General features: G+C 63.6%; 61 protein-coding genes and 5 tRNA genes (2 of these 66 only partly in view). 5 read left to right on the top strand and 61 right to left on the bottom strand.

Annotated features, from left to right (window positions below; genetic code table 11):
• From FIV34_RS05220 to FIV34_RS05210, 3 genes are all read right to left on the bottom strand, one after another.
• Positions 1 to 1542 carry the 5' portion of an N-acetylmuramoyl-L-alanine amidase gene (locus FIV34_RS05220; RefSeq protein ID WP_139980346.1) on the bottom strand. The gene continues 78 nt to the left of window position 1, outside the view, so the window shows 1542 of its 1620 coding nt (coding positions 1–1542); the start codon lies at positions 1540 to 1542; its stop codon lies beyond the left edge, outside the window.
• A 124-nt stretch (positions 1543 to 1666) separates the two neighbouring features.
• Positions 1667 to 2116 (bottom strand): tRNA (adenosine(37)-N6)-threonylcarbamoyltransferase complex ATPase subunit type 1 TsaE, encoded by a 450-nt coding sequence (gene tsaE / locus FIV34_RS05215; RefSeq protein ID WP_139980344.1) that lies wholly within the window; start codon positions 2114 to 2116, stop codon positions 1667 to 1669.
• Position 2117: 1 nt separating this feature from the next.
• Positions 2118 to 3593, bottom strand: coding sequence for an NAD(P)H-hydrate dehydratase (locus FIV34_RS05210; protein ID WP_139980341.1), 1476 nt, complete (start codon positions 3591 to 3593; stop codon positions 2118 to 2120).
• A gap of 36 nt (positions 3594 to 3629) precedes the next feature.
• Here FIV34_RS05210 and queG point away from each other — a divergent pair, with 36 nt between their 5' ends.
• Together queG and scpC are read left to right on the top strand one after the other, a co-directional pair.
• Positions 3630 to 4694: a tRNA epoxyqueuosine(34) reductase QueG gene (queG, locus tag FIV34_RS05205; protein WP_139980338.1), complete on the top strand. Its 1065-nt coding sequence runs from the start codon at positions 3630 to 3632 to the stop codon at positions 4692 to 4694.
• Between the two features lie 109 nt (positions 4695 to 4803).
• Positions 4804 to 6318 carry a succinyl-CoA:acetate CoA-transferase ScpC gene (gene scpC, locus FIV34_RS05200; protein ID WP_139980335.1) on the top strand — a complete coding sequence of 505 codons (1515 nt, stop codon included), beginning with the start codon at positions 4804 to 4806 and terminating at the stop codon, positions 6316 to 6318.
• A gap of 600 nt (positions 6319 to 6918) precedes the next feature.
• Here the strand turns inward: scpC and FIV34_RS05195 are convergent.
• The 47 genes from FIV34_RS05195 to FIV34_RS04965 all read right to left on the bottom strand — a co-directional run bounded on the left by FIV34_RS05195 (position 6919) and on the right by FIV34_RS04965 (position 42275).
• A complete protein-coding gene (locus FIV34_RS05195; protein WP_139980333.1) occupies positions 6919 to 8292 on the bottom strand; it encodes a class II 3-deoxy-7-phosphoheptulonate synthase in 1374 nt (457 codons plus the stop codon).
• 10 nt (positions 8293 to 8302) lie between these two features.
• Positions 8303 to 8839: a disulfide bond formation protein B gene (locus tag FIV34_RS05190; RefSeq protein ID WP_139980330.1), complete on the bottom strand. Its 537-nt coding sequence runs from the start codon at positions 8837 to 8839 to the stop codon at positions 8303 to 8305.
• Between the two features lie 161 nt (positions 8840 to 9000).
• On the bottom strand, positions 9001 to 9384 hold the full coding sequence (gene rplQ, locus FIV34_RS05185) for a 50S ribosomal protein L17 (protein WP_139980327.1): 384 nt from the start codon (positions 9382 to 9384) through the stop codon (positions 9001 to 9003).
• A 212-nt stretch (positions 9385 to 9596) separates the two neighbouring features.
• Entirely contained in the window at positions 9597 to 10595 is a 999-nt protein-coding gene (locus FIV34_RS05180; RefSeq protein WP_045831144.1) for a DNA-directed RNA polymerase subunit alpha, read from the bottom strand.
• 16 nt (positions 10596 to 10611) lie between these two features.
• Positions 10612 to 11238 (bottom strand): 30S ribosomal protein S4, encoded by a 627-nt coding sequence (gene rpsD / locus FIV34_RS05175; protein ID WP_139980325.1) that lies wholly within the window; start codon positions 11236 to 11238, stop codon positions 10612 to 10614.
• 11 nt (positions 11239 to 11249) lie between these two features.
• Positions 11250 to 11636 carry a 30S ribosomal protein S11 gene (gene rpsK / locus FIV34_RS05170; protein ID WP_007513384.1) on the bottom strand — a complete coding sequence of 129 codons (387 nt, stop codon included), beginning with the start codon at positions 11634 to 11636 and terminating at the stop codon, positions 11250 to 11252.
• Positions 11637 to 11648: 12 nt separating this feature from the next.
• The gene (rpsM, locus tag FIV34_RS05165) at positions 11649 to 12005 is read right to left on the bottom strand and encodes a 30S ribosomal protein S13 (RefSeq protein WP_139980322.1); all 357 of its coding nucleotides are present in this window, start codon (positions 12003 to 12005) and stop codon (positions 11649 to 11651) included.
• Positions 12006 to 12131: 126 nt separating this feature from the next.
• Positions 12132 to 13454: a preprotein translocase subunit SecY gene (secY, locus tag FIV34_RS05160; protein WP_139980320.1), complete on the bottom strand. Its 1323-nt coding sequence runs from the start codon at positions 13452 to 13454 to the stop codon at positions 12132 to 12134.
• A 4-nt stretch (positions 13455 to 13458) separates the two neighbouring features.
• Positions 13459 to 13896 carry a 50S ribosomal protein L15 gene (gene rplO, locus FIV34_RS05155; protein ID WP_211352767.1) on the bottom strand — a complete coding sequence of 146 codons (438 nt, stop codon included), beginning with the start codon at positions 13894 to 13896 and terminating at the stop codon, positions 13459 to 13461.
• Positions 13896 to 14093 (bottom strand): 50S ribosomal protein L30, encoded by a 198-nt coding sequence (gene rpmD, locus FIV34_RS05150; protein WP_139980315.1) that lies wholly within the window; start codon positions 14091 to 14093, stop codon positions 13896 to 13898. The genes rplO and rpmD overlap by 1 nt, the downstream gene beginning before the upstream one ends.
• Positions 14086 to 14595 carry a 30S ribosomal protein S5 gene (gene rpsE / locus FIV34_RS05145; RefSeq protein WP_046967240.1) on the bottom strand — a complete coding sequence of 170 codons (510 nt, stop codon included), beginning with the start codon at positions 14593 to 14595 and terminating at the stop codon, positions 14086 to 14088. Before rpsE ends, rpmD begins: the two co-directional genes overlap by 8 nt.
• Before the next feature lie 127 nt (positions 14596 to 14722).
• A complete protein-coding gene (rplR, locus tag FIV34_RS05140) occupies positions 14723 to 15073 on the bottom strand; it encodes a 50S ribosomal protein L18 (protein WP_139980313.1) in 351 nt (116 codons plus the stop codon).
• A 30-nt stretch (positions 15074 to 15103) separates the two neighbouring features.
• On the bottom strand, positions 15104 to 15631 hold the full coding sequence (rplF, locus tag FIV34_RS05135) for a 50S ribosomal protein L6 (RefSeq protein ID WP_139980311.1): 528 nt from the start codon (positions 15629 to 15631) through the stop codon (positions 15104 to 15106).
• A gap of 11 nt (positions 15632 to 15642) precedes the next feature.
• Complete coding sequence (rpsH, locus tag FIV34_RS05130; protein WP_139980309.1) at positions 15643 to 16038, bottom strand: 30S ribosomal protein S8; 396 nt, start codon at positions 16036 to 16038, stop codon at positions 15643 to 15645.
• Positions 16039 to 16214: 176 nt separating this feature from the next.
• Positions 16215 to 16520 (bottom strand): 30S ribosomal protein S14, encoded by a 306-nt coding sequence (rpsN, locus tag FIV34_RS05125; protein WP_139980307.1) that lies wholly within the window; start codon positions 16518 to 16520, stop codon positions 16215 to 16217.
• 14 nt (positions 16521 to 16534) lie between these two features.
• Complete coding sequence (rplE, locus tag FIV34_RS05120) at positions 16535 to 17074, bottom strand: 50S ribosomal protein L5 (protein ID WP_139980305.1); 540 nt, start codon at positions 17072 to 17074, stop codon at positions 16535 to 16537.
• Between the two features lie 12 nt (positions 17075 to 17086).
• Positions 17087 to 17398 carry a 50S ribosomal protein L24 gene (gene rplX, locus FIV34_RS05115; protein WP_139980303.1) on the bottom strand — a complete coding sequence of 104 codons (312 nt, stop codon included), beginning with the start codon at positions 17396 to 17398 and terminating at the stop codon, positions 17087 to 17089.
• 13 nt (positions 17399 to 17411) lie between these two features.
• Complete coding sequence (gene rplN / locus FIV34_RS05110; protein WP_029213886.1) at positions 17412 to 17780, bottom strand: 50S ribosomal protein L14; 369 nt, start codon at positions 17778 to 17780, stop codon at positions 17412 to 17414.
• A gap of 11 nt (positions 17781 to 17791) precedes the next feature.
• Positions 17792 to 18052, bottom strand: coding sequence for a 30S ribosomal protein S17 (rpsQ, locus tag FIV34_RS05105; RefSeq protein WP_139980301.1), 261 nt, complete (start codon positions 18050 to 18052; stop codon positions 17792 to 17794).
• A gap of 12 nt (positions 18053 to 18064) precedes the next feature.
• Complete coding sequence (gene rpmC, locus FIV34_RS05100) at positions 18065 to 18250, bottom strand: 50S ribosomal protein L29 (protein WP_139980298.1); 186 nt, start codon at positions 18248 to 18250, stop codon at positions 18065 to 18067.
• On the bottom strand, positions 18250 to 18663 hold the full coding sequence (gene rplP / locus FIV34_RS05095) for a 50S ribosomal protein L16 (protein WP_045831130.1): 414 nt from the start codon (positions 18661 to 18663) through the stop codon (positions 18250 to 18252). The genes rpmC and rplP overlap by 1 nt, the downstream gene beginning before the upstream one ends.
• An 11-nt stretch (positions 18664 to 18674) precedes the next feature.
• A complete protein-coding gene (gene rpsC / locus FIV34_RS05090) occupies positions 18675 to 19412 on the bottom strand; it encodes a 30S ribosomal protein S3 (RefSeq protein ID WP_139980296.1) in 738 nt (245 codons plus the stop codon).
• Between the two features lie 15 nt (positions 19413 to 19427).
• Positions 19428 to 19763, bottom strand: a complete 336-nt coding sequence (gene rplV / locus FIV34_RS05085) for a 50S ribosomal protein L22 (protein WP_139980294.1) — start codon at positions 19761 to 19763, stop codon at positions 19428 to 19430.
• Positions 19763 to 20035, bottom strand: coding sequence for a 30S ribosomal protein S19 (gene rpsS, locus FIV34_RS05080; protein ID WP_029213892.1), 273 nt, complete (start codon positions 20033 to 20035; stop codon positions 19763 to 19765). Before rpsS ends, rplV begins: the two co-directional genes overlap by 1 nt.
• Before the next feature lie 13 nt (positions 20036 to 20048).
• Positions 20049 to 20870 (bottom strand): 50S ribosomal protein L2, encoded by an 822-nt coding sequence (rplB, locus tag FIV34_RS05075; RefSeq protein WP_139980292.1) that lies wholly within the window; start codon positions 20868 to 20870, stop codon positions 20049 to 20051.
• Between the two features lie 18 nt (positions 20871 to 20888).
• Complete coding sequence (gene rplW / locus FIV34_RS05070) at positions 20889 to 21182, bottom strand: 50S ribosomal protein L23 (RefSeq protein ID WP_139980290.1); 294 nt, start codon at positions 21180 to 21182, stop codon at positions 20889 to 20891.
• Entirely contained in the window at positions 21179 to 21781 is a 603-nt protein-coding gene (gene rplD, locus FIV34_RS05065; protein WP_139980288.1) for a 50S ribosomal protein L4, read from the bottom strand. The genes rplW and rplD overlap by 4 nt, the downstream gene beginning before the upstream one ends.
• 11 nt (positions 21782 to 21792) lie before the next feature.
• Complete coding sequence (gene rplC, locus FIV34_RS05060; protein WP_139980286.1) at positions 21793 to 22434, bottom strand: 50S ribosomal protein L3; 642 nt, start codon at positions 22432 to 22434, stop codon at positions 21793 to 21795.
• 20 nt (positions 22435 to 22454) lie between these two features.
• The gene (gene rpsJ, locus FIV34_RS05055; RefSeq protein WP_036140140.1) at positions 22455 to 22766 is read right to left on the bottom strand and encodes a 30S ribosomal protein S10; all 312 of its coding nucleotides are present in this window, start codon (positions 22764 to 22766) and stop codon (positions 22455 to 22457) included.
• Between the two features lie 460 nt (positions 22767 to 23226).
• Positions 23227 to 24417, bottom strand: a complete 1191-nt coding sequence (tuf, locus tag FIV34_RS05050; RefSeq protein WP_139980268.1) for an elongation factor Tu — start codon at positions 24415 to 24417, stop codon at positions 23227 to 23229.
• A 50-nt stretch (positions 24418 to 24467) separates the two neighbouring features.
• Positions 24468 to 26597, bottom strand: a complete 2130-nt coding sequence (gene fusA, locus FIV34_RS05045; RefSeq protein ID WP_139980284.1) for an elongation factor G — start codon at positions 26595 to 26597, stop codon at positions 24468 to 24470.
• A 32-nt stretch (positions 26598 to 26629) separates the two neighbouring features.
• A complete protein-coding gene (gene rpsG / locus FIV34_RS05040; protein ID WP_045829437.1) occupies positions 26630 to 27097 on the bottom strand; it encodes a 30S ribosomal protein S7 in 468 nt (155 codons plus the stop codon).
• Between the two features lie 16 nt (positions 27098 to 27113).
• A complete protein-coding gene (gene rpsL, locus FIV34_RS05035; protein ID WP_036115505.1) occupies positions 27114 to 27488 on the bottom strand; it encodes a 30S ribosomal protein S12 in 375 nt (124 codons plus the stop codon).
• A gap of 172 nt (positions 27489 to 27660) precedes the next feature.
• Positions 27661 to 31875 carry a DNA-directed RNA polymerase subunit beta' gene (gene rpoC / locus FIV34_RS05030; protein ID WP_139980282.1) on the bottom strand — a complete coding sequence of 1405 codons (4215 nt, stop codon included), beginning with the start codon at positions 31873 to 31875 and terminating at the stop codon, positions 27661 to 27663.
• 25 nt (positions 31876 to 31900) lie between these two features.
• Positions 31901 to 36073: a DNA-directed RNA polymerase subunit beta gene (gene rpoB, locus FIV34_RS05025; RefSeq protein ID WP_139980280.1), complete on the bottom strand. Its 4173-nt coding sequence runs from the start codon at positions 36071 to 36073 to the stop codon at positions 31901 to 31903.
• 251 nt (positions 36074 to 36324) lie between these two features.
• Positions 36325 to 36696 (bottom strand): 50S ribosomal protein L7/L12, encoded by a 372-nt coding sequence (gene rplL, locus FIV34_RS05020; RefSeq protein ID WP_139980278.1) that lies wholly within the window; start codon positions 36694 to 36696, stop codon positions 36325 to 36327.
• Positions 36697 to 36745: 49 nt separating this feature from the next.
• Positions 36746 to 37273 (bottom strand): 50S ribosomal protein L10, encoded by a 528-nt coding sequence (gene rplJ / locus FIV34_RS05015; RefSeq protein WP_139980276.1) that lies wholly within the window; start codon positions 37271 to 37273, stop codon positions 36746 to 36748.
• Positions 37274 to 37611: 338 nt separating this feature from the next.
• On the bottom strand, positions 37612 to 38319 hold the full coding sequence (gene rplA / locus FIV34_RS05010; protein ID WP_139980274.1) for a 50S ribosomal protein L1: 708 nt from the start codon (positions 38317 to 38319) through the stop codon (positions 37612 to 37614).
• A 3-nt stretch (positions 38320 to 38322) separates the two neighbouring features.
• A complete protein-coding gene (gene rplK, locus FIV34_RS05005; protein WP_046969514.1) occupies positions 38323 to 38751 on the bottom strand; it encodes a 50S ribosomal protein L11 in 429 nt (142 codons plus the stop codon).
• A gap of 192 nt (positions 38752 to 38943) precedes the next feature.
• Positions 38944 to 39504 carry a transcription termination/antitermination protein NusG gene (gene nusG, locus FIV34_RS05000; RefSeq protein WP_139980272.1) on the bottom strand — a complete coding sequence of 187 codons (561 nt, stop codon included), beginning with the start codon at positions 39502 to 39504 and terminating at the stop codon, positions 38944 to 38946.
• 8 nt (positions 39505 to 39512) lie between these two features.
• The gene (secE, locus tag FIV34_RS04995) at positions 39513 to 39908 is read right to left on the bottom strand and encodes a preprotein translocase subunit SecE (RefSeq protein ID WP_139980270.1); all 396 of its coding nucleotides are present in this window, start codon (positions 39906 to 39908) and stop codon (positions 39513 to 39515) included.
• Between the two features lie 13 nt (positions 39909 to 39921).
• Positions 39922 to 39997, bottom strand: a tRNA-Trp gene (locus FIV34_RS04990).
• A 91-nt stretch (positions 39998 to 40088) separates the two neighbouring features.
• Positions 40089 to 41279, bottom strand: coding sequence for an elongation factor Tu (gene tuf, locus FIV34_RS04985; protein ID WP_139980268.1), 1191 nt, complete (start codon positions 41277 to 41279; stop codon positions 40089 to 40091).
• Between the two features lie 63 nt (positions 41280 to 41342).
• Positions 41343 to 41418 (bottom strand) — tRNA-Thr (locus FIV34_RS04980).
• A gap of 26 nt (positions 41419 to 41444) precedes the next feature.
• Positions 41445 to 41518: transfer RNA gene (locus tag FIV34_RS04975), tRNA-Gly, on the bottom strand.
• A 17-nt stretch (positions 41519 to 41535) separates the two neighbouring features.
• A tRNA-Tyr gene (locus tag FIV34_RS04970) sits at positions 41536 to 41621 on the bottom strand.
• Between the two features lie 168 nt (positions 41622 to 41789).
• A complete protein-coding gene (locus FIV34_RS04965) occupies positions 41790 to 42275 on the bottom strand; it encodes an acyl-CoA thioesterase (protein WP_139980266.1) in 486 nt (161 codons plus the stop codon).
• Between the two features lie 103 nt (positions 42276 to 42378).
• Between FIV34_RS04965 and FIV34_RS04960 the strand changes: the two genes are divergently transcribed.
• Genes FIV34_RS04960 through FIV34_RS04950 form a run of 3 tightly spaced genes read left to right on the top strand, consistent with a single transcriptional unit; the run spans position 42379 to position 45081 of the window.
• Positions 42379 to 44292 (top strand): SpoIIE family protein phosphatase, encoded by a 1914-nt coding sequence (locus FIV34_RS04960; protein WP_139980264.1) that lies wholly within the window; start codon positions 42379 to 42381, stop codon positions 44290 to 44292.
• Complete coding sequence (locus tag FIV34_RS04955; RefSeq protein ID WP_139980262.1) at positions 44273 to 44698, top strand: ATP-binding protein; 426 nt, start codon at positions 44273 to 44275, stop codon at positions 44696 to 44698. The genes FIV34_RS04960 and FIV34_RS04955 overlap by 20 nt, the downstream gene beginning before the upstream one ends.
• Positions 44695 to 45081: an STAS domain-containing protein gene (locus FIV34_RS04950; protein ID WP_139980260.1), complete on the top strand. Its 387-nt coding sequence runs from the start codon at positions 44695 to 44697 to the stop codon at positions 45079 to 45081. Before FIV34_RS04955 ends, FIV34_RS04950 begins: the two co-directional genes overlap by 4 nt.
• A 78-nt stretch (positions 45082 to 45159) precedes the next feature.
• Here the strand turns inward: FIV34_RS04950 and FIV34_RS04945 are convergent, their stop codons facing one another.
• The 11 genes from FIV34_RS04945 to lolB all read right to left on the bottom strand — a co-directional run.
• Positions 45160 to 46554, bottom strand: coding sequence for a hypothetical protein (locus FIV34_RS04945; RefSeq protein WP_139980257.1), 1395 nt, complete (start codon positions 46552 to 46554; stop codon positions 45160 to 45162).
• A gap of 221 nt (positions 46555 to 46775) precedes the next feature.
• Entirely contained in the window at positions 46776 to 47243 is a 468-nt protein-coding gene (locus FIV34_RS04940; RefSeq protein WP_139980255.1) for a MarR family winged helix-turn-helix transcriptional regulator, read from the bottom strand.
• A 248-nt stretch (positions 47244 to 47491) separates the two neighbouring features.
• Positions 47492 to 48049: a DUF4276 family protein gene (locus FIV34_RS04935; RefSeq protein WP_246058751.1), complete on the bottom strand. Its 558-nt coding sequence runs from the start codon at positions 48047 to 48049 to the stop codon at positions 47492 to 47494.
• Positions 48050 to 48087: 38 nt separating this feature from the next.
• The gene (locus tag FIV34_RS04930; RefSeq protein WP_139985703.1) at positions 48088 to 49284 is read right to left on the bottom strand and encodes an AAA family ATPase; all 1197 of its coding nucleotides are present in this window, start codon (positions 49282 to 49284) and stop codon (positions 48088 to 48090) included.
• A gap of 158 nt (positions 49285 to 49442) precedes the next feature.
• On the bottom strand, positions 49443 to 50534 hold the full coding sequence (gene ychF / locus FIV34_RS04925; RefSeq protein WP_139980251.1) for a redox-regulated ATPase YchF: 1092 nt from the start codon (positions 50532 to 50534) through the stop codon (positions 49443 to 49445).
• Positions 50535 to 50568: 34 nt separating this feature from the next.
• A complete protein-coding gene (gene pth / locus FIV34_RS04920; RefSeq protein ID WP_139980249.1) occupies positions 50569 to 51147 on the bottom strand; it encodes an aminoacyl-tRNA hydrolase in 579 nt (192 codons plus the stop codon).
• Between the two features lie 51 nt (positions 51148 to 51198).
• A complete protein-coding gene (locus FIV34_RS04915) occupies positions 51199 to 51837 on the bottom strand; it encodes a 50S ribosomal protein L25/general stress protein Ctc (protein ID WP_139980247.1) in 639 nt (212 codons plus the stop codon).
• A 79-nt stretch (positions 51838 to 51916) separates the two neighbouring features.
• Positions 51917 to 52855, bottom strand: a complete 939-nt coding sequence (locus FIV34_RS04910) for a ribose-phosphate diphosphokinase (protein ID WP_139985701.1) — start codon at positions 52853 to 52855, stop codon at positions 51917 to 51919.
• Positions 52856 to 52929: 74 nt separating this feature from the next.
• Positions 52930 to 53006 (bottom strand) — tRNA-Gln (locus tag FIV34_RS04905).
• Between the two features lie 43 nt (positions 53007 to 53049).
• The gene (gene ispE / locus FIV34_RS04900) at positions 53050 to 54435 is read right to left on the bottom strand and encodes a 4-(cytidine 5'-diphospho)-2-C-methyl-D-erythritol kinase (protein WP_139980245.1); all 1386 of its coding nucleotides are present in this window, start codon (positions 54433 to 54435) and stop codon (positions 53050 to 53052) included.
• A gap of 84 nt (positions 54436 to 54519) precedes the next feature.
• A protein-coding gene (gene lolB / locus FIV34_RS04895) for a lipoprotein insertase outer membrane protein LolB (protein WP_281286828.1) crosses the window boundary here: on the bottom strand, positions 54520 to 54730 show its final stretch. It continues 416 nt past the right edge of the window; only the last 211 of its 627 coding nucleotides appear in the window; its start codon lies beyond the right edge, outside the window — the gene reads right to left on this strand; the stop codon is at positions 54520 to 54522.

The raw sequence follows: 54730 nt of genomic DNA, 5'->3' as shown, positions 1-54730 counted from the left end.
CACGGAAATACCGTACTGCTGGGCGATGCCAGTAAGGGTTTCGCCACGGCCGACGCGGTGCAGGTCGCGGATATTGTCGTCCGCGCGGCTGCCACCGGATTTCTTCGCCGGCGCATCGGCCTGGGCCACCATTTTCGCGGGCTTCGACACCACCGGTGCCTTCGCCGTGGCGCGGGTGGGGGCCTTCGCCACCGGCTTGGCATCCGTCGCGTCATCGCTGCCGTCCGCCTCGACAGGCGCCGGCGTGGACGCCACGTAGGTGCCGTTACGGCGCGCCGCCTGGGCGGCGAACCACGTGCCCGGCGGGGGCATGGATTCGAAATAGTTGCGCACGCCACCCAGCACGGCATTCGCCAGCTCGCGGCGGTGCCCGCTGTCACGCAGGCGGGTTTCTTCCGAGGGATTGGTGATGAACGCGGTTTCCACCAGGATCGACGGCACGTCCGGCGAGCGCAGCACCACGAAGTTGGCGCGCTCCACGTAGCCGCGATGGGTCGGGCCAAGGCTGCCCAGCGCCTTCAGCACGTTGCCGGCGATCTGCTCGGAGGCCTGCATGGCATAGCCCTGCTGCAGGTCGAGGAGCACGGCGGCCAGCGAGTCGTCCTTGTCATCCAGCGACACGCCACCGACCAGGTCGGCGCGGTTTTCGCGATCGGCCAGCCAGCGCGAGGCTTCGGAGGTCTTGCCACGCGGCGACAGCACCCACACCGAGGAGCCCTTGGCGTCGCTGTTCTTGAACGCGTCCGCGTGGATCGACACGAACATGTCCGCGTTGTGCTCGCGGGCGATCTGGTAGCGCCGCTTCAGCGGGATGAAGTAATCGCCGTTGCGGGTCAGCACGGCCTGCATGCCGGGCTGGCGGTTGATCTGGTCGGCCAGCTCGCGGGCCACCATCAGGGTGACGTCTTTCTCGCGCAGGCCCGTGGCGCCCTTGGCGCCCGGATCTTCGCCGCCGTGGCCGGCATCGATGGCCACCACGACCTTGCGGCCGCCCGCCATGGGCGGCACGCCCGCGGGGATGGTCTTGCCGCGGCCCTTCGACACCGTGGCGGCGGGGGCGTCGGCCGGCGCGTCAGCCATGGCTTTCGACACCGACGGGGTGTCGTCATCGCTTACCGGGTTGTCGCCCGGGTCGGTCTGGCCGCCGGGGTACAGGTCCAGGACCAGGCGGTAGCCGTAGTCGCCGGCCGGCTTGAGCAGGAAGCTCTTCGGCTTGGCCTTCGCGTCCACGGTGGCGGTCAGGCGCGCGGTGCCGCCCTGCTTGCCGGTGCTCATGGACTTGAACAGGCCCTGCCCGCCCGGCGCCGAGAAATCAGGCGCGACGGCGCTGCCGGCGATATCCAGCACCACGCTGCCCGGGGTGTCGCCCTGGGACATCTTGTAGGTGGCCGGACCGGAAAGGTCGAAGACCACGCGCGTGTACTCGGGGCCTGCCCATACGCGCGCCGCCTTCACGTCAGCCGCCTGCGAAGCGGCAGGGGCCAGCGTCGCGACGGCGGTCACGCACGCAAGAACCCTTAGTTTGGTAGTGATTCCCCTCATATGGCCCGGATTGAACTCCATGCGCCCGCGGATTGCAAGATTTTTTCCCTTGCTAATCCATGACCTGCGAACACTTCGTCAACAGCCATACAGGAATGTGCTGCAATCGCGCACGAGTTGCGCCTCAGGACAGCGCGTCGACCAGCCGGCGACCTGCCTCGGAGTGCGGGACAAAGCCCACGCTGCGGCCACTGCCCTCGTGGCGGAAGCTCAGTTCGAGATCCACGGGCGGCAGCGCGCCCGCGCCGCGCTCGGGCCATTCCACCAGCACGATGGCGCCCGGCTCGGCCAGGCTGTCGAGGCCGAGCCATTCGAGTTCGCCGGGGTCGGCAATGCGGTAAAGATCAAGATGGAAGGCGCGGCGGTCGCCGAACTCATAGCCTTCGACCAGGCTGTACGTCGGGCTTTTCACCCGCTCACCCACGCCCAGCGCCTGCAGGAATGCGCGGGCGAAAGTGGTCTTGCCGGCGCCAAGGTCGCCGTGCAGGAAGGCGACGAGGCCGCCGGGCAGCGCCGCGGCAACGCGGCGGCCCAGGGCGATCGTGGCGGCCTCATCGGCCAGGGTCAGTTCCATCTCACGCCTCCAGGCCGTTAATGAGTCGGCGCAACGGTACAAGCAGGTCGCCGGCCAGGAGGCCACGCTCGCCATCACGGGCGGCCGCATCGGCGGCGCGGGCGTGCAGGCCCACGCCCAGGCAGGCCGCCTCGAAGGGGTTGCAGCCCTGGCCAAGGAGGCCGGCGATGATGCCCGTCAGCGTGTCACCCATCCCGCCACTGGCCATGCCCGGGTTGCCCCAGGGGCAGACGGCCACGCGACCATCGGGTGCGCCGATGAGGCTGCCGTTGCCCTTCAGCACCACCACGGCTTCAAAGCGGCGAGCCAGTGCCCGGACGGCGGCGAACCGGTCGGCCTGGATCTCGGCCGTGGGGATGCCGAGCAGGCGGCTGGCCTCGCCCGGGTGCGGGGTGAGCACGATGGCGGCCGGTAACACGCGCGGCTCGGCATGCAGCAGGTTGAGACCATCGGCGTCGAGCACCGTCGGCTTGCCCGAATCCAGGGCGGTTACCCACAGGGCGTGGCCCCACGCGGCCTGGCCGAGGCCGGGGCCGATGGCCAGGACCGAGGCCTTGTCGAGCATCGGCTGCAGGGATTGCGGGCCGTCCACGGCATGCGCCATCAGCTCCGGGCGCGCGGCGTTCATCGCCAGCACGTTCTGTTCGCGCGTGGCGACGCTGACCAGCCCGGCGCCCGTGCGCGCCGCGGCCTCGGCGGCCATACGTACGGCGCCGCCGGTGCCATGGTCGCCACCGATGGCCAGTACGTGGCCATTGCTGCCCTTGTGCGAGTCACGGGGACGCGGCGGCAGGCCCTGCGGGCGCAGCAATGTGGCATCGGGCGTTTCACGCAGGGAAGCCGGCAGGCCCAGCGCATGCAGCACGATCTCGCCCGCGAGCTCGGCGAGATGGGTATGCAAGCCGCGCTTGTGGACGATGAAGGTGGCGGTCGCCGTGGCACGCACGGCGACACCCGGGCACGAGCCGGTGTCGGCCGAGAGGCCCGACGGGATGTCGAGGGCGAGGACGGGCACGCCAGCGGCGTTGATCGCCTCGATGGCGTCTTTCGCCTCGCCTTCCGGCGCGCGGTTGAGGCCGGTGCCGTAGATGGCGTCGACGATGACATCCGGCGTCGCCAGGGCATCGTCGTCCGCCACCCCGTACAGCGTGCCACCGGCGGCCAGGAAGGCCTCGCGCGCTGCCGCGGCATCACCGCCTTCGGCCGGCGTTCCCAGCGCAAGCAGGTCCACCTGCAGGCCAGCGGCCAGGGCATCGCGCCCGACCAGGTAGCCGTCGCCCCCGTTATTGCCAGCGCCGCAGACGATGCGCAGGCGCCTCGCTTCCGGCCAGTGGCGCCGCAGCTGGGCGAACGCAGCGGCGGCCGCGCGCGACATCAGCTCGAACCCGGGGATGCCCAGCTCGTCGATCGCCCGCCGGTCGATGGCGCGCGCCTGGGCGGACGTGAAGAGGGCGGTATCGAGGTGGGGAGCGCTCATCCGGATGATTATAGGTGGGCCAAGTAGAATGGGCGTATGCCTGCTTCCACCGACATCGATTACGCCGCACTGGCCGACGACATCAAGCGTTGGGCGGGCGAGCTTGGCTTCGCGGACGCCGGCATCGCAGGCACGGACCTGGGCCACGACGAGGCCTACCTCGAACGCTGGCTGGCCGACGGCCATCACGGCGAGATGGATTACATGGCACGCCATGGCACGCGCCGCAGCCGCCCCGCCGAACTCGAGCCAGGCACGCTTCGGGTGATTTCCGTCCGCATGGATTACATCCCGCCCGGCACCGCCAATGCGTGGGACGTGATCCACGACACCGACAAGGCGTATATCGCCCGCTATGCGCTGGGCCGCGATTACCACAAGGTGATGCGCAACCGCCTGCAGAAGCTGGCGTCACGCATTACCGAACGCGTGGGTGATTTCGCCTACCGCGCCTACGTGGACTCGGCACCGGTGCTGGAAAAAGCGCTCGCCCGCAACGCCGGGCTGGGCTGGATCGGCAAGCACACCGTGCTGATCAACAAGCGCGCCGGCTCGTACTTCTTCCTCGGCGAGCTCTACACCAACCTGCCCTTGCCGGTGGATGCGCCCGCCTCCGCGCACTGCGGCAGCTGTCGCAAATGCATCGATATCTGCCCGACCCAGGCGATCGTGGCGCCGTATCGCCTCGACGCCCGACGCTGCATCTCGTATCTCACCATCGAACTCAAGGGCAGCATCCCCGAGGAACTGCGCGCACCGATGGGCAACCGCGTCTTCGGTTGCGACGACTGCCAGCTGATCTGCCCGTGGAACAAGTTTGCCCAGGACGCGACGGAACCTGACTTCGCGCCGCGGCACAGCCTGGATGGGCCACGGCTCGTGGAACTGTTCGCGTGGACCGAAGAGGAATTCCTGTCGCGCACCGAGGGCATGGCCATCCGCCGCACGGGCTACGAGGGCTGGCTGCGTAACCTCGCCGTGGGGCTGGGCAATGCGCCGACCAGCACGGACGTAGTGACCTCGCTGCGCGCCCGCGAGAACGACCCTTCGCCGGTGGTGCAGGAACATGTCGCGTGGGCCCTGGCGCGCCACAACGGCTAGCCCGGCCACACGCCCTGCGGCACGTTGCCATACCACCATGGTCGCATGGGCCGCCCCGTCGACCGGGCGGGATAATTGGCGTTCCCCTCCCGTTGCACCGGCTCGCTGCATGTCTTCCGAACGCATCCTTTCCTCCCTCCTGCGCGACCGCGTGGTCAGCGCCGAGGCCGCCGCCGCGTTGATCCAGCCCGGCGAAACCGTGGCGATGAGCGGCTTCACCGGCTCCGGCTACCCGAAAGCCGTGCCGCTTGCCCTCGCCCGCCGCATCGACGATGCGCACGTCGCCGGCGAGGCATTCCGCATCCGCCTGATGACCGGTGCGTCCACCGCGCCGGAGCTGGATGGCGCGCTGGCGCAGGCCGACGGCATCGCCCTGCGCATGCCCTTCCAGACCGACCCCGACGCACGCCAGCGCATCAACGCGGGCACGCTCGATTACATCGACATCCATCTCAGCCACGTGGCGCAACACGTGTGGTTTGGCTTCTACGGCGAGATCGATACGGCGGTGATCGAAGTGTCCGGCATCCGCGAAGACGGATCGCTCATCCCGTCGACGTCGGTAGGCAACAACAAGACCTGGTTGGACCTCGCCAAGAAAGTGATCATCGAGGTGAACGACTGGCAGCCCGATGGCATCGACGGCATGCACGACGTGTACTACGGCACCGCCTTGCCCCCGCATCGCAAGCCGATTCCGCTGGTGCAGGCCGATGACCGCATCGGCGAAACGTCCCTGCGTTGCGACCCGGACAAGGTGGTGGCGGTGGTGCGCACGCACGGGCCCGACCGCAACAGCCCCTTCGCCGCCGTGGATGACACGAGCAAGCGCATCGCTGGCCATCTGATCGAATTCCTGAAACACGAAGTCAGGATGGGAAGGCTGCCGGAGAACCTGCTGCCGCTGCAGTCGGGCGTGGGCAATATCCCGAATGCCGTCCTCGCAGGCCTTGCCGAAAGCGGCTTCCGCGACCTCTCCGCGTTCACCGAAGTGATCCAGGACGGCATGCTCGACATGCTGCGCGACGGCGTCCTTCGCGTGGCCTCGTGCACGGGTTTCGCACTGAGTCCGGCCGCCAACGAGGAGTTCAAGCGCAACATCGCGTTCTACCGCGAACGCATCATCATGCGGACGCAGGAGATATCCAACCATCCGGAGCTCGTCCGCCGCCTGGGCTGCATCGCCATGAACGGCATGATCGAAGCAGACCTCTACGGCAACGTGAACTCCACGCACGTGATGGGCAGCCGCATCATGAACGGCATCGGCGGCTCGGGTGATTTCGCGCGCAATAGCTTCCTGTCGATTTTCCTCAGCCCGAGCACGGCGAAGAACGGCAGCATTTCCGCACTGGTGCCGATGGTGAGCCACGTGGATCACACGGAGCACGATGTGTCGATCATCGTGACCGAGCACGGCCTGGCGGACCTTCGTGGCCTGCCGCCGCGGCACCGCGCGCGGCAAATCCTCGACCACTGCGTGGATCCGTCGTATCGCGCGCAGCTGGAGGATTATTTTGATCGGGCGTCGCGAGTGAGCTACGGCAAGCACACGCCGCATCTGTTGCCGGAAGCGCTGTCGTGGCATCAGCGTTGGCTGGATACGGGAACGATGTTGGGTTGAAGGCGGTTCATTCGCCTTCGCGAATGCATGTGACTAGCGGCTGACGCCGCCTTGCTCTTGCGGGTTTCGCGGGGTGGGGACGGCAAGGCCCCACAACCACCCATCCGGTTCAGTGCCACACAAGCTTCACCGCCGCTTTGTAGGAGCGCACCTTGTGCGTTTACGCCCTTCAGGGTGCGACATCTTTCGCACAAACGGCACATGGCCCAAGCTCTGGCGGCGGCTTTTCGTCACACCCCCTCAGTGTTGACGAGAGCCCTCGGTGCCCACCCTCGAGGCGAGTTTAGTGTCGCGAGGGGGCTGGAAGGATCAGGCCCGCAGGGGGTGGGCCATGGAGGGCCCACCGTTTTCGCCACGACAGGGAATGTCGTGTCGAAAACCCCCGCCCAGCCACCGGTTCGCGGCCGTAGGCCAATAAGAAAACCAGCCGCGTAGCGGCTCTCCTTTTCGAACGCAGAGCGTTGTCTGAGCAGCGAGGGTGGGCGCCGAGGGCTCTTCGCCCCGACCCCCATGGGCCGAGGCGGCATCAGCCGCTAAAAACACGCATTCGCGGAAGCGAATGAACCGCATAAAAAACCCCGCCGAAGCGGGGTTTTCTTGTTACACCATGCCGCCCGATTTCCGGACGATCAACATCGCCAGCTCAAGCGACTGCTCATAGTTCAGGCGTGGATCCACCATCGACTTATAAGCGCGGTCCAGATCCTGCTCGACCAGCCCACGCGCACCACCAAGGCACTCCGTCACGTTCTCACCCGTCAGCTCCAGATGCACGCCGCCAAGGCGCGTGCCGGCGGCCGCGTGGATATCAAACGCCTGGTCCAGCTCGCCGGCGATGTTCGTGAAGCGCCGTGTTTTGTAGCCGTTGCTGGTGCTCTCGGTGTTGCCGTGCATCGGATCCGCCACCCACAGCACGCGACGACCGTCAGCCTTCACGGCCTCGAGCAGCGGCTGCAGCTGGGTGCCGATCTTGTCGTTGCCCATGCGGTGGATCAGGGTCAGGCGGCCCGGCTCGTCGTTCGGGTTCAGCACGTCGATCAGGCGCAGCAGGTCGTCCGGCTGCACCGTCGGGCCGACTTTCACGGCGATCGGGTTGCGGATGCCGCGGAAGTATTCCGTGTGGGCGCCATCGAGCGCCGCCGTGCGCATGCCGATCCACGGGAAGTGCGTGGACAGGTTGAACCAGCCGTCCTGGCGCGGCACCTGGCGCGTGAGCGCTTCCTCGTAGTGCAGCAGGAGGGCCTCGTGCGAGGTGTAGAAATCCACGCGTGAGTAGCTGGCAATCGACTGGCCGGCCAGGGTCTCCATGAAGCGCAGCGAGTCACCGATGCTGGCCACCATGCGGCGGTACTCGGCGGCGAGCGGCGAATGCTCCACCCACGCGAGGTCCCAGTACTCAGGGTGATGCAGGTCGGCGAAGCCACCGTCGATGAGCGCGCGGACGAAGTTCATCGTCATCGCTGAACGTGCGTGCGCCTTGATCAGGCGCAGCGGATCGGCGCGGCGGGCCTCGGGTGTGAACGCGGGGCTGTTGACCAGGTCGCCACGGAACGCCGGCAGGGTGACGCCGTCACGGGTCTCCGTGTCAGCCGAGCGCGGCTTGGCGTACTGGCCGGCGAAACGGCCCACGCGAAGCACCGGCTTCTTCAGCCCGTGCACGAGCACCAGGCTCATCTGCAGCAGCACCTTCAACCGGTTCGAAATGATCGGGCTGCTGCAATCGGCGAAGCTCTCGGCGCAGTCGCCACCCTGGAGGAGGAAACGCTCGCCCTCCTGAGCTTCGGCGATGCGCTGCTTGAGGGTCAGGATCTCCCAGGAGGTCACCAGCGGCGGGAGATCGCCCAGCTGGGCGAGGGCCTCGTTGAGTTCGTCGAGGTTCTCGTACGTCGGCTGCTGCAGGGCAGTCCGCGTCCGCCACGAATCCGGCGCCCAGGGTGCGGACGGGGAAGGAACGGCTTTGAGGGAATGCGGCATAACGGCGGGCCTACGTGGTAGCGCTTTGAACGGCGCGGGAAGTCGGGGAACGATCGGAGCTGCGCAGGGCCATCCAGGCCCAGGCGATGAGGATGATGAACCAGAGCAAGGTCCAGCCCGGCATGGGAACGCCGAGGATGGGCTCTACCTTGGCGCACTCACCGGAACCGGTGAAGGCAAGCTTCAGCATCTTCATGAAGGGGAAGGCGTCAAACAGGTAGCCGAGCCCGGGCCCACACGCCGGCACCTGGTCGGCCGGAAGGGTCTGCAGCCACAGGTGGCGGCCGGCCGTCGCGATGCCCCACGCGCCGCCCAGGGTGGCCAGGATGGCGTAGGTGGCGCGAGCGCCCTTGCGCACCGGCGCGTGCAAGCCACCGATGAGGAATACCAGACCCATGATGCACACCGCGATGCGCTGGAAGATGCACAGCGGGCACGGATCCAGGTGCATCTCGTACTGGGCATACAGCGCGAAGCCCATGAGGCCAGCGCAGACAAGGAAACCAGCGAGATAGCGGGAGCGGTACGACCAGGCGAGAGGATTCATTCGGGGATGGTGCGGTGCGGGGACACCCACGTTAACGCTTTGTGCACCGGTTTGTCAGCAGGTCGCAGAAGTTTCGTTTGTAACTGAGTCAACGACTTAGCGAAAAAAACCCCGGCTGGTTGCCCGGCCGGGGTTTGGGTACCTCTGGATGTCGCTAACGCTTACTCAGCGTCGGCAGCATCGGTCTTCGGGCGATCCACCAGCTCGACGTACGCCATCGGGGCGCTGTCGCCCGGGCGGAAGCCGCACTTGAGGATACGCAGGTAGCCGCCGGGACGCTCGCGGTAACGCGGGCCGAGCTCGACGAACAGCTTGCCGACAGCCTGCTTGTCGCGCAGACGCGCGAAAGCGAGGCGGCGGTTGGCAACGCCGTCGGTCTTGGCGAGCGTGATGAGCGGCTCGGCAACGCGACGGAGTTCCTTCGCCTTGGGAAGGGTGGTGCGGATAAGCTCGTGCTTGATCAGCGACGCGGCCATGTTCTTGAACATGGCTTCGCGGTGGCTGCTCGTGCGGTTGAGCTTGCGACCGGATTTCTGGTGGCGCATGGCGTTTACTCTCTAAGGTCTGTTGTTATGAAAGGCCGGCCAGGATGAGCCGACTTTCCGCGGTTTCCCGCTATTCGAGGCTGTCAGAACGCCCCGTTATAAGAGCACGGCCTCTATGGACCGCTTTGATATGCCGGGGGAAGTGCGCATGGCATCCGCCGGATCGTGCAAAAGGAACCGGGGCGATCGAAAACCGATCGCCCCGTAAAACATCAGCCGAGCTGCATGCCGTGGGACAGACCCGGCGGCGGCCAGTTCTCGAGCTTCATGCCCAGGGCCAGGCCACGACCGCCAAGGACATCCTTGATTTCGGTCAGCGACTTCTTGCCCAGGTTCGGCGTCTTGAGCAGTTCGACTTCCGTCTTCTGCACGAGGTCGCCGATGTAGTAAATGCTCTCTGCCTTGAGGCAGTTCGCCGAACGAACCGTCAGTTCGAGGTCGTCGATCGGACGGAGCAGCAGCGGATCGAAACCGCCCTTCTCCGCCTTGGTCGAATCGGACTCGCGGCGCGAGAAATCGCCGAAAACCGACAGCTGGTCGTTGATGATTTCAGCCGCCTTGCGGACAGCGTCTTCAGCGCCGATCGTGCCGTTCGTCTCGATGTCGAGCACGAGCTTGTCGAGGTTGGTGCGCTGCTCAACACGAGCGGCGTCCACTTCGTAAGCCACGCGCAACACCGGCGCAAACGACGCGTCGAGCTGCAGACGGCCGATCGGCCGCGTCTCGTCATCCGGATGCTGGCGAGCAGAGGCCGGCTGGTAGCCGACGCCCTTGCGAACCTTCAAACGCATGTTCAGGGCCACATCCTTGGTGAGGTGGCAGATCACATGGTCCGGGTTGACGATTTCAACGGTGTGGTCGACGGCAATATCGCCCGCCGTGACCACGCCCTTGCCTTTCTTCGACAGCGTCAGGGTGACTTCGTCACCGCTGTGCTGGCGAATCGCAACGTCCTTGAGGTTCAGGAGAACCTCAATGACGTCTTCCTGAAGGCCTTCCAGGGTGGTGTACTCGTGCAGCACGCCGTCGATTTCGACTTCGACGATGGCGCTGCCCGGAATCGAAGAGAGCAGCACGCGGCGCAGCGCGTTGCCCAGGGTGTGACCAAAGCCACGCTCGAGCGGCTCGACCACCACCTTGGCGCGGTTCGCTCCGAGCTGCTCGACGCTGAGGCCGCGGGGCCGCAGCACACTAGTTGACGATACTGCCATGCAAGGCTCCGGTGGATTACTTCGAGTAAAGCTCGACGATCAGGGCTTCGTTGATATCGGCCGGCAGATCACCACGATCAGGGACGGCCTTGAACGTGCCTGCGAACTTCTTGCTGTCGACTTCGACCCACGTCGGACGGAGGTCCATCGTGTCGTAGATCGTCGCCGCTTCCTGCACACGCAACTGCGTACGGGCCTTCTCGGTCAGCGAAACCTCGTCGCCCGGACGGACGTGGTACGAGGGAACGTTGACCTTCTTGCCGTTGACCGTCACCGACTTATGGGCGACGAGCTGGCGGGCCTGGGCGCGGGTGACCGCGAAACCCATGCGGTAGACGACGTTGTCGAGCCGGCTCTCCAGGAGGCGAAGCAGGTTTTCACCTGTGTTGCCCTTCTGGGTCGAAGCCTTGGTGTAGTAGTTGCTGAACTGACGCTCAAGCACACCGTAGATGCGCTTGACCTTCTGCTTCTCACGCAGCTGCACTGCGTAGTCGGACAGGCGGGCGCGCTTGTTGGCGCCATGCTGACCGGGCTTGTTTTCGAGCTTGCACTTGGAATCAAGCGCGCGGGCCGGGCTCTTCAGACCGAGGTCGGCACCTTCACGACGCGCAAGTTTGCAGGTAGCTCCACGATAACGGGCCATGGGTATGCTCCTTAGACGCGACGCTTCTTGGGGGGACGGCAGCCGTTATGCGGAATCGGCGTGACGTCAATAATGTTGAGCACTTTGTAGCCCAACGCATTCAGGGAACGCACGGCCGACTCACGGCCCGGGCCGGGGCCCTTGATGCGAACTTCCACGGTCTTCACACCGTAGTCGCCGGCAGCGCGGCCAGCCTTTTCGGCGGCAACCTGGGCAGCGAACGGGGTCGACTTACGGGAACCGCGGAAACCCGCGCCACCAGCAGTCGCCCACGACAGGGCGTTGCCCTGGCGATCGGTGATCGTGACGATCGTGTTGTTGAACGAAGCCTGCACGTGGGCCACGGCATCCGTGACAACGCGCTTAATCTTCTTCTTGGTCTTAACCGGCTTAGCCATAATCGGTATCCGTTACTTCTTGATCGGACGACGCGGACCCTTGCGGGTACGGGCGTTGGTACGCGTGCGCTGGCCGCGCACCGGCAGGCCGCGACGATGGCGCAGGCCACGATAGCAACCCAGGTCCATCAGACGCTTGACCGCCATACCGATCTCGCGGCGAAGATCGCCTTCGACCGTGTACTTGGCGATTTCAGCGCGGATCTTCTCGACCTCGCCTTCGCTCAACGATTTGATCTGGGTGGTCGAAACCACGCCAGCGTCGGCACAGACCTTCTTCGCCCGCGAACGGCCGATTCCGTAAATGCTCTGCAGGCCAACCCAGACATGCTTCTGGACCGGCAAATTGACACCCGCGATGCGCGCCATGATGTACTGTCTCCAATGTGCTTCGAGCGCGGTAAACGCGCAATTCTAACCTTAATTAACCTAAACGGGAAGTCCAGCGGCACCAGGTGCCACGGCCTCCCCTACTCGGGGACTTCCAGTCCAATCTCAGCCGCGGCGGAGATTGGACTTCTTAAGCAGACTCTCGTACTGGTGGCTGACGAGATGGGCCTGGACCTGGGCCGTAAAGTCCATCACCACCACCACCACGATCAGCAGCGAAGTGCCGCCGAAATAGAACGGTACGTGCCAGGCGTTCTGAAGGAACGTGGGCACCAGGCAGACCAGGACGATGTAGAGCGCGCCAACACCGGTAAGCCGGGTCATGACGCCATCGATGTAGTCCGCCGTGGCCCGACCCGGGCGGATGCCCGGAATCAGCGCGCCCGAACGCTTGAGGTTATCGGCCGTTTCCTGCGAGTTGAACACGATCGCCGTATAGAAGAAGGCGAAACCGATCACCAGCACCGCGAACACGATGTCGTGGATGGGCTCACCCGGGCTCAGCGCCGTGGTCACCGCCTGCAGCCAACGCGACTGGTGGGCAGAGCCGAACCAGGTTGCCGCGGTAGCCGGGAACAACAGCAGGCTGGTCGCGAAGATCGGCGGAATGACGCCCGCCATGTTGATCTTCAGCGGCAGATGCGATGTCTGGCGCTGGAACTGACGCTGGTTGCCCTGCTTCGCGTAGTTCACGGTGATGCGCCGCTGGGCGCGCTCCATGAACACCACGAAAGCCGTGACACCCAGGATGACCACGGTGACCAGCAGCAGCTTCAGGACCGACAGCTCGCCGTTGTTCGCCATGCTCAGCGTGTGCGCCACCGCAGCGGGCAGGCCAGCCACGATACCGGCGAAGATCAGCATCGAAATGCCGTTGCCAATACCGCGCTCGGTGATCTGCTCGCCCAGCCACATCAGGAACATGGTGCCGGCGGTGAGGCCGACGACCGAAGCCATGATGAAACCAGGACCCGGCATGTACACCACCGGCGAACCGCCTGCCGCGACCTGCTTCTGCAGGGCGACCGCGATGCCGAAGGCCTGGAAGGCCGCGAGGCCGACCGTGCCGAAGCGGGTGTACATCGTCATCTTGCGACGACCCGACTCACCTTCCTTGCGCAATGCCATCAGCGAAGGAATGACCGAGCCCATCATCTGGACCACGATCGAAGCCGAGATATAAGGCACGACACCCAGTGCGAAGACCGAGAAGCGGGACAGCGAACCACCCGAGAACATGTTGACCATGTTCAGCAGGCCGCCGCCGCCCTCAACCAGGCTCGTCATCGCCTCGGGGTTCACGCCCGGAACGGGAATGAACGAGCCGAGGCGGAAGACGATCAGCGCACCAATCAGGAAAAAGATGCGCTGACGCAGTTCCGTCAGTTTGCCCAGCGAGCCGAGCGAATTGCCCTGCGCTCCAGCCACTGTATTACTCCACGCTGCCGCCGGCGGCTTCGATGGCGGCCTTGGCACCGGCCGTCGCGAGCACACCCTGGAGCTTCACAGCGCGAGTAATCTCGCCCTTCAGCACGATCTTGATCTTCTTGGCGCGGCTGGTCACGAGGCCAGCGGCGTGCAGAGCGATCGGATCGATGGTGTCGGCTTCGATAGCCGCCAGCTGATAGAGCATGACCTGTTCGGTGTCGGCCTTCTTCAGCGAGCGGAAGCCCACCTTCGGGAGACGACGCTGCAGCGGCATCTGGCCGCCTTCGAAACCGACGCGGTGCGTGTTACCGGCACGAGCGTGCTGACCCTTATGGCCACGGCCGGCAGTCTTGCCGAGGCCGGAACCAATACCGCGAGCGACGCGGGTGCGGGTCTTGCGAGCGCCCTTACCAGGGCGGAGATCATTAAGACGCATGATTATTACTCCTCAACCCGGACCAGGTAGTAGACCGTGTTGATGAGGCCACGGACCTGCGGGGAATCCTTCAGTTCACGGACATCGTTGAGCTTGCCGAGGCCGAGGGCCTTGACGCTCAGGCGATGACGACCCTGCACACCACGCAGGCCCTTGACGAGGCGCACGCGGACGGTGCCGGTGGTTTCGGTGTTCTTAGCCATTGCCCAGCACCTCTTCGATCGTCTTGCCACGCTTGGCGGCGATGCGCTTCGGCGAGGCGACGGCCTGCAGACCCTTGATCGTCGCGCGGACGAGGTTGATCGGGTTGCGCGAGCCGACGGCCTTGGCCAGCACGTCCTTCACGCCGACCACTTCGAGGACAGCGCGCATGGCGCCGCCGGCGATGACGCCGGTACCCTGGGAAGCGGGCTGCATGTAAACGCGGGCTGCGCCGTGGTTGGCCTTGATGGCGTACCACAGGGTGCCCTGGTTCAGTTCAATCGTGACCATGTTGCGGCGGGCGCGTTCCATGGCCTTGGAAATGGCGACCGGCACTTCACGCGCCTTGCCATAACCAAAACCGACGCGGCCTTCGCCATCGCCGACAACCGTCAGCGCGGTGAAGCTCATCTGGCGGCCACCCTTGACGGTCTTGGCCACGCGGTTGACGGCGATAAGCTTTTCAAGCATGCCGTCCGAATTTTCGCGATCTGTCGAGGACATCTCTTTTCCTGATAGCCCGGAATGATAGTTAGCCGGGACTTCTGTTTACGGCTTGGTCGCCGCTTGGTGTTGTAGGTACATCGGGCGACACCGGCCCCGAGGGGCCGATGCCGTGGCCTGACGCCTCTTAGAACTTGAGGCCGGCCTCACGAGCCGCATCGGCGAGAGCCTTGATGCGACCGTGGTAACGGAAACCCGAGCGGTCGAACGCGACGGCTTCGATACCGGCGGCCTTGGCGCGCTCGGCAACGATGCGACCCACCGTGGTGGCGGCCTCGACGTTCTTCTTGCTCTTGAGGCCTTCGGCCACCGAGCTCTGCACGGTCGAGGCAGCTGCCACGACGGTGCCGTTCGGTGCAAAGACCTGGGCGTAGATGTGCTGGCCAGTGCGGTGCACGCTCAAGCGGGCGACGGCGAGCTCACGGATGTGAGAGCGGGTCGACTTGGCGCGGCGCAGGCGGGATTCGTTCTTGTTCATCGTCTCGTCTCCAGAAAGCGGATAGGCCGATTAGGCCTTCTTGGCTTCCTTCAGGATGATCTTCTCGCCGGCATAGCGGACGCCCTTACCCTTGTAGGGTTCCGGCGAACGGAATGCGCGGATCTTCGCAGCCACCTGGCCGACGAGCTGCTTGTCGGCGCCCTTCACCAGGACTTCCGTCTGCGTCGGGGTTTCGATGGTGATGCCTTCCGGCGCCTCGAAGACGACCGGATGCGAGAAGCCGAGCGAAAGGTTGATCGACTTGCCCTGCATCTGCGCGCGGTAACCGACGCCGACCAGTTCCAGCTTCTTTTCGAAGCCGTTGGCCACGCCGATGACCATGTTCGCGACGATGGCGCGAGCGGTACCGCCGAACTTGTCGTCAGTGCCATCGGCAACGACAACCGTGGCCACGCCATTTTCCTGCGCGAACGAGATGCCCGGCAGTTCGTGGGTGGTCAGGGTGCCCTTGGGGCCCTTGACGGAGACGGTGCCGTTGGCGACCGAGATTTCAACGCCCTTGGGGAGCGTGATGGGCTTCTTGGCTACACGTGACATATCAGGACTCCTTACGCCACCTGGCCAATGACTTCGCCACCCAGACCCTTGGCACGGGCCTGCGCATCGGTCAGGAGACCGGCGGAGGTGGAGATGATCGAGATACCCAGGCCGCCGAGAACCTTCGGCAGCTCGTCCTTGCCGCGGTAAACGCGGAGACCCGAACGGCTGACACGGGCGATGGTTTCGATAGCCGGACGGCCTTCGAAATACTTCAGCTTGATCTCGAGGACCGGCTTGCCGTCTTCTTCGGCAACGCGGGCGTCAAGGACATAGCCTTCGTTCTGCAGGAGCTGGGCGAGGGCCAGCTTCATCTTCGACGACGGCATACGGACAACCGACTTGCCAGTGGCCTGGCTATTGCGGATGCGCGTAAACAGATCGGCGATGGGATCAGTCATGCTCATAGAAAAAACCCTTGAGAGTGCACCGATATCCGAATTACCGGAGATCTTTAAATTGTAAAGCCGACAAGACGTCGGTCTGCATTGCGCAGACCAACGACTATATCAGGCTGTCGCGGATTGGGCAACTTTTGCCCAGCCCGTGCCCTGCCCCGCCCCCGAGGGGGCGGATCCAGGTATTACCAGCTTGCCTTGCGCAGGCCCGGCACGTCGCCACGCATGGTGGCTTCGCGCAGCTTGTTGCGGCCGAGGCCGAACTTGCTGTAGACGCCACGCGGGCGGCCGGTCAGGGCGCAGCGGTTGCGCTGACGCGACGGCGAAGCGTCACGCGGCAGCTTCTGCAGCTTGGTCTGGGCTTCCATCTTCTCGTCATACGAGGCGGTGGCGCTCAGAACAATCGCCTTCAGTTCGGCGCGCTTGGCGGCGTACTTCTTGACGAGCTTGGAGCGCTTGACATCACGCTCAATCATCGAGGTCTTGGCCATGTTCTACCTGGTAATCAGTTGCGGAACGGGAAGCTGAAGGCTTCCAACAGTGCCTTGGCTTCTTCGTCGGACTTCGCAGTGGTGGTGATGGAGATATCCATACCGCGCAGCGCGTCGACCTGGTCGAAGTCGATTTCCGGGAAGATGATCTGTTCCTTGATGCCGAAGTTGTAGTTACCGCGGCCATCAAATGCACGGCCCGAGACACCACGGAAGTCGCGCGTACGCGGCAGCGAGATGTTGATCAGGCGGTCCAGGAACTCCCACATCTGGGCACGGCGCAGGGTGACCTTGCAACCGATCGGCCAGCCGTCGCGGATCTTGAACGATGCGACGGAGACGCGAGCCTTCGTGGTGACCGGCTTCTGGCCGGCGATCTTGGTCATGTCAGCCACGGCATTGTCGAGGATCTTCTTGTTACCGGCAGCTTCGCCGACGCCCATGTTGAGCGTGATCTTCGTAATGCGCGGGACTTCCATGACGTTCTGGTAGCCAAAGCGCTCGGTGAGCTTCTGCATCACCGAATCTTTGTAAAACGTTTCAAGGCGGGTCATGACTTCGATTCCTTACGCGTCGACGACTTCGCCGGAGACGAACACGCGCACCTTGCGCCCGTCTTCGAGCGTCTTGGTGCCCACGCGCTCGCCCTTGTTAGCGGCGGAGTTGAAGAGCTGGACATTGGAAATGTGGATCGAGGCCTCACGCTCGACGATACCGCCAGGCTGGTTGGCCTGGGGGTTCGGCTTGGTGTGACGCTTGATGATGTTGACGTTCGAGACGACCACGCGGTCGCCGTCGACACGCAGCACATCGCCGCGCTGGCCCTTGTTCTTGCCGGTGAGCACGACGACGTGGTCACCCTTGCGGATACGGTTCATGTCTGGCCTCCGCTCAGAGCACTTCAGGCGCGAGCGAGACGATCTTCATGAACTTCTCGCTGCGCAGCTCGCGGGTAACCGGCCCGAAGATACGGGTACCGATCGGCTCGAGCTTATTGTTGAGGATGACGGCCGCGTTACCGTCGAAACGGATCACCGAGCCATCCGGACGGCGCACACCCTTGGCGGTACGAACCACCACGGCGTTGTACACCTCGCCCTTCTTGACCTTGCCGCGGGGGATCGCGTCCTTGATCGTCACCTTGATCACATCACCGACGCTGGCGTAACGGCGCTTCGAGCCGCCCAGCACCTTGATGCACATCATTTCCTTCGCGCCGCTGTTATCAGCCGCGGAAAGCATGCTCTGTACCTGAATCATGGCAGCTCTCCTTAGACTTCAGCGCGCGTGACGATTTCGACCACGCGGTGATGCTTGGTCTTCGACAGCGGACGGCACTCTGCGATACGCACCACGTCGCCCTCATTCGCACCGGTTTCATCGTGCGCGTGGAGCTTGGTGGAGCGGCGGATGATCTTGCCGAGCAGCGGATGCTGCACCTGGCGCTCGATCAGGACCGTGACAGTGCTGGCCATCTTGTTGCTAATGACGCGACCGACAAGGGTACGCGCTGTTTTCGTGTTATCGCTCATATCAGCCGTCCCTTACTTCTTCTCGCCGAGCACGAACTTCGTGCGGGCGATGTCGCGCCGAACGCGGCGCAGCTGGTGCGGCTGGTTGAGCTGGCCGGAGCCCTTCTGCATGCGCAGATTGAACTGCTCCTTGCGAAGGTCCAGCAGATGCTGATTCAGCTCTTCCGCCGACTTGTCTTTGATTTCTTTGATGGCCATTACATCACCGCCCTGGACACGAACTGGGTCTGGACCGAGAGCTTGGCAGCGGCAAGGCGCATGGCCTCACGTGCGGTTGCTTCGTCGACGCCTTCGATTTCATAAAGCATGCGGCCCGGCTGGATCAGAGCAACCCAGAACTCGACGCCACCCTTACCGGCACCCATTCGAACTTCGATGGGCTTGCGGGTGATCGGCTTGTCCGGGAACACGCGGATCCACAACTTGCCGCCACGCTTGACGTAGCGCGTGATGCAACGACGGGCCGCTTCGATCTGACGCGCGGTCAGCTGACCATGCGTCGTCGCCTTGAGGCCGTACTCGCCAAAGCTCACGAGGTTGGAATTGAATGCCAGGCCGTCGTTACGGCCCTTATGCATCTTGCGGTACTTGGTACGCTTCGGTTGCAACATGGCAACGCTCCTTACTTGGCAGAGCGCTCGCCACGCTCACGGCGGTTTTCACCACCATCGCGACGCGACGACTGCTGCGGCTGCTGATCTTCCTTCGACGCCTCGGCCGTGGCGGCCGCGAGGTCGAAGATCTCGCCCTTATAGACCCACACCTTCACACCGATGATGCCGTACTGGGTCTTCGCTTCGGCGGTGCCGTAGTCGATGTCAGCGCGGAGGGTGTGGAGGGGCACGCGACCTTCACGAGCCCACTCGGAGCGCGCGATCTCGGCGCCGTTCAGACGGCCGGAGACGTTGATCTTGATGCCCAGGGCGCCGAGGCGCATGGCGTTACCAACCGAGCGCTTCATGGCACGACGGAACATGATGCGGCGCTCGAGCTGCTGCGCGATCGACTCGGCAACGAGCTGGGCGTCGAGTTCCGGCTTGCGGACTTCGCTGACGTTGATGTGCGTCGGGACGCCCATCATGTCGGTGACTTCCTTACGCAGCTTCTCGATGTCCTCGCCCTTCTTGCCGATCACCACGCCCGGACGGGCGGTGTGGATCGTCACGCGGGCGGTCTTGGCCGGGCGCTCGATCTGGATCTTCGAGATACCGGCGGCGGCGAGCTTCTTGCGGAGCATCTCGCGGACCTTGAGGTCAGCTGCGAGATAGACCGCATATTCGCCCTTATTGGCGTACCACTTCGAGTTCCAGTCCTTGGCAATGCCGAGGCGGATACCGGTGGGATGTACTTTATGACCCATCGTCTCTTACCCCAGTCAGTTACCAACAACCACAGTGATGTGGCTGGTGCGCTTCAGGATGCGCGAACCGCGGCCTTTGGCCCGGGCGAACATGCGCTTCATCGCCTGACCTTCGTCGACGAAAATACGCGTGACCTTCAGCTCGTCCACGTCGGCGCCGAGATTGTTCTCAGCGTTGGCGACGGCGGACAGCAGCACCTTGCGAACAAGGTGGGCGGCCTTCTTGTTGGTAAAGGCAAGCGTGTCGCTGGCCCGGCCGACGGGCATGCCGCGGACCAGGTCTGCCACCAGGCGTGCCTTTTGCGCCGAAATGCGGGCGCCACGCAGGATCGCTTTGGCTTCAGTGCTCATCACTTGCCCTTCTTGTCGCCGGCGTGCCCCTTGTAGGTGCGGGTCACCGCGAACTCGCCGAGCTTATGCCCGACCATGTTCTCGTTGATGAGCACCGGCACATGCTGGCGGCCGTTGTGGATGGCGATGGTCAGACCGACCATCTCCGGCAGGATCATCGAGCGACGCGACCAGGTCTTGATCGGACGCTTGTTATTGGCGGAAACGGCGGCTTCCACCTTCTTTACGAGGTGCAGGTCAACGAACGGACCTTTCTTTAGAGAGCGCGGCATGATCGTTTCCTAATTACTTGCGACGACGCACGATGAACTGCTGGGTGCGCTTGTTATTGCGCGTCTTGTAACCCTTGGTCGGGGTACCCCACGGGCTGACCGGATGACGGCCGCCAGAGGTCTTGCCCTCACCACCGCCGTGCGGATGGTCGACCGGGTTCATCACGACACCGCGAACGGTCGGACGGATACCCGCCCAGCGCTTCTTACCGGCCTTGCCGAGCTTGCGCAGGCTGTGCTCGGAGTTGCCGACTTCACCGATGGTGGCGCGGCATTCAACCGGGACGCGGCGCATTTCGCCGGAGCGAAGACGCAGCGTGGCATAGCCCTGCTCGCGAGCGACCAGCTGGACCGAGGCACCAGCGGAACGCGCGATCTGCGCACCCTTGCCAGGCTTCATCTCGATGCAGTGGATCGTGGAACCGACCGGGATCGAACGAAGCGGCAGACAGTTGCCCGGCTTGATCGGGGAGTCGGAACCGGACACGAGACGGTCGCCAGTCGCCACGCCCTTCGGCGCGATGATGTAGCGGCGCTCGCCGTCGGCGTAGCACAGCAGCGCGATGTGCGCGGTGCGGTTCGGGTCGTATTCAAGACGCTCGACAACGGCGGCAATGCCTTCCTTGTCGCGCTTGAAGTCGATGATGCGGTAAGCCTGCTTGTGACCGCCGCCGCGATGACGCGTGGTGATGCGACCGTAGTGGTTGCGTCCGCCCGTCTTCGACTGCGATTCGGTCAGGGGCGCGTACGGTGCGCCCTTGTGCAGACCTTCGGTCCGCACGCTGACAGCGTCGCGGCGGCCCGGGGAGGTCGGCTTGTGAGTGATCAGTGCCATCTCAATTCAACTCCTGGCTCAGGCCTTGGCCGACACGTCGATCGTGTGGCCATCGGCGAGGCGGACGTAAGCCTTGCGCTTGCCCTGGCGGTTGCCAGTGCGGAAGCGGAACGACTTCACCTTGCCCTTGGTATTCACGAGGTTCACGTCCACGACCTTGACGTCGAAGAGTTCCTCAACCGCGACCGCAACATCAGCCTTGGTCGCCTCGGGCGCAACGATGAACACATACTGGTTGTGCTCAGCGAGGCGGGCAGCCTTTTCGGAAATGTGCGGGGCGCGAAGCGTGTTGAGCGTACGTTCGGTGCTCATGCGAGCCACTCCTCGACCTTCTTGACCGCGTCCACCGTCATGATGACGAAGTCGCTACCAACGAGGCTGACCGGGTTCAGGGCCAGCACGTCGACGACGTGGATGTACGGAATGTTGCGTGCGGACAGGTACAGCGCCTCGGTGGCGTCTTCCGACACCAGCAGGACACGACCCTTGACTTCGAGCTCGGCAAGCTTGGCGATCATCGCCTTGGTGCTGGCCTTCTCGAGCGACAGTTCGGAGACGACCTTCAGGCGATCCTGACGGTGCAGCTCGGCGACGATCGAACGAATCGCAACGCGGTAAGCCTTGCGGTTGACCTTCTGCTCAAAGCTGCGCGGCTTCGCTGCGAACGTCACACCACCGCCCACGAAGATCGGGGCACGGTAGTCGCCGTGGCGGGCGCCGCCGCCCTTCTGCTTCTTGAACTTCTTCGTGGTACCCGACATCTCACCGCGCGAAAGCTGCGCTTTGGTGCCGGCGCGGCCGGCTGCCTGGTAGGCAGTGACGACCTGGTGCACGAGGGCCTTCTTGTACTCGCCGCCGAACACTTCGTCCGAGACAGTGAGCGACTTGGCGCCAATAACGTTAAGTTCCATGGCGTCTCTCCTCAACCCTTGGTCGTCGGACGGATCACGACGTCGCCACCCGGCGCGCCAGGGATTGCGCCCTTGACCGCGATGAGATGACGTTCGGCGTCGACCTTGACCACTTCCAGGCCCTGCACGGTGCGATTGACCGCACCCATGTGGCCCGACATCTTCTTACCAGGGAACACACGACCCGGGGTCTGGCGCTGGCCGATCGAGCCGGGGGCGCGATGCGACAGCGAGTTACCGTGGGTAGCGTCGCCCATCTTGAAGTGGTGACGCTTGATGGTGCCCTGGAAGCCCTTACCCTTCGAGACGCCGGCGACGTCGACGGTCTGGCCTACGCTGAACACCGCTTCCGCGGTCAGCTCGGCACCGACTTCGTACTTGCCCGATTCGTCCGCGTTCAGGCGGAATTCCCACAGACCACGACCCGGCTCAACCTTGGCCTTCGCGTAGTGACCCTTGGCGGGGTTCGTCAGCAGCGACGCGCGCTTGGCGCCAGCCGTGACCTGGACGGCGTCGTAGCCGTCGATTTCAACCGTCTTCACCTGGGTCACACGATTCGGGGTCGCTTCAATCAGCGTCACCGGAATCGAGCGGCCATCTTCAGTGAAGAGCCGGCTCATGCCGCACTTGCGGCCAACCAGTCCGATACTCATCTTCGTATCCTTTTATCCGCTCAGCCCAGCTTGATCTGCACATCGACACCAGCGGCAAGATCGAGCTTCATGAGCGCGTCCACGGTCTTGTCGTTGGGATCAATGATGTCCAGAACGCGCTTGTGCGTACGAGTCTCGTACTGGTCGCGGGCATCTTTGTCGACGTGCGGCGACACCAGAATGGTGTAGCGCTCAATCTTGGTCGGCAGCGGGATCGGGCCGAGAACCGTAGCGCCAGTGCGCTTGGCCGTCTCGACGATTTCGCTGGCCGAACGATCGATCAGGCGATGATCGAAGGCCTTGAGCCGAATGCGAATCTTTTGGTTCGCCATAAAACCGTGTCCTGTTATCGAAAGAACGTTCTTGTGATTCGGAATGGCTTCTCGCCACCCCGCACAACCCAGTTACTACTTACTACGGGTACCGCAACGGGCCGCCCGGTACGGCTTGACACCGTCCAAAACGACCCGAAAAAGTCGGGCAGACCGCATAAACGGCCTGCCCAGACAGAAAAGTATAGAATACGCAACGACATGGGTCAACAGAGCTTGCGCTCGTTGCCCGTTGGCATCCTATTCGGCGTCCATGCCGGCGAACTCGAAGCACATTCCGTGCGCCTCATTTCGCGGTGAGCCCAGCCCCGGAGGGCATGTGGCTGATATAACTCGACGAATATAGCTGGTTCGCCAGGGGAATGGAAGCCCCTGGTCAAAAAATAAGCAAAAAAAAACGGGGGCTTTCGCCCCCGCTTCTTCGATACCGGGCAGGTTGCCCTGCCCTGGCGATCTTTTCTTACTTGGTGATCTTCGCCACGACGCCGGCGCCGACGGTGCGGCCACCTTCGCGGATAGCAAAGCGCAGGCCTTCGTCCATGGCGATCGGGAAGCCCAGGGTCACCGAGATCTTCACGTTGTCGCCCGGCATCACCATCTCGGTGCCTTCCGGCAGCTTGATGGAGCCCGTCACGTCCGTGGTACGGAAGTAGAACTGCGGACGGTAGTTGCTGAAGAACGGGGTGTGACGGCCGCCTTCGTCCTTCGACAGGACGTAGATCTCACCTTCGAACTCGGTGTGCGGGGTCACGGTGCCCGGCTTGGCCAGGACCTGGCCACGCTCGACGTCTTCACGCTTCAGGCCACGGACCAGCACGCCGACGTTGTCACCGGCCTGACCCTGGTCGAGCAGCTTGCGGAACATTTCCACGCCGGTAACCGTCGTGTTCTGGGTGGCCTTCAGGCCAACCACTTCGGCCGGATCGCCGACCTTGACGATACCGCGCTCAACGCGACCGGTCAGCACCGTACCGCGGCCCGAGATCGAGAACACGTCTTCGACCGGCAGCAGGAACGGCTTGTCGATGTCACGCTCCGGCTCCGGGATCCAGCTGTCGAGCGCGTCGACCAGCTTGATGATCGCCGGCACGCCGATGTCCGACTGGTCGCCGTCGAGGGCCAGACGCGCCGAACCCGCGATGATCGGGGTGTCGTCGCCCGGGAACTCGTACTTCGAGAGCAGTTCGCGCACTTCCATTTCGACGAGCTCCAGGAGCTCGGCGTCGTCGACCATGTCGGCCTTGTTCAGGAACACGACGATGTACGGGACGCCGACCTGACGCGAGAGCAGGATGTGCTCGCGGGTCTGCGGCATCGGGCCGTCAGCGGCCGAGCACACCAGGATCGCGCCGTCCATCTGGGCGGCACCGGTGATCATGTTCTTGACGTAGTCAGCATGGCCCGGGCAATCGACGTGACCGTAGTGACGGGTCGGCGATTCATATTCCACGTGGGCGGTCGAGATCGTGATACCACGAGCCTTCTCTTCCGGAGCCGCGTCGATCGAACCGTAGTCCTTGAATTCGCCGCCGAAACGCTCAGCGCCGATCTTGGTCAGCGCGGCGGTCAGCGTGGTCTTGCCGTGGTCGACGTGACCGATGGTGCCGACGTTGACGTGCGGCTTCTTACGCTCGAACTTACCCTTTGCCATGACTTGGAACCTCTAAAAAATCGTTGAATGGGGGGAAGAAGAAGCCCTTATCAGGACTTCTTCATGACCTCGTCGGCGACATTCTTCGGCGCCGGATCGTAGTGGTCAAATTCCATCGTGAACATCGCGCGACCCTGGCTCAGCGAGCGGATCGTGGTGGCGTAGCCGAACATCTCGCCCAGCGGAACCATCGCGTTGATGGTCTTGCCCGACGGCGTGTCGTCCTGACCGGTCAGCATGCCACGACGGCGGCTGAGGTCACCCATGATGTCACCGACGTAATCTTCAGGCGTCACGACCTCGACCTTCATGATCGGCTCGAGCAGCACCGGCTGCGCCTTGGCGAAGCCCTGCTTGAAGGCCATCGACGAAGCGAGCTTGAACGCCATTTCCGACGAATCGACGTCATGGTACGAACCGAAGACGAGCTTCACCTTGACGTTGACGACCGGGAAGCCCGCGAGCGGACCGCTGGTGATCGTCTCACGGAGGCCCTTCTCAACCGACGGGATGAATTCCTTCGGGATGACGCCACCGGTGATGTCGTTGATGAAGAGGAAGTCGTCCTTGATGGACGGCCCGATCTTCGGATCCGCGCGGTCAGCGTCGGTGATGGGCGACAGCTCGATCACGACGTGACCGTACTGACCCTTACCACCCGACTGCTTGGCGTGCTTGTAGTCCGACTTGACGTCAGCGGCCTGGATCGTCTCGCGGTAAGCCACCTGCGGCTTGCCGACGTTGGCTTCGACGTTGAACTCGCGGCGCATGCGGTCCACCAGGATGTCCAGGTGAAGCTCGCCCATGCCCGAGATGATCGTCTGGCCCGACTCTTCGTCCGTCTTGACGCGGAACGACGGATCTTCCGCAGCCAGACGGCCGAGGGCGATACCCATCTTTTCCTGGTCCGACTTCGTCTTCGGCTCAACCGCCATCGAGATCACCGGCTCCGGGAACGTCATGCGCTCCAGGGTGATGATGTGATCCTGCGCGCAGAGCGTGTCACCGGTCGTGACGTCCTTCAGGCCCACCGCAGCGGCGATATCGCCAGCGCGGACTTCCTTCAGTTCGTGACGCTCGTTGGCATGCATCTGCAGGATGCGGCCGATGCGTTCCTTCTTCGACTTGACCGGGTTGTACACCTGGTCACCGGCGTTCAGCGTGCCCGAATAGACACGGAAGAACGTCAGCGCGCCGACGAACGGGTCGGTCATGATCTTGAACGCCAGCGCCGAGAACGGTGCGTCGTCCTTGGCCGGACGGGTATCCGGCTGCTCGTCTTCGTTCACACCTTCGACCGGCGGACGGTCGATGGGCGACGGGAGCAGGTTGACAACCGCGTCGAGCATCGCCTGGACGCCCTTGTTCTTGAACGCCGTGCCGCAGAACACCGGGATGATCTCGCTACGCAGGGTGCGCAGGCGAAGACCTTCGATGATCTCGGCTTCGGTCAGCTCTTCGCCGCCCAGGTACTTGTCCATCATCTCTTCCGAGGCTTCCGCCGCGGCTTCGATCATGGTCACGCGGGCCGACTCGGCCTTTTCCTGGAGGTTCGCCGGGATGTCCTGGTACTCGAACTTCATGCCCTGGGATTCCATATCCCAGATGATCGCCTTCATCTTGAGGAGATCGACCACGCCTTCGAACTGGTCTTCCGCGCCGATCGGGACCTGCATCTCGATCGGGTTGGCACCAAGGCGGGCCTTCAGCTGCTCGACGACCTTGTAGAAGTTCGCGCCGGTGCGGTCCATCTTGTTGACGAACGCAAGGCGGGGCACCTTGTAGCGGTTAGCCTGGCGCCAGACGGTTTCCGACTGCGGCTGCACACCACCCACGGCACAGAGCACGAACACCGCACCGTCGAGCACGCGGAGCGAACGCTCCACTTCGATGGTGAAGTCGACGTGTCCCGGGGTGTCGATGATGTTGAAGCGGTGCTCGGGCAGCGAACGATCCATGCCCTTCCAGAATGCCGTCGTGGCAGCGGAAGTGATGGTGATGCCGCGCTCCTGCTCCTGCTCCATCCAGTCCATCGTCGCAGCGCCGTCATGCACCTCGCCAATCTTATGACTGACACCGGTGTAGAACAGGATGCGCTCCGTCGTGGTGGTCTTGCCGGCATCGATGTGGGCCATGATGCCGAAATTGCGGTAGCGCTCGATGGGAGTGGTGCGTGCCACGGTCTTTCCTCAGATCTTGAAGCTGGAGGGGATTACCAGCGGTAATGCGAGAAGGCTTTGTTGGCCTCTGCCATGCGGTGCGTTTCTTCGCGCTTCTTGACGGCGCCACCACGGGACTCGGAAGCCTCGAGGAGTTCAGCAGCCAGCTTGCGCGGCATCGACGTTTCGCCACGCTTGCGGGCGGCATCGATGACCCAGCGCATGGCAAGCGCCATACGACGGCCCGGACGGACTTCGACCGGCACCTGGTAGGTCGCACCGCCGACGCGGCGGGACTTCACTTCGACGGCCGGGGCAATGTTGCCGAGAGCCTTTTCAACGAGCTGAACCGGCTCTGCGTGCTTCTCGCCGATAGCCTCGAGGGCACCGTAGACGATGGCTTCAGCGACCGACTTCTTGCCGGACTTCATCACCATGTTGATGAAGCGGGCGATCAGCTGGCTTCCGTGCTTCGGGTCCGGGAGGACCACACGGGCGGGATGGGAACCTTTACGCGACATAATTCTTGTCCTTTACTCAGCTCTTCGGGCGCTTGGCGCCGTACTTCGAGCGCGACTTGCGACGCTTGGTCACGCCGGCGCAGTCGAGACTGCCGCGAACCGTGTGGTAACGCACACCCGGGAGATCCTTGACGCGACCGCCGCGGATCAGGACCACCGAATGCTCCTGGAGGTTGTGACCTTCGCCACCGATGTAGCTGATGACTTCGAAACCGTTGGTGAGGCGCACCTTGGCAACCTTACGCAGCGCCGAGTTCGGCTTCTTCGGGGTGGTCGTATAAACGCGCGTGCAAACACCGCGACGCTGCGGGCTGCTCTGCAGGGCCGGCGAAGCGCTCTTGTAAGCCTTCGGGCTGCGGGATTTGCGCACCAACTGGTTGACTGTCGTCATGCGAAGCTATTCCTGAGAAACATAAAGGCAGACCGAATGATCGGCCCGCCGTATAAGCGATTTTGACGTGCGCCGCCGCCTTGAGCGACCGGCACCCATCGTCCCTGAATCCGAACACGAGGCGCATCCATGCGCCTCATTTCGTATGTACGGGCGAAGCCCGTACGGGGCCTCACTCGGCGCTATCGTTGGACCCGGCGGGAGCCTCTTCGAACGAGACGGCGGAGCCCGAACCCTGGAGGGTCTGGAGATCCGAGTCCGTCAGGCCGCTCTGGCTACGACGCGAAGCGTGGTAAGCCAGACCCGTACCCGCAGGGATTAGCCGCCCAACAATAACATTTTCCTTGAGGCCACGCAACGTATCACGGGTGCCGCGGACGGCTGCCTCGGTGAGGACGCGGGTGGTCTCCTGGAACGAGGCCGCCGAGATGAACGACTCGGTGGCCAGCGAGGCCTTGGTGATGCCCAGCAGGACCGACTCGAACGAGGCAGGACGCTCGCCACGCTTCTCAGCGCGCTCGTTTTCCTCGTTCATGCGGACGCGCTCGACCTGCTCACCGCGCAGGTACGTGCTGTCCCCTGCCTCGGTGATCTCGACCTTGCGGAGCATCTGGCGAATGATCGCTTCGATGTGCTTGTCGTTGATCTTCACGCCCTGCAGGCGGTACACGTCCTGGATTTCCTTCACCAGGTAGCTGGCCAGCGGCTCGACACCCAGCAGGCGCAGGATGTCATGCGGATTCGGCTCGCCGTCGACGACGGTTTCGCCCTTCTCCACGTGCTCGCCTTCGAAGACGATGACCTGACGCCACTTCGGAATCAGCTCTTCGTGCTCGTTGCCGTCCACGTCCTTGATGATGAGACGCTGCTTGCCCTTGGTGTCCTTGCCGAAGCTGACGATACCCGAGCGCTCGGCAAGGATCGCCGGCTCCTTGGGCTTGCGCGCTTCGAACAGATCGGCCACGCGGGGCAGACCACCGGTGATGTCACGGGTCTTCGACGTTTCCTGCGGGATACGGGCGACGACGTCACCCACGCCCACTTCGGCGCCGTTCTGGATCGACACGATGGCGCCGGCCGGCAGGAAGTACTGAGCCGCGATGTCGGTGCCCGGCAGCTTGAGCTCACGGCCCTTGCTGTCTTCCAGGCGGACGATCGGGCGCAGATCCTTGGCCTGCGTACCGCGACGCTTCGGATCGGTCACCACCGCCGACTCGAGGCCGGTCAGGTCGTCCGTCTGCGACTGCACGGTCACGCCATCGATGAAGTCGATGAAGCGGACCACACCAGCCACTTCCGTGACGATCGGGTGGGTATGCGGATCCCAGTTCGCGACGGTCTGGCCGGCCTTGACCGGGTCGCCGTCCTTCACTGCGATGGTGGCACCGTAAGGCACCTTGTAGCGCTCGCGCTCGCGGCCGTTCACGTCGATGACGCTGACTTCGCCCGAACGCGACACGGCCACCAGGTGGCCCGCCGAATGCTCGACCGACTTCAGGTTGTTGAACTTCAGCGAACCCGTGGTGCGGACGGTGACGTTATCCACGGCGGCGGCACGGGAAGCCGCACCACCGATATGGAACGTACGCATCGTCAGCTGGGTACCCGGCTCACCGATGGACTGTGCGGCGACGACGCCCACGGCCTCACCCATGTTCACGAGGTGACCACGGGCCAGGTCGCGGCCGTAGCACAGCGCGCAAACGCCATGGCTGGCACGGCAGGTGATCGGCGAACGCACCTTGATCAGCTGCACGCCGGCCTTGTCGAGCTTGTCGACCAGGCCTTCGTCAAGCAGCGTATCGCGGGTGACGATCGCTTCGTCGCCTTCGCCCGGGGCGTAGACGTCTTCGACCACCACGCGGCCCAGCACGCGCTCGCGCAGCGGCTCGACCACGTCACCGCCTTCCACGATCGGCGCCATCATCACGCCGTCTTCGGTGCCGCAGTCGTGGTGGGTAATCACCACGTCCTGGGCCACGTCGACGAGACGACGGGTCAGGTAACCCGAGTTCGCGGTCTTCAGCGCCGTATCCGCCAGGCCCTTACGAGCACCGTGGGTGGAGTTGAAGTACTGCAGGACGTTCAGGCCTTCACGGAAGTTCGCCTTGATCGGCGTCTCGATGATCGAGCCATCCGGACGGGCCATCAGGCCACGCATACCTGCCAGCTGGCGAATCTGCGCCGCGCTACCACGCGCGCCGGAGTCGGCCATGATGTACAGCGAGTTCATCGACTTCTGGTTGACGACCTTGCCTTCGAGATCGGTGACCTTCTCGGTACCGATACCGTCGATCATGGCCTTCGCCACCAGTTCGTTCGTGCGCGACCAGATGTCGACGACCTTGTTGTAACGCTCACCGGCGGTGACGAGGCCCGACTGGTACTGCTCCTGGATCTCGACGACTTCCTTCTCGGCTTCCTCGAGGATCGCCTTCTTCTCGCCCGGGATCTTCATGTCGTCGATGCCGATGGAGATGCCGGCGCGCGTCGCAAAACGGAAGCCGGTGTACATCAGCTTATCCGCGAACACGACCGATTCCTTCAGGCCGAGCAGACGGTAGCTCTGGTTGATCAGGCGCGAGATGTTCTTCTTGGTCAGCTCGACGTTCACCAGGGCGAACGGGAGGCCTTCCGGGATGATCTCGGCCAGCAGCGCGCGACCCACGGTCGTATCGACGATCTGGGTGCTTGCCGAACGGGTACCGTCTTCCGCGAGTTCGAACACGCGGACGCGGACCTTGACCTTGGCGTGCAGTTCGACGGCACGGTTGTCGTACGCGCGGCGCACTTCACCGATGTTGGCGAACACCATGCCCGAGCCCTTGGCGTTAACCAGCTCGCGGGTCATGTAGTACAGGCCGAGCACGACGTCCTGCGACGGCACGATGATCGGCTCGCCGTTCGCCGGCGACAGCACGTTGTTCGACGACATCATCAGGGCGCGGGCTTCGAGCTGCGCTTCGATCGACAGCGGCACGTGGACAGCCATCTGGTCACCGTCGAAGTCGGCGTTGAATGCCGTACAGACGAGCGGATGCAGCTGGATGGCCTTGCCTTCGATCAGCACCGGCTCGAACGCCTGGATGCCGAGACGATGCAGCGTGGGCGCGCGGTTGAGCATGACCGGATGTTCGCGGATCACCTCTTCCAGGATGTCCCACACCTGCGACTCTTCGCGCTCGACGAGCTTCTTGGCCGCCTTGATGGTGGTGGCTTCGCCACGCGCCTGGAGCTTGGCGAAGATGAAGGGCTTGAACAGCTCAAGCGCCATCTTCTTCGGCAGGCCGCACTGGTGCAGGCGCAGGGTCGGGCCGACCACGATGACCGAACGGCCCGAGTAGTCGACGCGCTTGCCGAGCAGGTTCTGGCGGAAGCGGCCCTGCTTGCCCTTGATCATGTCGGCCAGCGACTTCAGCGCGCGCTTGTTCGTGCCGGTGATGGCACGGCCGCGGCGGCCGTTGTCGAGCAGCGCATCGACCGATTCCTGGAGCATGCGCTTCTCGTTGCGGACGATGATGTCCGGCGCAGCGAGTTCGAGCAGGCGCTTCAGGCGGTTGTTACGGTTGATGACGCGGCGGTACAGGTCGTTCAGGTCGGACGTGGCGAAACGGCCACCGTCCAGCGGGACGAGCGGACGCAGATCCGGCGGGAGCACCGGAAGCACGGTCAGCACCATCCACTCCGGCTTGTTGCCGGATTCCAGGAACGCTTCGATCAGCTTGACGCGCTTGGTGAGGCGCTTGAGCTTGGTTTCCGAATTGGTCGAGGCGATCTCTTCCTTGAGGCGGATGACTTCGCCCGGCAGGTCGAGGCTCTTCAGCAGCTCGTAGACGGCCTCGGCACCCATGCGGGCATCGAATTCGTCGCCGTGCTCTTCGGTGGCTTCCAGGTACTGGTCTTCGCTGAGCAGCTGGCCGCGCTCAAGCGCGGTCAGGCCCGGATCGATCACGACGAAGGCTTCGAAGTACAGGATGCGCTCGATGTCACGCAGCGTCATGTCCAGCATGAGGCCGATGCGCGACGGCAGCGACTTCAGGAACCAGATGTGCGCGGTCGGGCTGGCCAGCTCGATGTGGCCCATGCGCTCGCGACGGACCTTGGCCAGGGTGACCTCGGTACCGCACTTCTCGCACACGACGCCACGATGCTTCATGCGCTTGTACTTGCCGCACAGGCACTCGTAGTCCTTGATCGGGCCAAAGATGGCCGCGCAGAACAGACCGTCACGCTCAGGCTTGAACGTGCGGTAGTTGATCGTTTCCGGCTTCTTCACTTCGCCGTACGACCACGAGCGGATCAGCTCCGGCGAAGCCAGGGCGATCTTGATCGCGTCGAAGTCCAGCGTCTGTCGCTGCTGGTTGAACAGATTGAGCAGGTCTTTCATGCGTAATCTCCGATAGCCGCGACGATCACTTGTGGAGCTCTTCGAGCTCGATGTCGATACCGAGCGAGCGGATTTCCTTCACGAGAACGTTGAAGGATTCCGGCATGCCCGCAGCCATTTCGTGGTTGCCGTCGACGATGTTCTTGTACATCTGGTTGCGGCCCTGCACGTCATCCGACTTGACCGTCAGCATTTCCTGCAGGGTGTACGCCGCGCCGTAAGCTTCCAGCGCCCAGACTTCCATTTCGCCGAAGCGCTGGCCGCCGAACTGCGCCTTGCCGCCCAGCGGCTGCTGGGTAACGAGCGAGTACGGACCGGTGGAACGCGCATGCATCTTGTCGTCGACGAGATGGTTCAGCTTGAGCATGTGCATGTAGCCCACGGTGACCGGGCGATCGAACGCCTCGCCGGTACGGCCGTCGAAGAGCACCGTCTGGCCGGATTCCGGCAGGTCGGCGAGCTTCAGCATGTGCTTGATTTCGGTTTCTTCAGCACCGTCGAAGACCGGGGTGGCCATCGGGACGCCGTCGCGCAGGTTGTCGGCCAGCTGGACGATCTCGGCATCCGACATCGACTTGAGGTCGACGTGGCGCACCGCACCTTCCGCACCGGCGTTACCGTGGTTGTAGACCTCGTCGAGGAACTCGCGCAGCTTGGCTGGCTTCTCGTTGGCTTCGATCATGGCCGAGATCTTGTGGCCCAGGCCCTTGGCGGCCCAGCCCAGATGGACCTCGAGAATCTGACCGATGTTCATACGCGAAGGCACGCCCAGCGGGTTCAGGCAGATGTCGACCGGACGGCCGTCCGCCGAGAACGGCATGTCCTCGACCGGCACGATCATGGAGACCACACCCTTGTTACCGTGGCGGCCTGCCATCTTGTCGCCCGGCTGGATGCGGCGCTTGACGGCCAGGTACACCTTGACCATCTTGAGCACGCCCGGCGCGAGATCGTCGCCCTGGGTGATCTTGCCCTGCTTCTCCTTGAAGCGCTTCTCGAAGTTCTCCTTGTGGCGACGGACCTGTTCGGCCGCGCGCTCGATGAACTCGGAGACTTCCTCTTCCTTGACGTTGATCTTGAACCAGTCGTCCTTCTTCAGGCCGCCCAGGTAAGCATCATCGATGACCGCGCCACGCTTGAGGCCGGCCGGACCGCTCATCGCGGTCTTGCCCACCAGCTGCGAACGCATACGGGCGTAGATGGCGCCTTCGAGGATGCGGAACTGGTCGTCGAGATCCTTGCGGATACGCTTCAGTTCGGTCTCTTCGATCTGCTTGGCGCGCTTGTCCTTCTCGATGCCGTCGCGGGTGAAGACCTGCACGTCGATGACATTGCCGTCCATGCCCGGGGGCACGCGCAGCGAGCTGTCCTTCACGTCCGAGGCCTTCTCGCCGAAGATGGCGCGAAGCAGCTTCTCTTCCGGGGTGAGCTGGCTTTCGCCCTTCGGCGTGACCTTGCCCACCAGGATGTCGCCGGCCTTCACTTCCGCACCGATGTAGACGATGCCGGACTCGTCGAGGCGAGCCAGCGCCGACTCACCCACGTTCGGGATGTCAGCGGTGATTTCTTCGGCGCCCAGCTTCGTGTCACGGGCGATGCAGGTCATTTCCTCGATGTGGATCGAGGTGTAACGATCTTCCTGCACGACGCGCTCGGAGATGAGGATCGAGTCTTCGAAGTTGTAGCCGTTCCACGGCATGAAGGCGACGAGCATGTTCTGGCCGAGCGCGAGCTCGCCCAGGTCGGTCGACGAACCGTCGGCCAGCGTGTCGCCCACGGCCACCACGTCACCGACGTTCACCAGCGGACGCTGGTTGAGGTTGGTGTTCTGGTTGGAGCGGGTGTACTTGGTCAGCGTGTAGATATCGACGCCGGCATCATCGTCGCCGACTTCGACTTCGTTGACGCGCACGACGATACGGGCGGCATCGACCTGGTCGATGACACCACCGCGCTTGGCGGCCACGGTGACGCCCGAGTCACGCGCCACGGCGCGCTCGATGCCCGTGCCCACCAGCGGCTTCTGGCTGCGCAGCGTCGGGACGGCCTGGCGCTGCATGTTCGCGCCCATGAGTGCGCGGTTCGCGTCATCGTGCTCCAGGAACGGAACGAGCGCGGCGGCGACCGAGACGGTCTGCATGGGCGAAACGTCCATGTAGTTGATCTCGGGCGACGGACGCAGCTCGGACTCACCACGGAAGCGGCAGGACACGAAGTCTTCGAGGAACTTGCCTTCCTTCGACAGCGGCGAGTTCGCCTGCGCGATGACGTGGTCGCCCTCTTCGATGGCGGAGAGGTAATCGACCTTGTCGGTAACCTTACCGTTCTCGACCTTGCGGTACGGCGTCTCGAGGAAGCCATAAGCGTTGGTGCGGGCGTACACGGCCAGCGAGTTGATCAGGCCGATGTTCGGGCCTTCCGGCGTTTCGATGGTGCAGACGCGGCCGTAATGGGTCGGGTGCACGTCGCGGACTTCGAAGCCAGCGCGCTCACGGGTCAGGCCGCCCGGTCCGAGCGCCGACACGCGGCGCTTGTGGGTCACTTCGGACAGCGGGTTGTTCTGATCCATGAACTGCGAGAGCTGCGACGAACCGAAGAACTCCTTCACCGCCGCCGCGACCGGCTTGGCGTTGATCAGTTCCTGCGGGGTCAGGCCCTCGGACTCGGCCAGCGACAGGCGCTCGCGCACGGCGCGCTCGACACGGACGAGACCGATGCGGAAGGTGTTTTCCGCCATTTCGCCGACCGAACGCACGCGACGGTTACCGAGATGGTCGATATCGTCGACCGTTCCGATGCCGTTGCGGATATCGATGAGCACGCGCAGCACGTCGAGGACGTCCGAGGTTTCACCCTGCTGGGCGACCAGGCGCTGCGACTCTTCTTCCTTGCGCTCGCTGAAGTACTTGTGATCGTAGAGCACGCCCGGGCCCACGACGTCCTTGCGGCCGACGCGGCGGTTGAACTTCATGCGGCCCACGCCCGACAGGTCGTAGCGGTCGAAGGTGAAGAACAGGTTGAAGAACAGGTTCTGCGCGGCATCCTTGGTCGGCGGCTCGCCCGGACGCATCATGCGGTAGATTTCGACCAGGGCTTCCAGCTGCGTGCGCGTGTTGTCGATGCGCAGCGTGTTGGAAATGTACGCACCGCGGTCGAGGTCGTTCACGTACAGCGTCGGCACGGTTTCGATACCGGCCTTGCGGAAGTGCTCGAGGTGTTCCAGCGTCAGCTCGTCATTGGCAGCGGCGATGACTTCACCGGTGTCCTTGTCGATCATGTCGATGGCGACGATGCGGCCGACCGGGTAGTCGTCCGGCACTTCGAGCGTGGCGATCTTCTCGTTGGCGAGCTGGCGAACGTGGCGCGCAGTGATGCGCTTGCCGGCTTCCACCAGCACGTTGCCGTCGATCATCAGGTCGAACGAGAGGGTTTCACCACGCAGGCGCTCGGCGACGAGATCCAGCGTGACGGTGCCCTTCTTGCCCAGGTGGAACACGTTGTGCTCGAAGAAGATGGAGAGCATCTCTTCGTTGTTGTAGCCCAGCGCGCGCAGGAGCACGGTCACCGGCAGCTTGCGGCGACGGTCGATACGCGTGAACAGCGCATCCTTCGGGTCGAACTCGAAATCGAGCCACGAACCACGGTAAGGAATGACGCGCGCGGAGAACAGCAGCTTGCCCGAGCTGTGGGTCTTGCCGCGGTCGTGGTCGAAGAACACGCCCGGCGAACGGTGCAGCTGCGAGACGATGACGCGCTCGGTACCGTTGATGATGAAGGTGCCGGTGTCGGTCATGAGCGGAATTTCGCCCATGTAGACTTCCTGCTCCTTCACGTACTTCACGGCCTTCTTCGACGCCGGGCTGTCCTTGTCATAGATGACCAGGCGCACGGTGGCGCGCAGCGGCGCACCGAAGGTCATGCCGCGGTTGCGGCACTCGCGTTCGTCGAACGCCGGCTCGCCGAGGCGATAATCGACGTATTCCAGCGCGGCATTGCCGGAGTAGCTGGAGATCGGGAACACCGACTTGAGGGCAGCGTGGAGGCCTTTTTCCTCACGCGCCTTCGGGTTGGTGTGCTCCTGGAGGAATTCCTTGTACGAGTCGGTCTGGATCGTCAGCAGGTTGGGCACGCCCAGCACGGGGGGCCGCTTGCCGAAGTCCTTGCGGATGCGCTTCTTCTCGGTAAACGAGTAGGTCATGAGTGTTACCGCCTCGGTCTTGGTAGTGCCGGCGCTCTGGGGCCGGCTAAAGGTGAATCGAAAATCGGAGATCGGGATTCGAACCGCGGAGCCCGGTGGAGGCGGCTCTCGAATCGCGATGTCCCATTTCCGACAGGGTGGAACGGGGACGATCTTTGGAACGGGACCATCTGGAACGGGCAAAGCCCGGGGGCTTACGCCCCCAGGCCTGGCTTGACGCTAAGTCAAACTCGTTGCGCGCAAGGCGCCAATTACTTGAGTTCGACCGTGGCGCCGGCAGCTTCGAGGTCCTTCTTGAACTTCGCAGCGTCTTCCTTCGAAGCAGCTTCCTTCACGACGCCACCGGCTTCGGTGAGGTCCTTCGCTTCCTTCAGGCCCAGGCCGGTGATGGCGCGGACGGCCTTGATCACGTCGACCTTCTTGTCGCCGGCGGACTTGAGGATGACGTCGAACTCGGTCTGCTCTTCAGCAGCAGCGGCCGGGCCGGCAGCAGCGGCAGCGGCAACCGGGGCAGCAGCGGAGACGCCGAAGGTGTCTTCGATCGACTTCACCAGTTCCATGATTTCCGTCAGGGACTTGGCCTTGATGGCTTCAACGATCTGTTCGGTGGTCAGGGTGGACATTGTTTCTTACCTTCTGAAATGGGTTTCGATGAGAAAAGAGTCAGCGAGATCAGGCTTCAGCCGGGGCTTCGGCGGCAACTTCTTCGCCACCACCCTGCTTGTCCGCCACGGCCTTGATGGCGCGCGCGAACATCGTGACCGGCTCGGAAAGCACGCGGGCCAGCATGGCCAGGGCTTCTTCGCGGGTCGGCAGCGAGGCCAGCACGTCGACGTGCTTGGCGTCGAACAGCTTGCCTTCGATGGAAACGACCTTCGGCTTGAGCTTGTCGTTGGTCTTCGCGAATTCCTTGATCAGGCGGCCAGCGGCGCCCGGTTCCTCGGTCGAGAAAGCGTAAAGCAGCGGACCGGTCAGGGCGTCAGCGACGACCTCGAATTCGGTACCAGCCACAGCGCGGGCAGCAAGCGTGTTCTTGACAACTTTCAGGAACACGCCCGACTCGCGGGCCTTCTTGCGCATCGCGGTCATCTGAGAGACCGTGGTGCCTGCGTATTCGGCAGCAACCAAGGAGTGTGCCTTCGCGGCAACCTCAGCGAGCTCTGCGACTACTTCTTGCTTCTGAGAAAGATTGAGAGCCATTGCACTCCTCCAATTAAATTCCGCTTACGACTCCTGCCGCTTGCGGTCCTGGGCGACATCATCCTGACGTCGGGGACGGGCTACGTCCCGGGGGTGGTGGCCATTCCAGGTTCGAAACGAATCCAGAAGGGGCTGCACCATCTACGCCGGCTGGGCCTTGAGACCCGATTAAGCGAACCCGCTAACGATGACGGCGATTCCTTGCCAACACGAGCTCCCTGCTCGTCGCCATCGCGCGCTGATCGCGCCTGCGGTCTTTGACGGCTGCCGGGCATTTCAACCTGGCTGCCCTCAAAAACGTGCCCCCACCGGCAAGCCGGTGGGGGTCGTAACACTGATTACTTGGCCGAGGTGTTCACGGTCGAGGTATCGACCGGCACGCCCACGCCCATGGTGCTCGACAGCGACACCTTCTGGATGTACTGACCCTTCGCAGCCGACGGCTTGGCCTTGAGCAGGTCGCCGATCAGGGTGTTCAGGTTGTCCGCCAGCTGGGCAGCGTCGAAGCTGGCCTTGCCGATGGTGGCGTGGATGATGCCGCCCTTGTCGTTACGGAACTTCACCTGGCCAGCCTTGGCGTTCTTCACGGCCGTGGCGACGTCAGCGGTGACCGAGCCGTCCTTCGGGTTCGGCATCAGGCCACGGGGACCGAGCACCTGGCCGAGCTTACCGACGACGCGCATGGCGTCCGGGGTCGCAATGACGCGGCCGTAGTTCAGGTCGCCCGCCGCCATCTTCTCGGCGAGGTCGTCCATACCGACGGCGTCGGCGCCAGCGGCGAGCGCGGCGTCAGCCTTTTCGCCCGGCGGCACGAACACGGCGACGCGAACGGTCTTGCCGGTGCCGTGCGGCAGCAGCGAGGAACCGCGGACACCCTGGTCGGACTTCTTGGCGTCGATGCCGAGGCGGACGGAGACGTCCACGGATTCGGCGAACTTGGCCTTGGCGTTGTCCTTGACGATCTTCAGGGCTTCGTCGAGGCCGTAGGTCTTGCCCGGCTGGACGGCGGCCGAAGCGGCCTTCATACGCTTGGTGATCTTTGCCATGTCTTAACCCTCTACCACCAGACCCATGGAACGCGCGCTGCCGGCGATGGTACGCACGGCGGCATCGAGATCAGCAGCCGTGAGATCCGGCTCCTTCTGCTTCGCGATTTCCTCGAGCTGGGCGCGGGTGACCTTGCCCACCTTGTCGGTGTTCGGCTTCGGCGAACCCTTGGCCACGCCCGTGATCTTCTTGAGGAGGATCGAGGCCGGCGGGGTCTTCGTGATGAAGGTGAAGGTACGGTCCGAGTAGGCCGTGATCACGACCGGGATCGGGAGACCCGGCTCGAGCTTCTGCGTGGCGGCATTGAACGCCTTGCAGAACTCCATGATGTTCAGGCCGCGCTGACCGAGGGCGGGACCCACCGGCGGCGACGGGTTGGCCTGACCGGCCTTCACCTGCAATTTGATGTAACCAATTACTTTCTTTGCCATTTTTACTTCCTCGCGAGTGCTGGCGCCTTGCGGCTCCTCGCTGTTGGCCATCCCTGGGTGGTTAGGTTCGCGCTTGCGAACTCCTTAAACGCGGGCACGCCGGAGCACAAGGCTCCAGCGTGAACCGGGCATTATAGGCGCGTCACGCGGGCTATGCAAACCCCGTGCCGCAGCGGGTGGCTTCCGCCGCCCTTAAGCCTTTTCGACCTGGCCGAACTCCAGCTCAACCGGGGTGGAACGACCGAAGATGAGCACCGCGACGCGCAGGCGGCTCTTCTCGTAGTTCACTTCCTCGACGACGCCGTTGAAGTCGTTGAACGGACCGTCGGTGACGCGGACCATCTCGCCCGGCTCGAAAAGGACCTTCGGGCGGGGCTTCTCGACACCCTCGCGCACGCGGCTGAGGATGGCCTCGGCCTCGGTATCGCGGATCGGATGCGGACGGTCGGCGGTGCCGCCGATGAAACCCATGACCTTCGGGGTTTCCTTGACCAGATGCCAGCATTCGTCGTCGATACGCGGGGTCTTGCCGCTCGTATCGGTCTCGATCTGGACCAGGACGTAACCGGGGAAGAACTTGCGCTCGCTGCGACGCTTCTGGCCGCCGCGCATTTCGATGACTTCCTCGGTCGGAACCAGGATCTCACCGAACTTCTCTTCCATGCCCTCGCGCACAACGCGCTCGGTCAGGGCCTTGCGAACCTGCTGTTCGAAACCCGAATAGGCGTGAACGACGTACCAGCGCTTGCTCATGCCTTACCTCAATGTCCGAGTTTTAGCAGCCAATCGAGCACCAGCGACTTAAGCAACCAGTCGATGAGGCCCATCAGCAGCGAAAGAATGATGACGACCACGATGATGATACCAGTGGTCTTCAGCGTTTCGTCGCGCGACGGCCAAACGACCTTGCGCAACTCGAACTGCGATTCCGACAGGAAACCACGCAGTTTACGGCCCGGAGCCGTAAAGGCGCCGATCGCCATGGCCGCGGCCACGGCGACGATAACACCCAGCCCGCGCACGAAAGAGGGCACGTTCGGGTTATCGGCGAAATAGTAGAAGCCGGCGATGCCGGCTGCGAGCACGATGAAGGCAAGCAGCAGCTTACCGATGTCGGCCGGGCTCGCGCCCTTGGCGTCTTGTGCCTTCGTGTTCATGCGCGCTCGAAAGTGGCACGCCAGGAGGGACTCGAACCCCCAACCTGCGGTTTTGGAGACCGCTGCTCTGCCAATTGAGCTACTGGCGTACAGTAAACCGGTTAAACCGCGAGGGCGGACGATCAGCGACCGACCGCCCCGCGACAGGGTGCCGCCCCAGAGGGGGCGGCATCACTTATCTTACTTGGTGATCTTCGCCACGACGCCGGCGCCGACGGTGCGGCCACCTTCGCGGATAGCAAAGCGCAGGCCTTCGTCCATGGCGATCGGGAAGCCCAGGGTCACCGAGATCTTCACGTTGTCGCCCGGCATCACCATCTCGGTGCCTTCCGGAAGCTTGATGGAGCCCGTCACGTCCGTGGTACGGAAGTAGAACTGCGGACGGTAGTTGCTGAAGAACGGGGTGTGACGGCCGCCTTCGTCCTTCGACAGGACGTAGATCTCACCTTCGAACTCGGTGTGCGGGGTCACGGTGCCCGGCTTGGCCAGGACCTGGCCACGCTCGACGTCTTCACGCTTCAGGCCACGGACCAGCACGCCGACGTTGTCACCGGCCTGACCCTGGTCGAGCAGCTTGCGGAACATTTCCACGCCGGTGACCGTCGTGTTCTGGGTGGCCTTCAGGCCAACCACTTCGGCCGGATCGCCGACCTTGACGATACCGCGCTCAACGCGACCGGTCAGGACCGTACCGCGGCCCGAGATCGAGAACACGTCTTCGACCGGCAGCAGGAACGGCTTGTCGATGTCACGCTCCGGCTCCGGGATCCAGCTGTCGAGCGCGTCGACCAGCTTGATGATCGCCGGCACGCCGATGTCCGACTGGTCGCCGTCGAGGGCCAGACGCGCCGAACCCGCGATGATCGGGGTGTCGTCGCCCGGGAACTCGTACTTCGAGAGCAGTTCGCGCACTTCCATTTCGACGAGCTCCAGGAGCTCGGCGTCGTCGACCATGTCGGCCTTGTTCAGGAACACGACGATGTACGGCACGCCGACCTGACGCGAGAGCAGGATGTGCTCGCGGGTCTGCGGCATCGGGCCGTCAGCGGCCGAGCACACCAGGATCGCGCCGTCCATCTGGGCGGCACCGGTGATCATGTTCTTGACGTAGTCAGCATGGCCCGGGCAATCGACGTGACCGTAGTGACGGGTCGGCGATTCATATTCCACGTGGGCGGTCGAGATCGTGATGCCGCGCGCCTTCTCTTCCGGCGCTGCGTCGATCGAACCGTAGTCCTTGAACTCGCCACCAAAACGCTCGGCGCCGATCTTGGTCAGCGCAGCAGTCAGCGTGGTCTTGCCGTGATCGACGTGACCGATGGTGCCGACGTTGACGTGCGGCTTCTTACGCTCGAACTTACCCTTTGCCATGAGCCCTAAACTCCGCTGGAGTCAAATAAAAAAGAAAAAAGGAACCGCCGCGAACGACGAGGATGGTGCTCATGACTGGAATCGAACCAGCGACCTCTTCCTTACCAAGGAAGTGCTCTACCGACTGAGCTACATGAGCAACTGACGCAGTGTCCGGAGGTTCAATGGAGCGGGAGACGGGAATCGAACCCGCACAATCAGCTTGGAAGGCTGAAGTTCTACCATTGAACTACTCCCGCACTACGCGGAACTCGTATGGTGGAGGAAGGTGGATTCGAACCACCGAAGGCGTAAGCCAGCAGATTTACAGTCTGCCCCCGTTGGCCGCTTGGGTATTCCTCCAACAAAGAACGCCTATTGTCGCGAGCACCCCAGAAACTGTCAACAACTTCCGCACGCTGAAAACACATGCGATGGCGGCCTGGAGAGCCCGGACACCCCACCAGTACGGGTCGCTGGCAGGGGGCCGCGAAGCATACACGCCCCTTGGGCCAATGTGAACCTCTGCGCTTAAATTTCCCGGGTTTTCTGCACCAGCGGCTCCATCGCGCGGGACATTTCCATGAGCTTGAGTGCGTATTCCTGCAGGCGCAGGTCGCGCTCTTCCACCGGCTGCCACGGCGGCACCGGCGTGGGCTTGCCGCCATCGGGCTTGTCCATCGCCACGAACACCATGACGCAGCTGGTGGCCAGGCGCGGCTCACCGCTGCGGAGATCGCGCGCCAGCACGTCCACGGCGAGGTGCATGCTGGAGGTGCCGGTGTGGATCAGGCGCGCCCTCACGGTGACCAGGTCGCCAATCAGGATCGGCGCCAGGAACTGGATGCCGCTCACGGAAACGGTGACGCAATACGCCCCGCTCCAGCCCACCGCACACGCGTAGCCGGCCTGGTCGATCCACTTCATCACCATGCCGCCGTGGACCTTGCCACCGAAATTCACATCGGTGGGTTGCGCCAGGAATCGGAATTCAACGTCTCGCTGGGTGCCGGGCATGCCCTAACCTTGCTGGGAATCAATGCACATTATGGCGCCCTGCCCGCTTGTCGCGGCGCCCCGGCAGGCATAAATTCGGCTTAACCCTCCCCTGGAGCCACCCATGGTCCTTCGCAGCGTCGCTTCGCGGCTGGCCCTGGGCGTGCTGGTGGGCTCGGCCATCGTGCTGATCGTCACCGGCGGGCTCCTGCTCAACCACACCCGCGACCAGATGTTGCGCCAGACCGAGCGCGAGGCGGCCGCCGTCTCAGACGCCGCTGCGACCCGCATCCAGCGCCGGATCGATTCCGTGGCCAAGGTGGGCCAGGTGGTTGCCGGCCTGCTCAGCAGCCGTCGCGACCAGGCCCCGGCGCTCATCCACGACGTGCTGGCCGTCAATCCCGAGCTGATCGACGTCAGCGCGGCCTTCGTGCCGCGCGACGTGAACCACCTGCGGCCGGAAGACGCCCCGGTCGCCCGGCGCGACGCCAGCGGCCTCCTTGTCGCCACCACCCGCCTTTCCGACCCGGAGCCCTACTGGAGCACCACCTGGTTCGTCCGCGGGCTGAATTGTGACCACGGCTGCTGGCAGCCGCCGTTCCGCTCCGCGGCCCGCAACGAGACCCTGATCGGCTACTCGGTGGCCATCCCGGGCAAGGACGTGCCGGTCATCGGCGTCGCGGATGCCACGATCAGCCTGGGCTGGCTGCAGCAGCTCCTGGGCGAACTGGCCAAGCCGGAACACGCCTCCGCCTTCGTGGCGGATGCCAACGGCGACTTCCTCGCCCACGACTGGAAATCCTACATCGGCACACGCGGCAGCAAGCCGCTGTTGTCGGCGATCAGCCGCCAGCAGAGCCCGGTGCGCATCACCCCGGAGGAAGGCGGGCGGGTCAGCGAGCCGGTGTGGGTGTACTTCGTGCCGATCAGGGGCACCCACTGGACCTTTGGCCTGTCGATGCCCGAGCGCGAGGTGCTGGCGGACCTGCGTCGCACCTACCTGGTGGACGTGCTGCTGGGCATGATCGCCCTGATGGGCGTATCTCTCATCACCCTGGTGATCACCCGCCGGCTCATGGCGCCACTGAACGTGCTCGCCGACCGCGCGGAGAACGTCTCACGCGGCGACCTCGATTTCGAACTACCCGATATCCGGCGTAACGACGATGTCGGCCGGCTCACGCGCGCGTTTGACCAGATGCGCCGCCAGCTCGCCGGGCACATCGAAACCGGCCAGCGCATCGCCCGCGACCAGGCCCGCATGGCCAGCGAGCTGGAGATCGCGCGGCAGATCCAGCTCGCGCTCATTCCCGATCCCCACTGGCTGGCCGATGACGGCCGCCTTGAAGTACACGCGGCGCTTCGTCCCGCCAGCGCCGTGGGCGGTGATCTCTACATGTACTTCGCGCTGGGCGCGAAACACGTCTGCGTGATGGTTGGCGATGTGTCGGACAAAGGCATTCCCGCCGCGCTGTTCATGGCCCGCACCATTACGCTCGCACGCACCATTGCCACGCATGCGCGTTCGCCCAGTGACATCCTCGGCACGCTCAACCGCGAGCTGTGCAAGGGCAATGACACGTGCATGTTCGTCACCCTGCTCTGCGGTGTCATCGAAACGGAAAGTGGCCTGCTCTCGCTGGCCAGCGCAGGCCACGAGCAGCCCGTGCTCCACGCCGGCGGCAGCGCCATCCTTGTCGACGTGGAAACAGGCCCTGCGCTCGGCCTGGACCGCGAAGCGCGCTACCCTGTACGCGTACTCACGTTGCTGGGGGGCGACACCCTGCTCATGTATACCGACGGCGTCAGCGAAGCCCATGCGGACAATCAGCGCCTGTACGGCACGCACGCACTGCTCGACAGCGTCGCGCGCGTCGATGACGGCGCCAACCCGGAGGCGTACGTCGAGCGCGTGCTGGAAGACGTGGACGCGTACACCGCGGGCGCGCCCGCTTACGACGATATCGCCCTGCTCGCGCTGACATGGCACGACACGGACGCTGAAGGAGCACGGATCCATGCGGCTGTGCATTCCTAATCGCCTGGAAGACGTGTTCCAGGCTTTGGAGCACGCCGAAACCACCCTCGATCTCGCGTCCATCGACGACGCGTGCCGCGCGGATGTGCGGCTGGTGCTGGAGGAGCTGCTGGTCAATACCGTGCGGCACGGCTACCCCGATGGCCGCCATGGCACGATCGAGATCAAGCTTGAGGCACGCATCGACGCCGTGCGGCTTGAACTTCGCGACGACGCCCGACCGTTCAACCCCCTTGAGCATGAGCCGCCCGACCTGCCGGGCGACCTTGCCGACCGCGATATCGGCGGCCTCGGGCTACACCTGGCACGCAGCATCGCCAGCGATTTCGAGTATGCACGCGACGCACACGGCAACCGTGTCGTCATCCGCTTTGACCCCACCCTGTCCGGCGAGCCCTCCCCATGACCCTCATCGTCCGCAGCGAAAGCCCGACACCGGAGCGCAGCACTGTCTGGCTCGAAGGGCGTCTGGACGCGAATACCTTCACCGACCTCGACGAGGCACTGCGCGATATCACGCCGATGGTCGAGAACAACGGCACGCTGGTGCTCGACCTCTCGCAGCTCGACTACATCAGCAGCGCGGGCCTGCGCAGCCTGGCGCTCCTGCGCCGGAACATGCATGACCGCGGTGCCCGCACGCTATTGCTCAACCCGCAGCCGCAGGTCAAGAAAGTCTTCGAGATCGTGAAGGCCGTGCCGGTGGCGGAAGTGTTCGCGAACGTCGCCGAGCTCGACCAGTACCTCGACCATATCCAGCGGCAGGTCGCCGGCGGCCCGTTACCTTGACTGGCGAGGGTTAAGCAACACCACTGCACGAGTCACGCACTGAGCATTGGCGCGGATAACGGGATGTGACACCCCCCGCTATTCACCACCCGCCCATTTCTTTTGCGCAGCACGTACAGCCTCGACTTGCTTGCTTAGTTCAGCTCCTGCGTCGTCCTCGGCGGGCAGTTGCGCGGTTCCCGAAGCGACCGCGCCACACGCGCCGATTAGAATCGTGCGTGAACCCTTGTCGATGCGCATCTTTTGTATGTAGTGCGGATCGGCGATAACCACGCCGAACGAACGGACATTAGACGCAGCCAAGTCCAGCTTGGCCGGACCGCCATTTGCATCTGCAAGTAACGCCGTCCACCACACGATTTGTAACTTCATTGCATGGCAGGCGGAAACCGGAAAGAAAGCCGTTTTGGAGTCGCCGTCGAAGTGTCCGCCCTGGCCCATGACAACGATCCCAAGCGATTTGTTGTCGTTCTCAGAGCTGCCACCCCGGTAGACAGGGGGAACCACTTGCTGAAAACCTTGGGGCGAAGTATCGACAGCGGGATTGAGCTCCACGAACCTGAAAAGCCAGCCGCCGTTTGAGTACTTCTTGTCCGACTTTGGAAATCGATGCCAGCACGCTGAGGTGTCGCCAGCAATGACTGTCCCCCCATTTGAATGGCTGTCTACGGGCAACGAATGATCCGTGTCAAGCGCAACGGGGAGTAAGAGCTGAGGCGTTGCACGCGGGAAGGGCTTTTCCGCACCGTCGCTGCACAGGAATCCGGTCGCCACGAGATCGGCAAAGTTAGGCGCCGGAGCCCGTGGAACTCCGGGACTGAGGGAAAGAGAAATTGTGTGTTCGGAGGCCGCCCATCCCTCCCCTAACAGGACTGCTATGACGGCACCTGTGGGGCCACCTAGCGCGAACCCACTTGCAGCCTCACCGCCGACACGGCCAAATATACCTTTCGCCGCGTTCGTCCAACTCGACTTTACGCTAGTGATGCCGAAGGGTTCACTACCCGATAACTCTAGCTTCAACCCTGAGTTGACACGCCCTGTGTAAATTTGAGTCAAGTCCGGGTGTGGTTTTATTACGGGCGTGAGCCCATCCCAGCAACGCCCCCAGGGCCAGCTATCCATACCGTCATCTGATGCTGCCGGGGTGCGCGCATCACATTGCCACCCAGTTGCGCCCGCCTCATCGAGGCGAGTGAGCAAATCGGCGCCACTGACCTCAGGGCGCGCCCCCACGGGCTCTGGCTTGGTCGGAACGGCAAACATGATCGCCGACGCCTGAAGCGCCAACGCAAACTCGCCATCCAACGGATCAGCGAGGTGCTCGCTGCTAGGTAGTGTGCCCGCCGATGCGCCGGCAATGATGTCCCGCCCCGGCCCCGGAGAGAGGGCCCTGTACGTGACCACTGGGGAACATGCGGCAAGCAAGAAAATAGCGGCAATGACCGGAGGTAGGGCGAAGGCAGTGCGCATGACGACTCCTTACGAGATCCGCAAAACCTCAAATAACGATGGCGAAACGCGCCAGCGACACAAGCGGGCGCTCACGCAACGCACTCGCTGACTTCGACGACATCTGTGCGGCTTCCTCGCATAGGCCCTCGGCCGCGAAGCGCATCATGCGCTTGGAGAAGGCACCGACGCCTCCAGACATTTGGCCTAAGTAGAAATTCCGACGATGTGCCTACAGGGGATCAGCGTCCTGCATTGTCGGCGAGGCTGGTGCGCAGAGATTCGAGTTCCGCCTTGAGCCTTGTCAGCGTGTCGATGTCACAACCGGCGGCGCAGAAAACCCCGGCCGGCACGGCATTCGCCTTCGCTTGCAATGCCCTACCCTCGCCGCTCAGCGTCACGATAACCTGTCGCTCATCCTTCGCGCTGCGATTGCGTTCCACGAGGCCACCGGCCTGGAGGCGCTTAAGCAGGGGCGTAAGCGTGGCTGAATCGAGGAATAGCCGCTCCCCTAGCTCGGAAACCGTAATGCCATCGCGCTCCCAGAGCACCAGCATTACTAGGTACTGAGGATACGTTAGATCGAGCTCCGCCAGCAGTTGACGGTAGACCTTTCCCATTGCCAAGTTGGCCGAGTAAAGCGCGAAGCAGAGCTGCCCGTCGAGGGTTCGCGGGGGCTGCAGGTCGATCGGAAGCGGATCGTCACTCATAGGCCCAATGTAGGGTCGGCAAAATTGAATTGCAAGCGACTCAATTGTGCGCATCTCGTTGTCCACATAACCTTATGGCAGCTGGGCCTCAACCGAATTGCGCCGCTCGCCGGCTCCATTTACCCGGCGGCACACGAACGACGCGCTTGCGCGCCCAATGGCGGCGCACCGCAGGAAGCTTTCATTCACTTCGCCCACGCAAACACCTCCGCCCTACCATTGTCCAGCAGCCATGGAGGCGCTCTCCGCTATGCAGCCATCTCAGGTACGACGTACCCCATCTCATGAGCCAACGCCCGCAACCCGGCGACAAACACATTAAAACTTCGCGACGTATTGCCATCAGGACTGAGATGTTCAGCCATCGCACGAGCGCCCCCACCCTTTTGAAAGGAAGGCACCAGTCTCTTAACTTCAACTGACGGCTTTTGCCACGAATCTGGATCAGAAAATCGTTTCCTGTGACGCACAGTGTCCAGCCCAGGAGATTCGAGCCCTACCTCCATCGCGCGGAGATCACCCAGATACCAACCTTCGAGCTCCTGACAAACGAGCCGGACTAGCGAATCGGGCCGCCCGGCGTTCACGCACTGGGCGACCAACCGAGCCTTCACCGCAAGACAGTCGGCGTTGTCGTTGTCTCGAACGATTACGAAGCGGTCACCCGGAATCCGCCAATTCGCAAGCTTTCTTGGAATGCTTCGGTCGAGATCCGATTTTCCCTCGTGGGGCACACACTGGAAGTGCTCACGGTCTACCCATCCTGGAAAAATGCGCGGAAGAATTCCATCCAGTAGCATCTTCATGGATGGCTCCTCTACGAGAAAGACGATCCGCCCCTCCATCAGTTACCTTCCTTGTTTACACCTTCAAAAAGCCCTTGCTTCCACAGGTACCCAGGGAGGTCGCCAGCATCATTCAAGGCCCGAAGGTTCTCAGAATCGGTAGCGCGAGAGACGGTCGTGAAGCCGCTTTGCTTTCGTAAGCAATAGATCTCGTTGAGATAGAGGGCATTCAAAAAGTCTGGCGAGTGCGTCGAGATAAAAACCTGACCACCGCGTTCAGCGTAGTCGCGAAACTCTTCCGCGAGCTCGGGCAACAATTCTGGGTAAAGCTGATTTTCCGGCTCCTCCACGGCAAGAAGGGGGTACGGCTTGGGATCATTCAAGAGGACTAAGTAGGCGAACATCTTGATAGTCCCGTCAGACACGTGCCGCGCAATAAACGGGTCCCGGAAGCTACCATCCTGAAAGCGAAGGACTAGCCTACCGTCTTCAGTCTGTTTAGGTTCAACCACCGATACGCCGGGGACGCGACGGCGCATCGCACGCAACACGCGATCAAATCGATCGCGATGATGTTCAAACAAATAATTGGCGACAAGTGGCAAATTCTCACCACGAGTCGAAAGGTGCTCCGCGAATCCCTCCTCTTGACTGGGTCGAGCCTCGGAGACGTGGAAGTCTGAGACATGCCAGTTCTCAATCATGAGACGAAAGGCACTCGCCGCCTTGAATCGCTCGAACTGACCGAGGCCTTTGATAGCGAGAATGTCGGGCGCGTCCAGCTCCTGCTCTTCGCGCCGGAGCTCTTCGTCAGTTTTCGAGAAGTCCTCCTCGTTCGTGATGGCGTAACCCTTCCCTCGAGTGAAGTCCAAGAAACGAAAAGGTGCACCGTACGCGCCACGCTTGTAGCGAAGGACCTCTCGCTCGACGACCGGCTTGCCGTTTACGCCAGGAGATATTTCCAAGAGGTAGGTGACCAGCCGCTCCTTGCCGGTTATCTCCATTCGGAACTGGAGTGTCAATTCGATCGACTCTGTCGCAAATCCGCGACTAGCCACTTCCTTGAATCCACCACGCTTAGCCAGAGCCTTCCCGACATTCATCGACAAAGCATCTTTCAGAAACGAGAAGACATCGAACAAGGTGGACTTCCCGGTGCCGTTCGCGCCGACAAGAACACAGAGTCGCGGGATATTCTCAAGCTTTGCATCGCGAAACAGGCGGTAGTTTTTCACCGCGATCGACTCGATCTGCATGACATCTCCAAAGCTCGGCGAGGCCGCCAGACCATGCACGGCAGGCGACCAGCGGTTCACACAGCGTACCGGTTATGACACATGCGCTCCCTGTGCCGTAGCGGCAATCATCAGGCGACGCTTGTGAAAAAGAAACCCCGCCGAAGCGGGGTTCTGGGTCAGACGTTAAAGCGGAAGTGCAGCACATCGCCTTCCTTGACAAGGTAATCCTTGCCTTCCAGCCGGAGCCGGCCGGCTTCCTTCGCGCCCTGCTCGCCCTTGTACTTGATGAAGTCGTCGTAGGCGACGGTCTCCGCGCGGATGAAGCCACGCTCGAAATCGGTGTGGATGACGCCGGCCGCCTGCGGGGCGGTGGAGCCCGCGCGGACCTGCCAGGCGCGGACTTCCTTCTCGCCGGCGGTGAAGTACGTCTGCAGGCCAAGCAGCTTGTAGCCCGCGCGGATAACGCGATTCAGGCCCGGCTCGTCGAAGCCCATGCTCTCGAGGAACTCGACGCGGTCGGCCTCGTCCATCTGCGAAAGCTCTTCCTCGATGGCGGCGCACACCGGCACCACCTCGGCACCCTCTTCCACGGCGCGGGCGCGCACGGCGTCGAGGTGCGGGTTGTTCTCGAAGCCGTCTTCCGCCACGTTGGCGATGTACATCAGCGGCTTCATGGTGATCAGGAACATGTCGCGGACGAGGGCCTTTTCCTCGGCATCGAGGCCGGCGGCGCGGGCGCTCTTGCCCTGGTCCAGTGCCTTGGCGAGCTTCTCGAGCACCGGCTTGCGGGCCATCGCGTCCTTGTCGTTGGCCTTGGCCGAACGGGTGGCGCGGTCGAGGGCCTTCAGCACCGCTTCCAGGTCGGCCAGCGCCAGCTCGGTATCGATGGTTTCGATATCGGCGATCGGGTCGACCTTGTTGGCGACGTGGATGATGTTGCCGTCTTCGAAGCAACGCACCACATGCGCGATGGCATCGGTTTCGCGGATATGCGCGAGGAACTTGTTGCCCAGGCCTTCACCCTTCGAGGCACCAGCGACGAGGCCGGCGATGTCCACGAATTCCATGGTGGTCGGGATGATGCGCTGCGGCTTCACGATCGCCGAGAGCGCGTCCAGGCGCGGGTCCGGCACGGGCACGATGCCGGTGTTCGGCTCGATGGTGCAGAACGGGAAATTGGCCGACGCGATGCCCGCCTTGGTCAGCGCATTGAACAGGGTGGACTTGCCGACGTTAGGCAGGCCGACGATGCCGCATTTGATACCCATGGCGAAATCTGTGTCCGGTAAGTGTTTGAGAGGGTCAGGCGACCGTGTGCAGGCGTTTCATCGCCTCTTCGAACTTGCCTTCCTGCGCCAGCGGCAGCACGTCGAACGCGCGCCCGATGCCGTGCATGATGGCGTCTTCGTCAGCCGCGTTCGGGCGGCCGAGCACCCATGGGGTGACCTTGTCCTTGTGCCCCGGGTGGCCGATGCCAACCCGCAGGCGATGGAATTTGCCGTGGCCCAGGTGGGCCATGATGTCGCGCAATCCGTTCTGGCCGCCGTGGCCGCCATCGAACTTCATGCGGATGGTGCCGGGCGAGAGGTCCAGTTCGTCGTGGGCGACGAGGCACTCTTCCGGCTCGATCTTGTAGTAGCGCAGCGCCGAAACCACGGCGATGCCACTCTTGTTCATGAACGTGGCGGGCTTGAGCAGCCAGACGGCTTCCCCGCCGATGCGCACCTTGCACGTTTCGCCGTGCAGCTTGCCATCGAACGACCACCGCTCCCCCTGGTCCATGGCCAGGGCATCCACGCACCAGAACCCGGCATTGTGCCGGGTCCTGACGTATTCGGCCCCGGGGTTACCGAGGCCGACGATAAGACGTAGTGACGCCATGCAAGGTAAGCGGGCCACCCGCGACGCAAGGCGCCGCGGGTGGCCAGCCGATTACTTGCCTTCGTCCGAAGCAGCGCCCTCGGCGCCTTCGGCCGTCGGGTCGACTTCTTCCTGGATCGAGGCGACGGTGACGACGGCAACGTCGTGTTCCTTGCCCAGGCCCAGCTCCGGCACTTCAACGCCCTTCGGCAGCTTGAGGTCCGAGAGGTGAACGATGTCGCCGGCCTTCAGGTTGGCGAGGTCGAGCTCGATGAACTCCGGCAGGTCCTTCGGCAGGCACGAGACGGTCACTTCCGTCAGGTTGTGCGAGATGACCAGGCCGGCGGTCTTGCCAGCGGGCGACTTTTCCTGGTTCAGGAAGTGCACCGGCACGGCAACGCGAACGGCTTCGTTCTCGTTAACGCGCTGGAAGTCCATGTGCAGCATGAGCTGCTTGAACGGGTGCTTCTGCCAGTCCTTGATCAGGACCTTCTGCTTCTTGCCGTCGACGGTCAGTTCCAGCACCGACGAGTAGAACGACTCAAAACGCGAGCCGAGCAGGATGTCGTTGTGGAGGACCTGGATCGCCTGCGGGGCTTCGCCCGCGCCGTAAACGATAGCCGGCACGTAGCCTGCAATACGAAGACGGCGGCTCGCACCCTTCCCTTCGATCTTGCGGCTCGTGGCCGTGAGCTGATGATTGGTAGCCATGGTGTTGCCTCAGTAAAACCGCCTCGCGGCGGTAGGTAAAGGACTCCCCCGCGACCAGGGGAGCCCGAAAAAAGGTGGATCAGTCGATGTAGAGCGAGCTCACCGATTCGCCATAGGCGATGCGGCGGATCGTCTCCGCGAGCAGTTCCGCGACCGACAACTGACGGATTTTCGCACAGTTACGAGCGTTATCGCGCAGCGGCAGGGTATTGGTGACCACCAGCTGGTCGAGCTGGGAGGACTCCAGGTTGGTGATGGCGGCGCCCGAGAGCACCGGATGGACGCAGTAGGCGACGACCTTCTGGGCGCCCTTTTCCTTCAGCGCCGCCGCGGCGGCACACAGGGTGCCGGCCGTGTCGACGATGTCGTCCACCAGCACGCAGGTCTTGCCTTCCACGTCGCCGATGATGTTCATGACCGTGGCCACGTTCGCCTTCGGGCGGCGCTTGTCGATGATGGCCAGGTCCGCGTCATCCAGGCGCTTGGCGAGCGCACGCGCACGCACCACGCCGCCGACGTCGGGGCTGACCACGATCAGGTCGTCCATGCTGTGGTGACGCCAGATGTCGGCCAGGAGCACCGGCGAGGCGTACACGTTGTCGACCGGGACGTCGAAGAAGCCCTGGATCTGGTCGGCGTGCAGGTCGATCGTGAGCACGCGATCCGCACCGGCCGTCTGGATCATCTTCGCCGCCAGCTTCGCCGTGATCGGTACGCGCGCGGAGCGCGGGCGGCGATCCTGGCGGGCGTAGCCGAAATACGGCATCACCGCGGTCACGGTGCCGGCCGATGCACGCTTGAGCGCATCCACCAACACCAGCAAATCAAACAGGTTTTCCGCGCTGGGGGCGCCCGTCGGCTGGATGACGAACACTTCCTGCTTGCGGACGTTCTCCTCAATCTCGATCTGCGCCTCGCCATCGCTGAAGCGGCCGATAAGGGCCTTGCCCAGCGGAATGCCAAGGCGTGCGGCGACGTCATCGGCGAGCGCGCGGTGCGCGTTGCCGGAGAAAAGCATCGGGGTGGACGTGTCCACGGAGACTCCTGAATGAGAACAGTTAGGTGAAATCAGCGCAGTGCCACCCCGGGGGGTGGCTGGGGCGGCAGGATTCGAACCTGCGCATGCGGGAATCAAAATCCCGTGCCTTAACCAGCTTGGCGACGCCCCAACAATTCGTGTGCTTTGCCGCAGCCCGCGGCCCTTTCCCGTCCTTAAATGAAGCCCCTAGCCCCGATCCGCGCACGCGCCAGCAACAGCGGTGATGGATCGACACCCGCCGCCACATGGGCCGTGAAGGCCCCCGGGCAACGCGAAGCGACCGCGAGGGCCGCTTCGAAGGTTCTCGTTTCCAGGAAAACGCAGCCACCGCTGCCGGAAAGCCGGGCGTGGCCGAAGCCTGCCAGCCAGTCCAGCGCCGCGGCCACCCGCGGGTGGCGCGCACGGACTACCGGCTCAAAGGCGTTTTCCGCCGAAGTCCCGGAAACAAAGGACGAAATTGTCGCCTGCGGGGCATTTCGAGTCAATTCGGGCGCGGCGAACAGGGCCGGCGTCGGCACGTGTTCCGCCGGGTCGAGGACGACGTACCAGCGGCGCGGCAGGCGGATGGTTTCCAGCCGCTCACCCACCCCTTCCGCCCAGGCCGAGCGGCCACGGACGAACACCGGCACGTCGGCACCCAGCTTCAGCCCCAGCGCCGCCAGGGCGTCCTCGTCCAGCCCTGTGTCCCAGAGCGCGTTGAGACCCACCAGCACCGTGGCCGCGTCCGAACTGCCCCCGCCCAGTCCCCCGCCCATCGGGATCCGCTTGGTCACCTCGATCTCGGCACCCAGGGGGGTGCCCGTCGTTTCGGCGAGGAGGCGGGCGGCACGCACCGTCAGGTCGGTGTCTTCGGGGACGCCGGGCACCGGCCTGGGCCGGGTGATGACACCGTCCTCGCGCACCCGCAGTCGCACCTCGTCGCCCCAGTCGAGCAGCCGGAACACCGTCTGCAGCTCGTGGTAGCCATCGGCGCGGCGGCCGACGATGCGTAGGAACAGGTTGAGCTTCGCGGGCGCCGGCCAGGCCGTCCAGTCGCCACGGGCCAGCGGCGCCAGGGCGCGACTCATGAACACCCGCAGGTGATCGGGAAACCCGTTGTCCCGATCGCGGGCCAGCGCTTCGGCGAATTCAGGGGCGCGCTTGTCGACGACGGCAAAGCCATGCTTCGCGTAGAACGGCGCGTTCCACGGTACGTCGGCCAGGGTGCCCAGGTCGACCCGGGCATAGCCGGCGTCGCGGGCCCAGCCGCAGGCGTGCTCCAGCAGCGCCGCGCCGATGCCACGGCGGCCGAACGCGGGCAGTACGTCGATTTCCGCGATGCCGATGGCGCCGGGGTTACCGTCGGTATCCAGGCAGACGAAGCCGATCACCTCGCCCTCCACCACCGCCACCCAGGCCAGCCCACGGACGATCAGGGCGCGGACGACATCCACCGGCAGCGCCATGCCCGAGTACGACGGCCACGCCTCGTGCCCGCGGAACAGCTCCACCGCCGCACGCTCGATGGCGCACAGGCGCTCGGCATCGTCGGGGTGGGCACGGGTAATCGAGAAAACCATCGCGAGGAGGCCCGGGCAAAGGGCGGAATTATACCGGCGCGATGTTTTCCGGGGCGAAGGCCGAGGGGTTTATTGACCCAGGGCTTATTGGCCCAGCTGCCAGGATTCGATGGCCAGGCGGACCTTGAACGGGGCTTTCTCGGCAAAGACCTTGCTCGGCATCGCCGGTTGGCGCGTGGCATCCCACTGCTTGTAGTCCACCGTCCAGCCATCCTGGATGAGCTGCGACGGCAGGCGATCGTCACCGAAGCGGATGTCGGCCGGGCCGCCGTCCGCGCGCAGGCCGAGGACCCAG

It is taken from the genome of Luteibacter pinisoli (assembly GCF_006385595.1).
Lineage (GTDB): Bacteria > Pseudomonadota > Gammaproteobacteria > Xanthomonadales > Rhodanobacteraceae > Luteibacter > Luteibacter pinisoli.
Note: the sequence above shows the minus strand (reverse complement) of the source record. Positions and strands in the feature narration are given on the sequence as shown.

What these genes read in the sequence shown, in the direction of transcription:
- tsaE (WP_139980344.1), bottom strand. Translation starts at nt 2,116, where the DNA reads ATGGAACTGACCCTGGCCGATGAGGCCGCCACGATCGCCCTGGGCCGC.
- FIV34_RS05210 (WP_139980341.1), bottom strand. Translation starts at nt 3,593, where the DNA reads ATGAGCGCTCCCCACCTCGATACCGCCCTCTTCACGTCCGCCCAGGCG.
- queG (WP_139980338.1), top strand. Translation starts at nt 3,630, where the DNA reads ATGCCTGCTTCCACCGACATCGATTACGCCGCACTGGCCGACGACATC.
- scpC (WP_139980335.1), top strand. Translation starts at nt 4,804, where the DNA reads ATGTCTTCCGAACGCATCCTTTCCTCCCTCCTGCGCGACCGCGTGGTC.
- FIV34_RS05195 (WP_139980333.1), bottom strand. Translation starts at nt 8,292, where the DNA reads ATGCCGCATTCCCTCAAAGCCGTTCCTTCCCCGTCCGCACCCTGGGCG.
- FIV34_RS05190 (WP_139980330.1), bottom strand. Translation starts at nt 8,839, where the DNA reads ATGAATCCTCTCGCCTGGTCGTACCGCTCCCGCTATCTCGCTGGTTTC.
- rplQ (WP_139980327.1), bottom strand. Translation starts at nt 9,384, where the DNA reads ATGCGCCACCAGAAATCCGGTCGCAAGCTCAACCGCACGAGCAGCCAC.
- FIV34_RS05180 (WP_045831144.1), bottom strand. Translation starts at nt 10,595, where the DNA reads ATGGCAGTATCGTCAACTAGTGTGCTGCGGCCCCGCGGCCTCAGCGTC.
- rpsD (WP_139980325.1), bottom strand. Translation starts at nt 11,238, where the DNA reads ATGGCCCGTTATCGTGGAGCTACCTGCAAACTTGCGCGTCGTGAAGGT.
- rpsK (WP_007513384.1), bottom strand. Translation starts at nt 11,636, where the DNA reads ATGGCTAAGCCGGTTAAGACCAAGAAGAAGATTAAGCGCGTTGTCACG.
- rpsM (WP_139980322.1), bottom strand. Translation starts at nt 12,005, where the DNA reads ATGGCGCGCATCGCGGGTGTCAATTTGCCGGTCCAGAAGCATGTCTGG.
- rpmD (WP_139980315.1), bottom strand. Translation starts at nt 14,093, where the DNA reads ATGGCTAAGAACACCGAAACCACCGGCACCGTCCGCGTGCGCCTCGTC.
- rpsE (WP_046967240.1), bottom strand. Translation starts at nt 14,595, where the DNA reads ATGTCCTCGACAGATCGCGAAAATTCGGACGGCATGCTTGAAAAGCTT.
- rplR (WP_139980313.1), bottom strand. Translation starts at nt 15,073, where the DNA reads ATGAACAAGAACGAATCCCGCCTGCGCCGCGCCAAGTCGACCCGCTCT.
- rplF (WP_139980311.1), bottom strand. Translation starts at nt 15,631, where the DNA reads ATGTCACGTGTAGCCAAGAAGCCCATCACGCTCCCCAAGGGCGTTGAA.
- rpsH (WP_139980309.1), bottom strand. Translation starts at nt 16,038, where the DNA reads ATGAGCATGACTGATCCCATCGCCGATCTGTTTACGCGCATCCGCAAT.
- rpsN (WP_139980307.1), bottom strand. Translation starts at nt 16,520, where the DNA reads ATGGCCAAGACCTCGATGATTGAGCGTGATGTCAAGCGCTCCAAGCTC.
- rplE (WP_139980305.1), bottom strand. Translation starts at nt 17,074, where the DNA reads ATGACCCGCCTTGAAACGTTTTACAAAGATTCGGTGATGCAGAAGCTC.
- rplX (WP_139980303.1), bottom strand. Translation starts at nt 17,398, where the DNA reads ATGAACCGTATCCGCAAGGGTGACCACGTCGTCGTGCTCACCGGCAAG.
- rplN (WP_029213886.1), bottom strand. Translation starts at nt 17,780, where the DNA reads ATGATTCAGGTACAGAGCATGCTTTCCGCGGCTGATAACAGCGGCGCG.
- rpsQ (WP_139980301.1), bottom strand. Translation starts at nt 18,052, where the DNA reads ATGAGCGATAACACGAAAACAGCGCGTACCCTTGTCGGTCGCGTCATT.
- rpmC (WP_139980298.1), bottom strand. Translation starts at nt 18,250, where the DNA reads ATGGCCATCAAAGAAATCAAAGACAAGTCGGCGGAAGAGCTGAATCAG.
- rplP (WP_045831130.1), bottom strand. Translation starts at nt 18,663, where the DNA reads ATGTTGCAACCGAAGCGTACCAAGTACCGCAAGATGCATAAGGGCCGT.
- rpsC (WP_139980296.1), bottom strand. Translation starts at nt 19,412, where the DNA reads ATGGGTCATAAAGTACATCCCACCGGTATCCGCCTCGGCATTGCCAAG.
- rplV (WP_139980294.1), bottom strand. Translation starts at nt 19,763, where the DNA reads ATGAGCACTGAAGCCAAAGCGATCCTGCGTGGCGCCCGCATTTCGGCG.
- rpsS (WP_029213892.1), bottom strand. Translation starts at nt 20,035, where the DNA reads ATGCCGCGCTCTCTAAAGAAAGGTCCGTTCGTTGACCTGCACCTCGTA.
- rplB (WP_139980292.1), bottom strand. Translation starts at nt 20,870, where the DNA reads ATGGCACTGATCACTCACAAGCCGACCTCCCCGGGCCGCCGCGACGCT.
- rplW (WP_139980290.1), bottom strand. Translation starts at nt 21,182, where the DNA reads ATGAGCACCGAACGTACGCTCAACACGCTTCGCGCCCCGCACATTTCC.
- rplD (WP_139980288.1), bottom strand. Translation starts at nt 21,781, where the DNA reads ATGGAACTTAACGTTATTGGCGCCAAGTCGCTCACTGTCTCGGACGAA.
- rplC (WP_139980286.1), bottom strand. Translation starts at nt 22,434, where the DNA reads ATGAGTATCGGACTGGTTGGCCGCAAGTGCGGCATGAGCCGGCTCTTC.
- rpsJ (WP_036140140.1), bottom strand. Translation starts at nt 22,766, where the DNA reads ATGGCGAACCAAAAGATTCGCATTCGGCTCAAGGCCTTCGATCATCGC.
- tuf (WP_139980268.1), bottom strand. Translation starts at nt 24,417, where the DNA reads ATGGCAAAGGGTAAGTTCGAGCGTAAGAAGCCGCACGTCAACGTCGGC.
- rpsG (WP_045829437.1), bottom strand. Translation starts at nt 27,097, where the DNA reads ATGTCGCGTAAAGGTTCCCATCCCGCCCGTGTGGTCCTCCCGGACCCG.
- rpsL (WP_036115505.1), bottom strand. Translation starts at nt 27,488, where the DNA reads ATGACGACAGTCAACCAGTTGGTGCGCAAATCCCGCAGCCCGAAGGCT.
- rpoC (WP_139980282.1), bottom strand. Translation starts at nt 31,875, where the DNA reads ATGAAAGACCTGCTCAATCTGTTCAACCAGCAGCGACAGACGCTGGAC.
- rpoB (WP_139980280.1), bottom strand. Translation starts at nt 36,073, where the DNA reads ATGACCTACTCGTTTACCGAGAAGAAGCGCATCCGCAAGGACTTCGGC.
- rplL (WP_139980278.1), bottom strand. Translation starts at nt 36,696, where the DNA reads ATGTCCACCCTGACCACCGAACAGATCGTTGAAGCCATCAAGGCCAAG.
- rplJ (WP_139980276.1), bottom strand. Translation starts at nt 37,273, where the DNA reads ATGGCTCTCAATCTTTCTCAGAAGCAAGAAGTAGTCGCAGAGCTCGCT.
- rplA (WP_139980274.1), bottom strand. Translation starts at nt 38,319, where the DNA reads ATGGCAAAGATCACCAAGCGTATGAAGGCCGCTTCGGCCGCCGTCCAG.
- rplK (WP_046969514.1), bottom strand. Translation starts at nt 38,751, where the DNA reads ATGGCAAAGAAAGTAATTGGTTACATCAAATTGCAGGTGAAGGCCGGT.
- nusG (WP_139980272.1), bottom strand. Translation starts at nt 39,504, where the DNA reads ATGAGCAAGCGCTGGTACGTCGTTCACGCCTATTCGGGTTTCGAACAG.
- secE (WP_139980270.1), bottom strand. Translation starts at nt 39,908, where the DNA reads ATGAACACGAAGGCACAAGACGCCAAGGGCGCGAGCCCGGCCGACATC.
- tuf (WP_139980268.1), bottom strand. Translation starts at nt 41,279, where the DNA reads ATGGCAAAGGGTAAGTTCGAGCGTAAGAAGCCGCACGTCAACGTCGGC.
- FIV34_RS04965 (WP_139980266.1), bottom strand. Translation starts at nt 42,275, where the DNA reads ATGCCCGGCACCCAGCGAGACGTTGAATTCCGATTCCTGGCGCAACCC.
- FIV34_RS04960 (WP_139980264.1), top strand. Translation starts at nt 42,379, where the DNA reads ATGGTCCTTCGCAGCGTCGCTTCGCGGCTGGCCCTGGGCGTGCTGGTG.
- FIV34_RS04955 (WP_139980262.1), top strand. Translation starts at nt 44,273, where the DNA reads ATGCGGCTGTGCATTCCTAATCGCCTGGAAGACGTGTTCCAGGCTTTG.
- FIV34_RS04950 (WP_139980260.1), top strand. Translation starts at nt 44,695, where the DNA reads ATGACCCTCATCGTCCGCAGCGAAAGCCCGACACCGGAGCGCAGCACT.
- FIV34_RS04945 (WP_139980257.1), bottom strand. Translation starts at nt 46,554, where the DNA reads ATGCGCACTGCCTTCGCCCTACCTCCGGTCATTGCCGCTATTTTCTTG.
- FIV34_RS04940 (WP_139980255.1), bottom strand. Translation starts at nt 47,243, where the DNA reads ATGAGTGACGATCCGCTTCCGATCGACCTGCAGCCCCCGCGAACCCTC.
- FIV34_RS04935 (WP_246058751.1), bottom strand. Translation starts at nt 48,049, where the DNA reads ATGAAGATGCTACTGGATGGAATTCTTCCGCGCATTTTTCCAGGATGG.
- FIV34_RS04930 (WP_139985703.1), bottom strand. Translation starts at nt 49,284, where the DNA reads ATGCAGATCGAGTCGATCGCGGTGAAAAACTACCGCCTGTTTCGCGAT.
- ychF (WP_139980251.1), bottom strand. Translation starts at nt 50,534, where the DNA reads ATGGGTATCAAATGCGGCATCGTCGGCCTGCCTAACGTCGGCAAGTCC.
- pth (WP_139980249.1), bottom strand. Translation starts at nt 51,147, where the DNA reads ATGGCGTCACTACGTCTTATCGTCGGCCTCGGTAACCCCGGGGCCGAA.
- FIV34_RS04915 (WP_139980247.1), bottom strand. Translation starts at nt 51,837, where the DNA reads ATGGCTACCAATCATCAGCTCACGGCCACGAGCCGCAAGATCGAAGGG.
- FIV34_RS04910 (WP_139985701.1), bottom strand. Translation starts at nt 52,855, where the DNA reads ATGCTTTTCTCCGGCAACGCGCACCGCGCGCTCGCCGATGACGTCGCC.
- ispE (WP_139980245.1), bottom strand. Translation starts at nt 54,435, where the DNA reads ATGGTTTTCTCGATTACCCGTGCCCACCCCGACGATGCCGAGCGCCTG.